The organism is Blastococcus deserti (assembly GCF_042682525.1).
Classification (GTDB): Bacteria; Actinomycetota; Actinomycetes; order Mycobacteriales; family Geodermatophilaceae; genus Blastococcus_B; species Blastococcus_B deserti.
This window is the reverse complement of the sequence record NZ_JBHUHP010000030.1, coordinates 460,223-501,133: the sequence shown is the minus strand read 5'-3', so window position 1 is coordinate 501,133 and position 40,911 is coordinate 460,223. Positions and strand designations below refer to the sequence as shown.

At 72.1% G+C, this 40,911-nt stretch carries 37 protein-coding genes and 1 pseudogene; 16 read left to right on the top strand and 22 right to left on the bottom strand.

The genetic code is table 11. From position 1 onward, the window contains the following. Nucleotides 1-76: 76 nt before the first annotated feature. The 5 genes from ACFSHS_RS22315 to fabG form a co-directional block, all read right to left on the bottom strand. On the bottom strand, nucleotides 77-493 hold the full coding sequence (locus ACFSHS_RS22315; protein WP_376881045.1) for a VOC family protein: 417 nt from the start codon (nucleotides 491-493) through the stop codon (nucleotides 77-79). Beyond that, a complete protein-coding gene (locus ACFSHS_RS22310; RefSeq protein WP_376881042.1) occupies nucleotides 490-1,326 on the bottom strand; it encodes an AraC family transcriptional regulator in 837 nt (278 codons plus the stop codon). Before ACFSHS_RS22310 ends, ACFSHS_RS22315 begins: the two co-directional genes overlap by 4 nt. Nucleotides 1,327-1,407: 81 nt before the next feature. After that, nucleotides 1,408-2,547, bottom strand: coding sequence for a ferrochelatase (locus tag ACFSHS_RS22305; RefSeq protein ID WP_376881039.1), 1,140 nt, complete (start codon nucleotides 2,545-2,547; stop codon nucleotides 1,408-1,410). A 37-nt stretch (nucleotides 2,548-2,584) separates the two neighbouring features. Continuing rightward, nucleotides 2,585-3,352, bottom strand: a complete 768-nt coding sequence (gene fabI, locus ACFSHS_RS22300) for an enoyl-ACP reductase FabI (RefSeq protein ID WP_376881036.1) — start codon at nucleotides 3,350-3,352, stop codon at nucleotides 2,585-2,587. Further along, nucleotides 3,352-4,056, bottom strand: a complete 705-nt coding sequence (fabG, locus tag ACFSHS_RS22295) for a 3-oxoacyl-[acyl-carrier-protein] reductase (RefSeq protein WP_376881033.1) — start codon at nucleotides 4,054-4,056, stop codon at nucleotides 3,352-3,354. The genes fabI and fabG overlap by 1 nt, the downstream gene beginning before the upstream one ends. Nucleotides 4,057-4,345: 289 nt before the next feature. Between fabG and ACFSHS_RS22290 the strand changes: the two genes are divergently transcribed. Further along, the gene (locus ACFSHS_RS22290; RefSeq protein ID WP_376881030.1) at nucleotides 4,346-7,189 is read left to right on the top strand and encodes a TIR domain-containing protein; all 2,844 of its coding nucleotides are present in this window, start codon (nucleotides 4,346-4,348) and stop codon (nucleotides 7,187-7,189) included. A 271-nt stretch (nucleotides 7,190-7,460) separates the two neighbouring features. Then, nucleotides 7,461-7,862 (top strand): LppP/LprE family lipoprotein, encoded by a 402-nt coding sequence (locus ACFSHS_RS22285; protein WP_376881027.1) that lies wholly within the window; start codon nucleotides 7,461-7,463, stop codon nucleotides 7,860-7,862. 308 nt (nucleotides 7,863-8,170) lie between these two features. Here ACFSHS_RS22285 and ACFSHS_RS22280 read toward each other — a convergent pair whose 3' ends face one another. Next, entirely contained in the window at nucleotides 8,171-9,343 is a 1,173-nt protein-coding gene (locus tag ACFSHS_RS22280; protein ID WP_376881025.1) for a 3-deoxy-7-phosphoheptulonate synthase, read from the bottom strand. Between the two features lie 368 nt (nucleotides 9,344-9,711). Here ACFSHS_RS22280 and ACFSHS_RS22275 point away from each other — a divergent pair, with 368 nt between their 5' ends. After that, entirely contained in the window at nucleotides 9,712-9,915 is a 204-nt protein-coding gene (locus ACFSHS_RS22275) for a zinc-ribbon domain-containing protein (protein ID WP_376881022.1), read from the top strand. 15 nt (nucleotides 9,916-9,930) lie between these two features. Here ACFSHS_RS22275 and ACFSHS_RS22270 read toward each other — a convergent pair whose 3' ends face one another. The 7 genes from ACFSHS_RS22270 to ACFSHS_RS22240 all read right to left on the bottom strand — a co-directional run bounded on the left by ACFSHS_RS22270 (nucleotide 9,931) and on the right by ACFSHS_RS22240 (nucleotide 15,619). After that, nucleotides 9,931-10,779 (bottom strand): alpha/beta fold hydrolase, encoded by an 849-nt coding sequence (locus ACFSHS_RS22270; RefSeq protein ID WP_376881020.1) that lies wholly within the window; start codon nucleotides 10,777-10,779, stop codon nucleotides 9,931-9,933. Between the two features lie 96 nt (nucleotides 10,780-10,875). After that, nucleotides 10,876-11,274, bottom strand: a complete 399-nt coding sequence (locus tag ACFSHS_RS22265; protein WP_376881017.1) for a cupredoxin domain-containing protein — start codon at nucleotides 11,272-11,274, stop codon at nucleotides 10,876-10,878. Nucleotides 11,275-11,832: 558 nt separating this feature from the next. After that, a complete protein-coding gene (locus ACFSHS_RS22260) occupies nucleotides 11,833-11,985 on the bottom strand; it encodes a hypothetical protein (RefSeq protein WP_376881015.1) in 153 nt (50 codons plus the stop codon). Nucleotides 11,986-12,053: 68 nt separating this feature from the next. Then, entirely contained in the window at nucleotides 12,054-12,554 is a 501-nt protein-coding gene (locus ACFSHS_RS22255) for a hypothetical protein (RefSeq protein ID WP_376881013.1), read from the bottom strand. A 467-nt stretch (nucleotides 12,555-13,021) separates the two neighbouring features. After that, nucleotides 13,022-13,726, bottom strand: coding sequence for a response regulator (locus ACFSHS_RS22250; RefSeq protein WP_376881010.1), 705 nt, complete (start codon nucleotides 13,724-13,726; stop codon nucleotides 13,022-13,024). Further along, entirely contained in the window at nucleotides 13,723-15,066 is a 1,344-nt protein-coding gene (locus ACFSHS_RS22245; protein ID WP_376881007.1) for a sensor histidine kinase, read from the bottom strand. Before ACFSHS_RS22245 ends, ACFSHS_RS22250 begins: the two co-directional genes overlap by 4 nt. After that, nucleotides 15,044-15,619 carry a hypothetical protein gene (locus ACFSHS_RS22240; RefSeq protein ID WP_376881005.1) on the bottom strand — a complete coding sequence of 192 codons (576 nt, stop codon included), beginning with the start codon at nucleotides 15,617-15,619 and terminating at the stop codon, nucleotides 15,044-15,046. The genes ACFSHS_RS22245 and ACFSHS_RS22240 overlap by 23 nt, the downstream gene beginning before the upstream one ends. A gap of 342 nt (nucleotides 15,620-15,961) precedes the next feature. Between ACFSHS_RS22240 and ACFSHS_RS22235 the strand changes: the two genes are divergently transcribed. The 4 genes from ACFSHS_RS22235 (at nucleotide 15,962) to ACFSHS_RS22595 (ending at nucleotide 21,138) form a co-directional block, all read left to right on the top strand. After that, the gene (locus ACFSHS_RS22235; RefSeq protein ID WP_376881003.1) at nucleotides 15,962-16,384 is read left to right on the top strand and encodes a Fur family transcriptional regulator; all 423 of its coding nucleotides are present in this window, start codon (nucleotides 15,962-15,964) and stop codon (nucleotides 16,382-16,384) included. Nucleotides 16,385-16,430: 46 nt separating this feature from the next. Continuing rightward, the gene (gene katG, locus ACFSHS_RS22230; RefSeq protein WP_376881000.1) at nucleotides 16,431-18,650 is read left to right on the top strand and encodes a catalase/peroxidase HPI; all 2,220 of its coding nucleotides are present in this window, start codon (nucleotides 16,431-16,433) and stop codon (nucleotides 18,648-18,650) included. A gap of 262 nt (nucleotides 18,651-18,912) precedes the next feature. Next, on the top strand, nucleotides 18,913-20,313 hold the full coding sequence (locus tag ACFSHS_RS22225; protein WP_376880998.1) for a glucose-6-phosphate dehydrogenase: 1,401 nt from the start codon (nucleotides 18,913-18,915) through the stop codon (nucleotides 20,311-20,313). Nucleotides 20,314-20,706: 393 nt separating this feature from the next. Further along, the gene (locus tag ACFSHS_RS22595) at nucleotides 20,707-21,138 is read left to right on the top strand and encodes a helix-turn-helix domain-containing protein (RefSeq protein ID WP_458199569.1); all 432 of its coding nucleotides are present in this window, start codon (nucleotides 20,707-20,709) and stop codon (nucleotides 21,136-21,138) included. A gap of 371 nt (nucleotides 21,139-21,509) precedes the next feature. Here ACFSHS_RS22595 and ACFSHS_RS22215 read toward each other — a convergent pair whose 3' ends face one another. Next, entirely contained in the window at nucleotides 21,510-22,274 is a 765-nt protein-coding gene (locus ACFSHS_RS22215; RefSeq protein ID WP_376880996.1) for an alpha/beta hydrolase, read from the bottom strand. A gap of 149 nt (nucleotides 22,275-22,423) precedes the next feature. Between ACFSHS_RS22215 and ACFSHS_RS22210 the strand changes: the two genes are divergently transcribed. Continuing rightward, entirely contained in the window at nucleotides 22,424-22,573 is a 150-nt protein-coding gene (locus ACFSHS_RS22210) for a Zn-dependent oxidoreductase (protein ID WP_376880993.1), read from the top strand. Between the two features lie 56 nt (nucleotides 22,574-22,629). Here ACFSHS_RS22210 and ACFSHS_RS22205 read toward each other — a convergent pair whose 3' ends face one another. Beyond that, entirely contained in the window at nucleotides 22,630-23,511 is an 882-nt protein-coding gene (locus ACFSHS_RS22205) for a helix-turn-helix transcriptional regulator (RefSeq protein ID WP_376880991.1), read from the bottom strand. A gap of 149 nt (nucleotides 23,512-23,660) precedes the next feature. On the opposite strand from ACFSHS_RS22205, the gene ACFSHS_RS22200 reads away from it, so the two are divergent. From ACFSHS_RS22200 to ACFSHS_RS22180, 5 genes and pseudogenes are all read left to right on the top strand, one after another. Continuing rightward, on the top strand, nucleotides 23,661-24,701 hold the full coding sequence (locus ACFSHS_RS22200) for an NAD(P)-dependent alcohol dehydrogenase (protein ID WP_376880988.1): 1,041 nt from the start codon (nucleotides 23,661-23,663) through the stop codon (nucleotides 24,699-24,701). A gap of 121 nt (nucleotides 24,702-24,822) precedes the next feature. Continuing rightward, complete coding sequence (locus ACFSHS_RS22195; protein ID WP_376880985.1) at nucleotides 24,823-25,326, top strand: MFS transporter; 504 nt, start codon at nucleotides 24,823-24,825, stop codon at nucleotides 25,324-25,326. After that, nucleotides 25,217-25,504: pseudogene (locus ACFSHS_RS22190) on the top strand (hypothetical protein); the annotation flags it as partial. The gene ACFSHS_RS22195 and the pseudogene ACFSHS_RS22190, both read left to right, overlap by 110 nt. A gap of 107 nt (nucleotides 25,505-25,611) precedes the next feature. Continuing rightward, complete coding sequence (locus ACFSHS_RS22185) at nucleotides 25,612-25,947, top strand: hypothetical protein (RefSeq protein ID WP_376881158.1); 336 nt, start codon at nucleotides 25,612-25,614, stop codon at nucleotides 25,945-25,947. A gap of 57 nt (nucleotides 25,948-26,004) precedes the next feature. Next, nucleotides 26,005-26,976, top strand: coding sequence for a quinone oxidoreductase family protein (locus ACFSHS_RS22180; RefSeq protein ID WP_376880982.1), 972 nt, complete (start codon nucleotides 26,005-26,007; stop codon nucleotides 26,974-26,976). A gap of 57 nt (nucleotides 26,977-27,033) precedes the next feature. On the opposite strand, the gene ACFSHS_RS22175 is transcribed toward ACFSHS_RS22180, so the two are convergent. From ACFSHS_RS22175 to ACFSHS_RS22160, 4 genes are all read right to left on the bottom strand, one after another. Continuing rightward, a complete protein-coding gene (locus tag ACFSHS_RS22175; protein ID WP_376880979.1) occupies nucleotides 27,034-27,990 on the bottom strand; it encodes a VWA domain-containing protein in 957 nt (318 codons plus the stop codon). Next, nucleotides 27,987-29,015 (bottom strand): DUF58 domain-containing protein, encoded by a 1,029-nt coding sequence (locus ACFSHS_RS22170; RefSeq protein ID WP_376880976.1) that lies wholly within the window; start codon nucleotides 29,013-29,015, stop codon nucleotides 27,987-27,989. The genes ACFSHS_RS22175 and ACFSHS_RS22170 overlap by 4 nt, the downstream gene beginning before the upstream one ends. Continuing rightward, a complete protein-coding gene (locus ACFSHS_RS22165) occupies nucleotides 29,012-30,295 on the bottom strand; it encodes an AAA family ATPase (protein WP_458199568.1) in 1,284 nt (427 codons plus the stop codon). The genes ACFSHS_RS22170 and ACFSHS_RS22165 overlap by 4 nt, the downstream gene beginning before the upstream one ends. A gap of 311 nt (nucleotides 30,296-30,606) precedes the next feature. After that, nucleotides 30,607-31,842 carry a C40 family peptidase gene (locus ACFSHS_RS22160; protein ID WP_376880974.1) on the bottom strand — a complete coding sequence of 412 codons (1,236 nt, stop codon included), beginning with the start codon at nucleotides 31,840-31,842 and terminating at the stop codon, nucleotides 30,607-30,609. A 627-nt stretch (nucleotides 31,843-32,469) separates the two neighbouring features. On the opposite strand from ACFSHS_RS22160, the gene ACFSHS_RS22155 reads away from it, so the two are divergent. Next, nucleotides 32,470-33,696, top strand: a complete 1,227-nt coding sequence (locus ACFSHS_RS22155; protein ID WP_376880972.1) for a hypothetical protein — start codon at nucleotides 32,470-32,472, stop codon at nucleotides 33,694-33,696. A 100-nt stretch (nucleotides 33,697-33,796) separates the two neighbouring features. Here ACFSHS_RS22155 and ACFSHS_RS22150 read toward each other — a convergent pair whose 3' ends face one another. The 3 genes from ACFSHS_RS22150 to ACFSHS_RS22140 all read right to left on the bottom strand — a co-directional run bounded on the left by ACFSHS_RS22150 (nucleotide 33,797) and on the right by ACFSHS_RS22140 (nucleotide 37,019). Next, a complete protein-coding gene (locus tag ACFSHS_RS22150; RefSeq protein WP_376880970.1) occupies nucleotides 33,797-34,339 on the bottom strand; it encodes a hypothetical protein in 543 nt (180 codons plus the stop codon). 309 nt (nucleotides 34,340-34,648) lie between these two features. Next, nucleotides 34,649-36,184 carry an AMP-binding protein gene (locus tag ACFSHS_RS22145; RefSeq protein ID WP_376880968.1) on the bottom strand — a complete coding sequence of 512 codons (1,536 nt, stop codon included), beginning with the start codon at nucleotides 36,182-36,184 and terminating at the stop codon, nucleotides 34,649-34,651. Nucleotides 36,185-36,263: 79 nt separating this feature from the next. Next, nucleotides 36,264-37,019 (bottom strand): SIR2 family NAD-dependent protein deacylase, encoded by a 756-nt coding sequence (locus ACFSHS_RS22140; RefSeq protein ID WP_376880966.1) that lies wholly within the window; start codon nucleotides 37,017-37,019, stop codon nucleotides 36,264-36,266. 262 nt (nucleotides 37,020-37,281) lie between these two features. Here ACFSHS_RS22140 and ACFSHS_RS22135 point away from each other — a divergent pair, with 262 nt between their 5' ends. Together ACFSHS_RS22135 and ACFSHS_RS22130 are read left to right on the top strand one after the other, a co-directional pair. Beyond that, nucleotides 37,282-40,140, top strand: coding sequence for an aconitate hydratase (locus ACFSHS_RS22135; protein WP_376880964.1), 2,859 nt, complete (start codon nucleotides 37,282-37,284; stop codon nucleotides 40,138-40,140). A 3-nt stretch (nucleotides 40,141-40,143) separates the two neighbouring features. Beyond that, nucleotides 40,144-40,905 carry an SDR family oxidoreductase gene (locus ACFSHS_RS22130; RefSeq protein WP_376880962.1) on the top strand — a complete coding sequence of 254 codons (762 nt, stop codon included), beginning with the start codon at nucleotides 40,144-40,146 and terminating at the stop codon, nucleotides 40,903-40,905. Nucleotides 40,906-40,911: the final 6 nt, after the last annotated feature.

Genomic DNA, 40,911 nt, shown 5'->3' with positions numbered 1-40,911 from the left:
CGGCGTGTCGACCAGCCACATGCCGATGATCGACGGCTGGAGGCGGCGTCGAGGGCACGGCCGGAGCAGGGCGGGGTCAGGCGCCGCGGTAGGTCCCGAGGGTCCACAGGTTGCCGTCGACGTCACGGACGTCGAACTGGTGGGATCCGTAGTCGGTGTCGTGGAGCGGCTGCAGGACCTCGACCCCTTCGATGGCCGTCACCCGTTTCCAGGCGTCGTCGACCGCGCCGGGTTCGGCGGCCACCACGTAGATGCCCTGCGGTCCGAGCGCTCCCCACGCACCCGCCTTGCCACGGGAGCCGAACATGACGCCGCCCCCGTCGGGCCACCGGGCCTCACCGTGGACGACGGCTCCCGCGTCGTCCCGGTACATCGCCGTCACGACGAAGCCGAATCCCTCGGTGAGCAGCCGGACTCCGGCGTCCACGTCCGTGAAGCCGACACTGGGCCAGACGGTCGGCGGCGGCGGGCCGGCCATGCTGTTCTCGTTCATGCCGGCGATCGTGCTGGTTCCGGTCCGCTCGTGTCGTGTACGAATGGGAGCTCCTCGCGCAGCCAGGTCCCCACGCTGCACCCGGCGAGGGCCCGCCACTCGCGGGCCAGGTGCGGCTGGTCTGCGTATCCGCAGCGCATCGCCACGTCGACCAGTGCTGGCCTGCGGGCGTCGAGCAGCATGCTGCGCGCCGTCTCGAAACGGACGACCCGCGCTGCCTCCTTCGGGGTGAGCCCTGTCGCCAGGCGGAAGCGCTCCGACAGGTGGCGGCGACCCCATCCCACCCGCCCGGCGACCGTGGCGACGGGTAGCCGCCCACGGCTGGCGACGAGCAGGCGCCAGGCCGCCCTGACCTCCGGAGCCACCTCCCCCGAAGTCCCCGGCGCGCGGTGCAGCCGGTGCACCAGGGTGGCGTCCACCAGCTCGAATCGTTCCGCCCAGCTCGTGGCCGCGCGCAGCCGCTCCACCAGGGACGTCACCTCCGGACCCAGCAGGAGGGCGAGGTCGAACGCCTGACCCCGCAGTTCGCCGGCGGGGACGCCGAGGAGGGCCCGCACGCCCCACGGGGTCAGCGCGTACTGCACGCCCTCCTGCGGGAGCGACGCGTCGATCAGCGCCGGCCCCGTGTGCAGGCCGCCCACCACCCCGTGGGCCGCGACCGGGTCGCCGAGACCCGAGACGCCCAGCGGCGCGCGCAGCTCCACGACGAGGGTCAGATGGCGGGAGGGCAGGCCCCGGTGGAGCCCGGTGGGATTGGCCGGCACGCGGTAGCCCTGCGCCGCGGCGACGAACGGCCGCAGCGGTGCGGCAGGCACGTGGGTGGCGAACGGCACGACCAGATCATGGACCCGGCGGAGGCGTCGGGGTGGGTCCGCACCCACCGAGCGGATCCGCGGGCCGGACCCGGCCTGCGCTCAGCCGGCGGGGCGAGGCCGGGGTGCCACGAAGCAGCAGGCGGCGGGGCAGTCGGTGCCCAGCCGCGGCAGTCCGCCGGCGCGGCGCTCCTCGACGAGCATCCGGATGGACCGGACGAACGCCGGATGGGTGCCGGCGGTCGCCGCGCGGGCGAAGGCCAGGCCCAGTTCCTCCGCCGTCTGCCTCGCCTCGTTGTCGAGATCCCAGATGACCTCGAGGTGGTCGCTGATGAACCCGATGGGGAACAGCACGACGGCCGTCTCCCCGTGCGCGGCGAGGACGCGCAGGTGGTCGTTGACGTCGGGCTCCAGCCACGGCACCGACGGCGGGCCGCTGCGGCTCTGCCACACGAGGTCGAACGTGCGCCCCGGCGCGGCCTCGGCGACGACCCGCTCGGCGGCGGCCAGGAGTTCCGCCTCGTAGGCGTGGCCGTCGGGGCCGGCGACCGCCGCCATGGCGTCGGGGATGCTGTGCGCCGTCGCCACCAGACGCGCGGTGGTCCGCAGCTCCTCCGGCAGCGAGGCGATGGCGGCCGCGAGCGCGTCAGCGTTGGCGTGCACGAAGCCCGGGGTGTCGAAGTAGTGCGGCAGCTTCTCCGCCGTCGGTCCCCCTGGGCGGGCGGGGAAGGTCGTCGCGACGCGGGCCCGGGCGATGTCCTCGTGGTATTGCCGGCAACCCGAGAAGGAGGCGTAGGCCGACGTCGAGAAGACGTAGACGTGCTCGATGCCGTCCTCGGCCATCCGCCCCCAGGTGTCCTCGACGTAGGGCGCCCAGTTGCGGTTGCCCCAGTAGACCGGCAGCTCGAGCCCCGACTCGGCGAGCTCCTTTTCGACCGCCGCGATCAGCGCCCTGTTCTGGTCGTTGATCGGGCTGACGCCGCCGAAGTGGTGGTAGTGCTCGGCGACCTCCTTCAGCCGCTCCCGCGGGATGCCGCGACCCCGGGTGACGTTCTCGAGGAACGGCATGACGTCGTCGTGCCCCTCGGGCCCGCCGAAGGAGAGCACCAGCAGCGCCTCCCGGCGGCCGGCCGGCGCCGGGTCCACGGACGGCGGCACGCCCCCGTTGTTGCGGACGGCGAGCGACGGGTCCTCGTCGGGTCGCTGGTCTGCGGGCGTGATGTCGACGGTCGCGCGGGGCACGGTGGTTCTTCTCTCCCGGGGAGCGGACGGATGCGGGTCACACGCCTACGGCGTGGAAGCCTCCGTCGACGTGCACGATCTCCCCGGTCGTGGCGGGGAACCAGTCCGACAGCAGCGCCACGACGGCCTTGCCCGCGGGCTCGGTGTCGGTGACCGACCAGCCGAGCGGCGCGCGCTTCTCCCACGCCTCCTCGAACTGCGCGCTCCCGGGGATCGACTTCATCGCCATGCTGCGCAGCGGCCCGGCGGCGACGAGGTTGGACCGGATGCCGTCGGGGCCGAGTTCGCGGGCGAGGTAGCGCGAGGTCGACTCCAGCGCGGCCTTGGCCGCGCCCATCCATCCGTAGACCGGCCAGGCGACGGTGGCGTCGAAGGTGAGCCCGACGACCGAAGCGGGGTTCGCGAGCAGGGGCCGGCAGGCATGGGTCAGGGATGCGTACGACCACGCCGACACGTGGAACGCCGTCGCGGCGTGCTCCCAGGCGACCTCGGGGAAGCCCTCCCCCATCGCCTCCTGCGGCGCGAAGCCGATCGAGTGGACGACGCCGTCGAGGACGTCGACGTGCTGGCGCAGCCGGTCGGCCAGCGTGCTCAGGTGCTCGGTGTCCGTCACGTCGAGCTCGACGACCGGCGCCTCCTCCGGCAGCCGCTTGGCGATCCGCTGGCACAGCGACAGGGCGCGGCCGAAGTTGGACAGGACGACGGTGGCGCCCTGCTCCTGCGCCAGACGGGCCGTCGCGAAGGCGATCGACGCCTCGGTGAGCACGCCGGTGACGAGGATCTTCTTGCCCTCGAGAATGCCCATCAGTGCCCCATCCCCAGTCCGCCGTCGACCGGGACGACCGCCCCGGTGATGTAGCCCGCCGCGTCGCTGGCCAGGAAGCGCACGACGCCGGCGATCTCGTCCGCCGAGGCGTACCGGCCCAGCGGCACCTGCCCCAGGATCTCCTGCTGCCGCTTCTCGGGCAGCTCCGCGGTCATGTCGGTCTCGACGAATCCCGGCGCGACGACGTTCGCGGTGATGTTGCGGCTGCCCAGCTCACGGGCGATCGAGCGGGCCAGGCCCACGAGCCCGGCCTTGCTGGCCGCGTAGTTGGTCTGCCCGGCCGAGCCCAGCAGCCCGACGACCGACGACACGAAGATCATGCGGCCGGAACGGGCACGGACCATCTTGGCGGTGGCCCGCTTGGCCACGCGGTAGGCCGCGGTCAGGTTGGCGTCGAGGACGTCGGTGAAGTCCTCCTCCTTCATCCGCATGAGCAGCCCGTCACGGGTGATGCCGGCGTTGCTGACCAGCACCTCGACCGGGCCCTGGTGCTCCTCGACCTCGCCGAACGCACGGTCGACGGCCTCGGTGTCGGTGACGTCGCACTGCACGCCGAACAGCCCCTCGGGTGCGCCGCTGCCACGGTGGGTGACCGCGACCGAGTCGCCCTGCTCCGCGAACGAGCGGGCGATCGCCAGCCCGATCCCCCGGTTGCCCCCGGTCACCAGCACCGATCTGCCCACGTGCCTCTCCCTGCGCCGTCCGGCCGTCTCGTGCCGAACCTAGTGGGTCGCTGCAGGTCACACCCGGCGGTCCGCCCACGCTCACCGCCATCGTCGCTCGTCGGGCCGTGGTGCCTCGAGGAGGGCCGAAGCGCCCGGTGGTGTATCCAGGACCGCCGCTTGTCCCTCGTCGTACCGGGCGATCTCGTCGTACTAGGAGTTGGCTGTGGCCGCGGATACATTGCTGGCACCAGCATTGATCCGGTCACGGCCATCCAGAGCGGCCGGGGGATGACCACGGTGGTCGACGTTGTCTCGTAGCGGCACTGCAGCCCGGGTACGCCCCCTTGCTGATCGTCGCGCCGAACCGGCCCCGGACCAGTTCGCGTACGACGCCTTCCTGTCCTACAGCCGGGCCGATGCAGCCGCGGCCAAGCCGTTCGGGCAGGCCATCGAGCGCTTCGGCACCCCGTGGTACCGCGCGAGGGACAGACGGGTCTTCCTCGACACCGCGACGCTCGCCGGGAACGGGTCGCTGAGGGAGGCCATAGAAGAGGCGCTGGGCAACTCCCGCGCGCTCGTCCTCCTGATCTCCGCGACCTCGCGGCGGTCTCGATGGGTGGACGTCGAGGTCGCCTGGTGGCTGCGGCATCGTGGGCCGGACGACCTGTATCTCGCCGTCCTGGACGGCCACATGAGCTGGGACACCGACCCCGAGGCGACGTCGGCAGGTCCAGGAGCCCTTCCCGAGAAGTGGCGGTCTGCCTTTCCCGACGAGCCGATCTGGGTGGACCTGCGCTGGATGGCCGGGCTGGAGCAGATCGACCAGCGTGACCCCCGGCTGACGGACGCCGCGGCACAGCTCCTGGCCTCGATGCGCCGCGTGCCGAAGGACCGCGTGGTCGGAGAACACCTGCGGCGGCGCCGTCAGACGCGCCGGATGGTCGCGACGGTGATCGCGACGCTCGTCGCCCTCCTCACGACGTCGGTCGTGGCGGCGGTCGTGGCCGTCGACCGGAGGAACGCAGCGATCGAGCAGCGCTACACGGCGACGTCGCGACAGCTGGTGGCACAGAGCGCCAGCATCGAGGACGAACGCCCGTCGCTAGCCCGGCAGCTGCTCCTCGAGGCCCATCGGCTGAGCCCCACGGAGGAGTCCGTCGGAGCGCTCGTCCGGTCCCCGCGCATGCCCAGAGAGTTCGGCGTCGCCGGGTACGACCCCGACGTGGCCGTGCACGCGAGCCTGCCCCTGGTGGCCATCGTCAGTGGCCCCGAGTTGCGGCTCTACGAGACCGACAGCGGGCGGCTGCTGACCACCGTGACCGACTCCGTACCGGAGAAAGGAGAGGTCGCGTTCTCACCCTCGGGCACGGGCATGGCGGCGACGACCGGGCCGGGCCGGCTCGGGCTGTTCGACATCTCCGACGCCGCCCGACCACGCCTGCTGGCCGAACTGGACGCTCCCGACCCCGCCGTGGAACGGCTGGCGTACGCGCCCGGCGGCGAGGTCCTGATCGTCGAGGACTCCACCTCGATCACCTTCTACGACGTCGCCGACCCTGCCGAACCGGTCACCGGAACCACCGTGCCGACCGGCGAGAGCCCGGACCGGCTGGTGCTCCTCGACGACGGCACGCTGCTGTCGCCGTCCCGGGTGACGGCTGCGGGCGTGGACACGGCGTCGCTCCCCGTCGACGTGATCGTGACGCCGCTGGCGGCGGGCACCGGCAGGGCAGTGGTCACCGCGGACCGGCAGACGCTGGCGCGAGCAGGCTCGGTGGCCGACGTCGAGGTCTGGGACATCGCCGACCCGCTGCAGCCCGTGCTCCGGGACTCGGTGCCCGGCGAGTCGTTCGGCGTCAACAGCATCGCCGTCTCCGACGACGGAGGGGTCCTGGCGGTCGGGACGCCCTCCGGGGTCACCCAGCTGTGGGATCTGGGAGACCTCACCCGTCCGATCCTCGGCGAGCGTCTCCGGGGAGTGAGCGCCGGAGTCCGTGCGGTCGCCTTCGGCGTCCGGTCCCGGCAGCTCGTGGTCGTCAGTGACGACCCGGTGGCCCCAGGCGCCAACACTGGCCTCCCCGGCCGGTCGGTGGTGCGCGTATGGCCCGTGCAGGGGGCTACGCGGGCCGGCGCCACCAGCCGCATCGACGGTGGCCGTCAGGCCGTACCGGCCTGGGCGCCGGACGCCCAGGCCGTCATCGCCGGTTTCCCCGCGCGCTCCTGGCTGCTCGACGATCCCCGCGACCCCCGACCCGGCGCCGCCGTCCCGACCTTGGCGGTGGGGGGCGGGGCGGCCTACGCGTACCAACCGGGCTCCTCCGTCATCGCGAGCGGCAGTCCCGTCGTCCTGTGGGACGCCGAGGACCCGTCGGAGCCTCGGCTCCTGACCGAGGGCACGGCCGTGGTGGAACCCTCGGACCTCGCCGTCTTCAGCCCTGACGGCAGCGTCCTGGCGGTCGCGAGCGAGAACTACACCGTGGCCCTGTGGTCGATCGTCGACGGCTCGACACGGGCCCTCGCCACGTTGCCGGAAACCCGCCCCGCTCCGCACGGCGCAGCCTTCGACGCGAGCGGCCGCACTCTCGTGACGCTCGGCCGAGAAGGGGGCGCGACGCTCTGGGACGTCCGCGACCCCGAGACACCCGAGGTCCTCTCCCGCGTCTCCATGCCGGACGAGGAGATCGCGGCGGTCGTGATCGACACCCGCAACGAGATCCTCATCGCCGGCGGCGTGCGCGGCTCCCTGTCGTCGTGGGACATCTCGACGCCCTCGCGTCCGCGGCTCATGGCATCCCGCGCTGCCCACAACGGTGCCCTCACCGGTCTGGCGCTCAGCCCGGACGGTGGCGTCATGGCCAGTGCGGGGGTGGACGCGGTGCGTCTCTGGGCCCGCGAGGACGTGACGGCCACGCCGGCGCCGATGGCGACTCTGGACGCGGGCGGCGTCTACAACGGCGCAGCTGTCTCGTTCAGCCCCGACGGGACGCTCCTCGCGGCGGCGACCAGCGGCGACATGCAGATCTGGGACGTCGACGTGGGACGGCTGCTCGGCGAGCTGTGCGCCGCGTCGGACCGCATCACGCAGGCGCAGTGGGCGGAGTACCTCCCGGCCGACATCGCGTACGACCCACCCTGCACCGGACGCGGCTAGGTGCAACGTGCGGGCGCGGACGGCTGGAGCCCTCTTCCTCACGGCGCTCGTCGTGCCCGCTGGCGGCTGCGGTGCCCCGACCCCGGGGCCCCGCATCGAGCCGGCGGCCCGACAACCGATAGCCGTTGCTCCCTCGCCCAGTGGCGGGCCGTCGCCCGGACCCACGGACCTCGGGGTCGCTGCGGGCGACCTGCACCAGATGGACTGGGACGCGGCCCCCCTGCCGCCGCGGTTCTGCGGCATACCAACCGTCACACAGCTGGACGGTGGGATGGCGAGGGCCAGCTCCGAGACATGGGGACCGGTCACCGTCGCCTGGTTCGACGTCTCCTACGGTGATCTCGTAGGGGACGACGCCGACGAGGCAGTCCTGAGCGCGTACTGCGACAACGGTGGCGGGACGGGATCGAGCACGCTCGAGTACGGACTGGTGACGTACGCCGTTCGCGGCGGACGGCTGATCGGTCTCGGCACCCTCACGGCTCAGGTCCAGGAGGCGAACCAGCTGCCGACGACGTTGTCCGTGCAGGAGTGGGGCGAGCAGCGGCTGGTCGTGAACGAGCACTACTACCGTGCCTCCGATTCGACGTGCTGCCCGTCCGGGGTCGCGGAGACCACCTGGACCTGGAACGGCGACATCCCCTCGCCGAGCGCGCCGCACGTGCTCGAGTGACAGCTACCCAACGCAGCCATGGTGAGCCCCGCCCTGGCTCCTTGTCCGAGCCTTCATCGCGGGTGTACCGCCGCCCCGCGGACGCGACGAGAGGCCTGCCCGTTCCATGGGTTCGGTCGGCTCACGCACCCGGGCATGTGAGTTCATCCGGCTCGGGGCACGTCGCAGTCGAGCGCTGCCCGGAACCCATCCCGCACGCCTCCGCCTTCGGGAATGGGCTCGTCAGGCTGCAGAACCACGGTCCGGCTCGAGCCGGTCGGGGCACGTCCAGATGGGAGTCGGGGCGGACGATCAAGCATCAGGCGCGCTCAACGCTGCGCTGGAGGACGAGCCCGGGCGCCGCGCCGTGCCCGGACGGCCTCGGCCAGCTCGGCCAGCATCACCTCCGTCGTGCCGGGGTCGACGCAGGCGTCGGTGACGCTCTTGCCGTACTCGAGGCGCTCGGGGTGGCGCTGGTCGAGGTCCTGCCGCCCCGCGACGAGATTGCTCTCGACCATGACGCCCCGGATCGCCGGCTCCCCCGCCGCGATCTGACCCGCCAGGTCTCGCACGACCTCGATCTGGCGCAGGTGGTTCTTCTGGCTGTTGCCGTGCGAGGCGTCGACCACGACGACCTCGGGCAGACCTCGTTCGGCGAGCTTCCGCTTGGTGTCGGCGATGTGCGCCGCGGAGTAGTTCGGCCCGTGCTTGTCCCCACGCAGGATGACGTGGGCGGTGTCGTTGCCGGTCGTCGACAGCTGAGCGCTCACCCCGTGGTGGTCGACGCCGAGGAACTCGTGCGGAGCCCGCGCCGTCCTGACCGCCTGGATGGCGGCCTCGATGCTGCCCTCCGGCGAGTTCTTGAAGCCGACGACGGACGAGAAGCCGGACACCCGTTCGCGGGCGGTCTGGTCGGTGACGTTGCGCGCGCCGACGCCGTTGTAGGTGACCAGCCCGTTGACGTACTGGGGTGTCAGCGCGTTCAGCGGCTCGGCGGCGACCGGTACACCCATGGCGGTGATGCGGCACATGAGCATCCGGGTCGCCACGAGCCCGACGCTGATGCGGCTGGAACCGTCGAGGAACGGGTCGTAGGCGAAGCCCTTCCAGTCGACCTCGGTCCTCGGCTTCTCGGTGTACGTCCGCATCAGGATCTCGAGGTCGTCGCCATGCCGCTCCCGCATGCGGGCGATGAAGCCGGCGTACTCCACCGCGGCCGCCGGGTCGTGGATGGAGCACGGGCCGGCGATGACGGCCAGGCGGTCATCGGTGCCGTCGACGATGTCGGTCACCGCGCGGCGCCCGGCCCGCGTCGTGGCGGCGGATGCGGCCGACAGCGGGACGACGGTCGCGACCGCTGCCGGGGTGACGACCACGCTCAGGCCGGTGATCCGGGTGTTCACCAGGTCGGAGAGGTCGACGTCGTTCGCCGGCCCGACGCCCAGTCGCTCCTGGACGTCGGGCAGGAGTTCCGCCAGCGCGGCATCGATCTGCCCGTTCACCCGCGTCTGGACCTCCAGCAGGTGATCAGCGACCCGCGTCGCGGCGTCCAGGATCCCGTCAGCCGGAATGAGAGCCTCCTCGGTCGTCGCGACCCTGCGCGTCCTGGACGAGGCCGCGGACCCGGGCGGTCGGCTCCCGGGTCGCCGCAGGATCGCTCGACACGCGGCCGCGGGGACATTCCGCAGCGGCCCTGGTAGCCGCCCGCTCGAAGCCAACCACACGCGGCGCCCACCAGCGCGACGGCGAGGCCACCGCCTCCATGCCCGGTGAACCCGCCCGTCCTCACGGTCCGCCACGGCGATGACAGTCCCTGGCGTCATCGACCGAAGACCGGACGGCGACGGGGTCGGCTCCCTACGCTGGCGCCGTGTTCCTCCTCGTCGGCTTCGGGACCAAGCAGCGGCACCTGGGGCCGGGATCCGTCCGCACCTGCCGGCGCTGCGGTAACACCTCGCAGTGGGCGCGGGTACGGCAGGTCCGGCAGTTCACGCTCTTCTTCCTGCCGGTCGCCCGGTGGGGACGGCGGGAGCTCGAGGTCTGCGGCATCTGCGGCAACGCGGTCGAGATCTGAGCACGGACCCGGATGTCATGGACGGCCGACCCACTCGAAGATCAGCTGGGGGCGCTCGAGGCTGAACAGGTGGCCCGATCCGGGTTGCTCGATCAGCCGGGCGGCGGGAGCCTGCGCCGCCAGCCACCGGGCGATCCCGACCGGCACGTTGACGTCCTCGGTGCCGTGCAGCAGCACCGTGTCGACGGCCAGGTCCGCCGGGTCCGCGCCGAGCGGTGCCCTGCTCATGGCGAGGTCGTGGACCGCGGCGCCAGGGCCCTGCCTCAGGGCCTCGCGGAAGTCCTCGTCGAACCACCGGCGCCACTCCGGAGCGTCGAGCAACCGGCGATCGGAGGCCGGCATGAAGCGCTTCCCGGCCCTGCTCAGCTGCGAGTCCGGATCGGCGGACAGCTGCGCGGCCAGCAGTCTCCCCGTGAGCCCCGGGGCGTACCGCGCCAGGAACAGCAGCAGCCGGACCGGCAGGGCCATCCCCCGCCGCGCGGCCCGCGGGACCGGAAGTCCGGCCGAGACCAGGATCAGCCGTCCGAAGCGCTCGGGATGCGCGAGTGCAGCGGCGAGCGCGAAGCCGCCGCCACCGCTGACCCCGCACAGCGTGACGACCGGTAGCTCGAGATGGTCGAGCAGCTGCCGCAGGTCATCGGCATACGCCGCGAAGGTGGTGCCCCCGGGCACGGGGTCGCTGGCGCCGTAGCCCGGCCGCTCGGGTGCGATCAGCCGGATGCCGGCGGCGGCTGCGGGCGCGTGCATCCACTGGAACTGCAGCCGGGAGCCGGGCGTGGCGTGCAGCATCACCAGTGGCGCACCGTCGGCAATGCCGTACTCGGCCCAGGACAGGCGCCGGCCGTCCGCGAGCACGGCGGTCATGGCACTCTGCGGGGGCACGCCCTGGCCCATCCCCGCATGGTGGACCCGGGTCCGCGACCCGACAACGACCGCCGACACGGGAGCGACGTGCGCACGTCAGCTCACGGTGAAGTGACCGTTCATGCTGGGGTGCGGATCGCAGATGTAGCGGTACTCGCCCGGCTCGAAGGTGACCACCCAGAGCGTCTCCACCTTCTCGGTGGGGCCGGTCTTCTCGTCGACCGCCCCGTCCCCACCACTGAGGTGGAAGTTGTGGGCGGCGGTCCGGTCGGTGACCTCGATGTTGTACTCGCCGGCTGGCAGCTCGGTGACCGGATCACCGTTCTCGTCGACCAGGGCGATCACGAAGGCGTCAGGGGACTCCTCGGTGCCGACGGTCGCCCGCAGGGTCGGCGCCCCGGCGACCGGGGTGTCGGGGGGATTCGGATTCTCCCTGGCACACGCAGCGGCCAGCAGGAGAAGGACTGCCAGGGGACCTCCGGTGATGGCTTTCATCTCAGCTCCCGGGTCTTCGGTTGCTCGTCCGGGTGAGCCGAAGCTCGCTCGATGTCGGGTCACGCTCGCCGTGCCGGTGGACCTCCTCTTCCTGGCCGGAGGAGGTCGCTGGTGATGTGTCTACTCGCCTTCGCCGCCCACGGCGGTCGAAATCGTCTCCTCGTTGCAGGAGCGCCGCCGCGCGCGCCGACCGAGCCCCTCCCCCCCGTCCCCGGCCGGCGGAACACCTGGCCCGATGCGATGCAGCCGTGCGGATCACACCCTTCAGCCGGGCCCGAGGTCCTGGACATCGTCGGCACCGGCAGCCGCAGGCCGGGCCCGGTCAGCAGCTCCACGACGTGTCGACGGCGGGGATCGACGACGCCGGCACCGACCACGACCTGACGAGCCGTCTCGACGCGTCGAGCCGGGGGAACGTCGGGTGGTGCTGGGTGGGCGTGGGGGTGCGGGTCGCCCCTCGGTCGCCCGGACGGGCGGAGGCCCGCGAAGGTCGAGCAGCGGGAGATCCCCGACGGCTGATCGCCGCCGGGGATCTGTTCTCGGACCCGTCGTGGCTGGTCAGCTGTCCCGGGCGGTCAGCCCGGCAAGGGATGCCCAGACCGCGGTGACGACCTGGAGGAACGCCACGGGCCACCGCGCTTCGCTCGCCGAGAGGGCCGCATTGGCCATGAAGACGGCGGCGGCCACCCACCAGAACGTCGGTCGGTCCACAGCCCTGCCGGGCCCGGGTCGCGCCTCGCCCACCTCACGACCCGGCGTCCCGACACGACCGTCCCGGTTCACAGCTGACCGCAGGCGCCGGCGTACTCCCAGCCGAACCTGCCTCCGCACGTCGCGCCGTATTCCTCGTAGGCCGAGCCGACCGGAGTGGCCCAGTACAGGATGTCGCAGCTGAGGCCGACGCCGTAGTAGCACTCGTCGACGAGCACGTCGAGCAGCGTCTGGCAGGCGTCGACGTAGCCGGCCGCGCACTCATCGATCAACGTGGCCGTGGAGTCGTCGACCGCGGCTCCATCGAGCTCCGCCGAGGCGTTTCCCGCATCGATCGCCGACGCGTCCTCGGGCGTGGACGAGTCAGGAGCGGGATGCGCTTCGACCGTGATGTTCGTCGCCGCACCCCCGGACGGCGCAGTGCCGTCCTGGACGAGGAACAGCCCCCCGCTCAAGGCCGTGATGACGGCTGCCGCCGCAGTCAGGATGCCGGGGATGGTCGTGAGGAAGCCGATGAAGCCTCCGCGCGGTGCGGACTGCACGTTGGTGGGGTAGGGCTCGTACGTCATGGGAACCTCTCGTGGCGGACCCTGGGTTGTCGGATCAGGACGCCGCCCGCGGCCCGGCTGGTCCTCGGGTCAGTTCTCCGCGGAGAACATCTGTCGCCCTGACGGGAAAATGCTCGCCACGGCTGCGGCAGAGGTCGTCCGGCCGGAGATCGATCTCCGGCGTCCGACCGGATGGGGATGCGGCGGTCGTTCCTCCGCCCGCGGGCCGCCCATCGACACCGTCGGTCGGGAAACCGCTACGGCCGCTGCGCGTCGTCGCACGGCCGTCTCGCCGTCTGCTCCATCAGCCGCCGGCCGTGCTCGCCATGCACAGGCGCCCGCGTACGAGCTCAGCCGGTCGGGTGGAGCCGGCCCCACCGCTGCTGGATGAGCCGGGGCGATCTGCCCGGCGCCCCAGCCGGGCATCCGGCGACGCTGTCACCACTCCCGGGAACGACGGCCCGCGAATCGTCTGGTCGGTTCCACCCTCAGCTCGAGCGCCAGCCGGCGGCCGGGGGTGGCGCCTGTCCCGGCCGTACGAGTCCGGACTGGTAGGCGACGACGGCCGCCTGCACCCGGTCACGCAGACCCAGCTTGAAGATGATCCGGCTGACGTGGCTCTTGACCGTCGCCTCCCCGACCACGAGGTGCGTCGCGATCTCGACGTTCGAGAGGCCGTGGGCGATCAGCACGAGGACCTCTCGCTCGCGCGACGTCAGGCGCTTGAGCTCCTCCGGGCTGGCGGCGAGGGGTTCAGGTCGTGCCGCGAACTCGGCGATGAGTTGATGCGCGACGGCGGGATCGAGCCACGCCTCGTCGTCGGCGACCGCGCGTATCGCTGCCACGAGCTCGTCCGGCGCGGCGTCCTTGAGGAGAAAGCCCGAGGCCCCCGCGCGTAGCGCTGCGTAGACCGCCTCGCTGACGTGGTAGGTGGTCAGGATCAGGACCTTCGGCCGGCTCCCGTCCGGCCCGTCGGCCTCCGCCAGGATCTGCTTGGTCGCCTCGACCCCGTCCATGCCCGGCATGCGGACGTCCATCACGACGACGTCAGGTCGCTGCAGCCGCGTCTGCTCGACGGCGCTCGCCCCGTCACCGACCTCGCACACGACCTCGATGTCCGGCTCCACCCGGAGCAGCATCGCGAAGCCGGCTCGGACCAGGGGCTGGTCGTCGCAGAGCAGGACGCGGATCATCCTGGTTCCGCCTTCACCGCGTCCGGGGACGAAGGCTGGCGACCGGCTTCCCCGGCGTACGGCGCCGGCATCGGCATCGGCATCGGCATCGGCGCAGCCGGTAGCGACGCCCGGACCTCGAAACCGCCTCCGGGCCGGATCCCCGCTGCCAGTCCACCACCCACCGCTCGAGCGCGTTCGTTGACGCCGAGCAGGCCGTGACCGGTCGAGAGCGTGGCACGGGCTGCCGGACTCTCGCCTCGACCGTCGTCCTGGATGGACAGGAGAAGCGTCGAGTCGTCCCAGTGCAGCTCGACGGCCGCGTGCGCACCGGGCCCGGCGTGCTTCAGCACGTTCGTCAGCGCCTCCTGCACGATGCGGTGCGCGGCGAGATCGACGCTGGGGTCGAGCCGCCCGGGTGTGCCCATGCGGCGGACAGCCACGTCGAGTCCGGCCTTGCGCATGCGGTCCACGAGCTCGTCGACCTCCCCCAGGCCGGGATTCGGGGTCCTGGTGGAGCCCTCCGGCTGACCCGGCTGCTGACCCAGCACCCTCAGGAGCCGACGGAGCTCGATCATCGCCTGCTTTCCCGTCTCCTCGATGTTCGTGAGCGCGCCTTCGGCCTGTCGGGGGTCGCGGGGCAGGACCCTGCGGGCACCGGCGGCCTGGACCACCATGATCGTCACGGCGTGCGCCACGATGTCGTGGAGCTCCCGGGCGATGCGGTCCCTCTCAGCGGTCACCGCCTCGCGGGCCGCTCGGTCGCGGCGAGCGAGCAGGTCTGCGCGATCCTGACGCGTGCGGCCGACCCAGACCCCTACGCCCCACGTCACCAGGTCCAGGAGCGCGAACAGCGGGATCCCGCCCCACAGGGTCGCCGCGCGCAGCGAGGAGGGCACGTCGGCGAGTTCGGCGACGAGGGAGAGGCCGGACACCACGAACGCGGCAGCCAGGGCCGGAACGGACCGCGCAGGCCGGCAGACGGCCGCCACCGTGTAGAGCGCCAGCAGCACCGACAGTGTCGGGCGGTAGCCACTGACGAGGAGGTGGGCGGCGACGCTGTGCAGCCACACAGCCGCGAACACCGCCAGCGGCGCTCGCCGTCGCCACGCCAGCGGCACGTAGCCCGCCACGGCGAGCAGCAGGACGGGCGGGCTCGGCTGGAGGTCGGCCAGGAGCGCCGGCTGCTGCCCGGGGGCCCACTGCGTCGTCATGTCCAGCACCGCCACCGCGGCCGCCAGGGCGACGTCGTCGTAGGGGTGGAGCCGGGCGAGGCGGCCCCGCCAGGGCACGGTCATGCCCGTCATGACTGCGGGAAGCTCTCCGGGCAGCCCGGCCTCAGGGACGCCACGGGAGCTCATGGGGATGGCACCTCGGGCTGAACACGCAGTTGAGGATCTGCCCTGGCGTCCTCCCGATCCGCTGGACCTGCAACTCCAGGCGCTGTGCTGCCTCGACCGCCTCCACCGCACGCAGAGCCTCCTGGTCGAGGCCGGCCAGGTACTCGGGCAGCAGGCCGAGCGACGTCAGGGCGGCGACCAGGTCGTCGCGCTCGCTCAACGCCTGGCGGACGACGTCGGTGGGCGGTAGGGCGGGTGCGCGGGTGGCATAGACGGAGCCGTGAGCGAGCCGGACGGTCGCCACTCGAACCTGCGGTGCCGACTCCAGACTGGCGACTTCGAGGTGACGCGGACGGAGGCGTTCGACGAGCGCGTCGGAATCCGGGGCCGTGGGCGAGATGAGGACCTCGAGGTCCAGGGGGTCATCCCACTCGGCGCCTTCGGGAAGGACGAAAACAGCGAGGTCGGTGCCGTAGAGGACACCGAGCGCGAGATGCCCCTCGGTCGCGACGGGGGTCCTGGCCCTGTCCTGCAGCGAGACGATCAGGTCGCCGGGTTCGTCGGGATAGGCCATGACCCCTCCACTCCCCAGCGGGTCGACCGGGGCGATCGCCCGTCGAAGCCCATTGACGACCGTTCCGCGCCGCACGGCTCGGTCTGCTCCATTCTCGACCAGGGGGCCGACCCTGTCGCCCCCCTCGGGGCGGGGGCGCAGCCTTCACCCCCGAGCGGTACGGCGGCGCCGACATCCGCCCCCAGGAGGACGTCCGCGCCCGTTGCATCCGTCCCCTGCCGGCCGCCGGCGGTCATCGGCCGGCGGGCGGCTGGTGTCCCGGGTTCGGGATCAGCGGTCGAGCAGCACGGCGCAGCCCCGCCGGATCTTGACTGATTCAAGGAAAGCGGTGAGGATGGGGCCGTGCCGGATGCCGTAGAACTCGAGCGCGTGCTGCGCGCGGCGGGTCTCCGGGTCACCCGCCCCCGCCTGGCGGTGCTGGACGCCGTCCACGCGCACCCGCACGTCGACACCGAGGTGCTGATCGACGCCGCCCGCGCCCGCCTGGGCGCGGTGTCGCACCAGGCGGTGTACGACGTGCTGCACGTCCTGACCGACCGGGGCCTGGTGCGGCGCATCCAGCCGCAGGGCTCGGTCGCGCGCTACGAGGCACGCGTGGGGGACAACCACCACCACCTGGTCTGCCGATCCTGCGGCGCGATCGTCGACGTCGACTGCGCCGTGGGCGCGGCTCCGTGCCTCAGCCCCTCCGACGACGCCGGCTTCGTCGTCGACGAGGCCGAGGTCGTCTTCTGGGGCCGTTGCCCCACCTGCGCCACCGCCTGACCCACCGACCGTCCACCCTCCCGTCCCACGCCCAGAAAGGCCCGCAGTGACCAACGAGTCCGACAAGATCCGCACCGAGAGCACGAGCGAGAGCGAGAACCCGGCGATCCCGTCGCCGACCCAGGTCACCAACCGCCGGCCGCGGAGCAACCGGGACTGGTGGCCCAACCAGGTCGACCTCTCCGTGCTCAACAAGCCCTCGAAGGACTCCGACCCGCTCGGCGAGGACTTCGACTACAAGGCGGCCTTCGCCGAGCTGGACGTCGAGGAGCTCAAGCGCGACCTGGTCCAGGTCATGCGCACGTCGCAGGACTGGTGGCCGGCCGACTGGGGCCACTACGGCCCGCTGTTCATCCGCATGTCGTGGCACGCCGCGGGCACCTACCGCATCGCCGACGGCCGGGGCGGCGGCGGGCAGGGCGGCCAGCGCTTCGCCCCGCTCAACAGCTGGCCGGACAACGCGAACCTGGACAAGGCCCGCCGCCTGCTGCTGCCCATCAAGCAGAAGTACGGCCGCAAGCTGTCCTGGGCCGACCTGCTGGTCCTCGCCGGCAACGTGGCCCACGACGACATGGGCCTGCCGACCTTCGGCTTCGCCTTCGGCCGCGAGGACACCTGGCAGCCCGAGGAGGTCTTCTGGGGACCGGAGGACACCTGGCTCGGCGACGAGCGCTACGCCGACCAGGCCCAGCTCGACCTGGAGGACGGCCCGCTCGCCAACGTGACCATGGGGCTGATCTACGTCAATCCCGAGGGCCCGAAGGGCCAGCCGGACCCGCTCGCCTCCGCCCACGACATCAAGGTGACCTTCCGGCGGATGGGCATGACCGACGAGGAGACCGTCGCCCTCATCGGCGGCGGCCACACCTTCGGCAAGACGCACGGCGCGGGCAACCCCGAGCTCGTCGGCCCGGAGCCCGAGGGCTGCCCCGTGCACGGCAACGGTCTCGGCTGGATCAGCCAGCACGGCACCGGCAAGGGGGCCGACACGATCACCAGCGGCCTCGAGGGCGCCTGGACCCCGACGCCCACGCAGTGGGACAACTCCTACTGGGAGACCCTCTTCGGTTTCGAGTGGGAGCTCGTCGAGAGCCCGGCCGGCGCCAAGCAGTGGCAGCCCAAGAACCCCGAGGCGCAGGAGCTCGTGCCCGACGCCCACATCCAGGGCAAGAAGAACCCGCCGATGATGGCGACGACCGACCTCGCCCTCATCGCCGACCCCGAGTTCCGCGTGTTCGCGGAGCGGTTCCGTGACGACCCCGAGTACTTCGCCGACCAGTACGCCCGCGCCTGGTTCAAGCTGCTGCACCGCGACATGGGGCCGAAGAGCCGCTACCTGGGCCCGGACGTCCCGAGCGAGGACCTGATCTGGCAGGACCCGGTCCCGCCGGTCGACCACGAGCTGGTCGGTGACGCCGAGGTCGCGGACCTCAAGCAGCGGCTGCTCTCCTCCGGCCTGACCGTGTCGCAGCTGGTGCACACGGCGTGGTCGGCCGCCGCGTCGTACCGCGGCACGGACAAGCGCGGCGGGGCGAACGGCGCCCGACTGCGTCTCGAGCCGCAGACCGGCTGGGCGGTCAACGAGGGCGTCCGCGACGTCCTGCCGGTGCTCGAGCGGGTGAAGGGCGAGTTCGAGCAGCAGACGGGCAAGAAGGTCTCGCTCGCCGACCTGATCGTGCTCGGCGGCAGCGCGGCGGTGGAGAAGGCGGCGGCGGACGCCGGCGTTCCGGTCACCGTGCCCTTCCACCCGGGCCGCACCGACGCCTCGCAGGAGCAGACCGACATCGAGAACTTCGGCTGGCTCGAGCCGCAGGCCGACGGGTTCCGCAACTGGATCCGGCCGGGCAGCAAGCTCGCCCCCGAGACGCTGCTGGTCGACCGCGCCTACATGCTGGAGCTGACCGCCAGGGAGATGACGGTCCTGCTGGGCGGCCTGCGCGTGCTCGGCGCCAACACCGGCGGCGTGCGGCACGGCGTCTTCACCGACCGCCCCGGCGTGCTGTCGCAGGACTTCTTCCGCAACCTGCTCGACCTGGGCGTCTCGTGGCGCAGCTCGGTCGACACCGAGGGCGTCTACGAGGGGCTGGACGCCGACGGCAACGTCGTCCGCACGGCCACCGCGGCCGACCTGGTGTTCGGCTCGAACTCGATCCTGCGCGGCATCGTCGAGGTGTACTCCTCCGACGACGCGCAGGAGAAGTTCGCGCGGGACTTCGTGGCCGCCTGGGTGAAGGTCATGGAGCTGGACCGCTACGACCTGCGGTAGGCACCACCTGTCCGGATGCCCCGGCCCGCACCGCGCGGGCCGGGGCATCCGCGCGCCGGGCGGGCTCCTCCAGCGACAGCTGCAGCCCGGGACGGGTTCACGCTCAGGCCGCGCGTGCGAACGCCTCCTCGGCCGCGTGGACGCGGGTCGCGGGGCTCGGGAAGGATGGTCGCGCCATGGTCACCGCCCCGCCGCCCGCCCGACCCGACCGATGGCTCGGACGCAGCCGATCCCCGGTCCGCACCCTCCTCCAGGAGAACTCGTGATCAGCCGGTTGCTCCTGTTCGGTGCTACGGGCGACCTCGCCGGGCGCTTCCTGCTGCCCGCGCTCGCCCGGCTGTCGGCCGACGGCCGGGTGCCCGACGGCCTGCAGGTCGTGGGCAGCGCCCACCAGGACTGGGACGACCGGACCTTCCGATCCCACGTGGCCACCCGATTGCAGCAGCACGCCGGGGACGTGCCGATCGAGGCACGCGACGCGCTGATCAGTCGCCTGCGGTACCGGGCGGTCGACCTCGAGGCGGCGGGCAGCGTCGCTGCCGCGGTGGGCGCGTTCGATGACGGCGGCGATGCCGTTGACCGGCCGGCGGTAGCGGTCTACCTGGCTCTTCCCCCGGTGCTGTTCCCAGCGGTGCTGGGCGCGCTCGGCGGCGCGGACCTTCCGGTCGGCAGCCGCATCGCCGTGGAGAAGCCGTTCGGTACCGATCTGACGAGCGCGGTGGCGCTGAACGAGCTGCTCACCCGCGTGACCGGCGGGGTGGAGGAGGCTGCCTTTCGCGTCGATCACTTCCTCGGGATGCCGAAGGTGCAGGCACTGCTCGACCGGCACGCCCCCGGCCGCCCGCTGACCCCCGTCTGGAACAGCGCCTCCATCGCACAGGTCGACGTGCTGTGGGAGGAGACGCTGGGGCTCGGGGGCCGGGCGGACTTCTACGACCGGACCGGCGCCGTCCGGGACGTGATGCAGAACCACATGCTCCAGGTCCTGACCCTGGTCGCGATGGAGCCGCCGGCCCGGCAGACCGAGGGCGAGCTGCATGCGGCCAAGCTGGAGCTGCTCCGGTCCGTTCGCGTGTGCTCCGCGGCCGAGGTCCCGTTCCGGACCCGACGGGCGCGCTATGCCGCCGGGACGCTGGCCGAGCCCGGCGCGACCGGCGGTCGGGCCGTGCCCGGGTACAGCGACGAGGACGGCGTGGACCCCGCTCGCGGCACCGAGACCTACGCCGAGCTGCTGCTGGAACTGGACACACCTCGGTGGACCGGCACCCGGTTCGTGCTGCGCACCGGCAAGGCACTGGGCACGGCGCGCAAGGGCGTCGCCCTCCACTTCCGGACCGCCGCGCCGGCGTGCGACCCGGGCGACGCCGAGCGGGTGGCGGCCGACCGGCTCTGGATCGAGCTGGACGCGCCGCTGGAGAGCCGGCAGCCCGGCGTGCAGGTGACCGCCCCGGGCGAGCGCGCCGCGTACGGCCAGGTCCTGACCGATCTCCTGTCCGGCGGCAGCCGACTCTCGGTCAGCGGCGAGGAGGCGGAGCAGGCCTGGCGGATCGTCGATCCGGTGCTGCAGGCGTGGGCGCGGAACGCCGTGCCGCTGCTGGAGTACCCCGCCGGTGGGGCCGGCCCTCCCCCGCTCGAGCAGACCGCCGGCTCGGCGCGGGGGTGAGTTCGGGGCGAACCGCCTACACCTCCCGTCCGGGGAGTCAGCCCGCACGGGATCGCCTCTTGCGCTGTCGGCTGTCACGAAGCCGTCGCGCGCCGGCTCGGTCGGAAGGTCTACGACGTCTCGACCGCCGGCAGCAACGACGCAGACGCGCCCCCAGGCCTTGTCGGAGGCCTCGGTCGACGCGGCATTCCGAACGAGCGGCGACTGCCCGGTGGTCGCCGATCTCCGCGGTCGCCCCATTCGTGCCACCCGCCTCGCGCATCCCCCGGGCCACGCCGGGCGCACGGTCAACATCTGACGAAACGGACCGGTCCGTCTCGTCGCCGCTCACCCTCGCGGGCACGGTTGCTTCCCCTTACGTTCAGTAGCAGCACAAGCGCGCACCGTCGCCGGATGAGAGCCGGCCTCGCGTCACCGAGGACCACCACCGAGGAGAACCACGTGTCCCTGCCGCACCGCTCCCCCGCTCCCGCTTACTCCCGCCCGGTCGCCTACGGCCAGCGCCCCTCCCCCCGCTCCGCGATGCCCGGCTCGGGCCCGACGGTCAAGCACCCCGTGGCCGCCCGCCCCATGGGTGTCCGCCCCGAGGCTGGACGCCCGACGGCGGCGGGCCCCGTGATGCAGCGGCCGGCCCCGGCCCCTCGCGCGGCCGTCACCTTCCTGACGGTGACCGAGGTCGCGGCGATCATGCGGGTCTCGAAGATGACCGTGTACCGCCTCGTGCACGCCGGTGAACTGGCCGCCGTCCGAGTGGGCCGGTCCTTCCGGGTTCCCGAGCCGGCTGTGCGCGACTACCTGACCGGCGCCCGCACCGACGTCGCCTGACCGAGCGGCCCGGCTGAGGAGAGGCCCGCAGCGCCGTCGCCCAGGGGCACGGACCGGGCGGACCTCCAGCAGCCGCATCGTCGCCTGAGCTCTGCGACCCGTGCCGGAGGGCCGTGCGCCAATGTCCTAGGTCCGGTCGATGCGAGCCGTGCAGATCACCCACTTCGGCGGCCCCGAGGTCCTCGACGTCGTCGACGTCCCGGAGCCGGAGGCCGGGGACGGCCAGAAGCTGTACGACGTCTCCACCGCCGGCATCGGCTACGCCGACACCCACCACTCCATGGCGCGGGAGGTACATCGGAGGTCCTGGCTCAGCACTGTCGAAGCGGTGCCCTTCAGCCCACGGACCGCCGGAGATCACGCCCCCCGAGTCAACGCAGCCAGTCCGCGGCTTCCCGGGCGATGTCAGGCGGCACGGTGTGCGGCCCGGAGAACTCGCGGTACGTCACGTCGTACCCGTCGTCGCGCAGTTCGGGCACGATCCTCCTGCTGGTCCGGTCGACCGGCAGGACTTCGTCGGCGTCGCCGTGGGAGACGAACACCAGCGGGGTGCCTTGGCGCTCCGCCCCCGGCGGCACGAAGCCGGGGGAGAACGCGACGATTCTCCGGAACAGGTCGCCGTTGGCCAGGCCCAGGCCGAGTGCGTAGGAGGCACCGTCGGAGAACCCGGCCACCGCCACTCGACCCGCATCGACCGCGAACCCGGAGAACACCCGCGTCAGCGCCCGGTCGATGACTGCGGCGTCCCGCCCGTAGGCACCGCGGACGGCGTCCCACGTCGTCTCGCGGGACGCCGGCGCCAGCAGCAGCAGGCCACGTTCATCCGCCAGAGGCTGCAGCAGCGCCAGTCCGGCGGCTGCGTCGCCCCCCGCTCCGTGCAGGGTCAGGACGAGCGGCGCCGCCGTATCCGGAGCGACAGTCGGCGGGACGTACAGGAGCGGGTCCCGGTCGGCCTCGAGACCCAGCGGATGGGTGCCGGGAGTGCTCGGTGGTCCATTCGAGGACCCGGTCGGCGCTGCTCCGGGGCGCGCCGTCAGAGCTGCGCCATCTGCCTGCCCGGCCCCACCACGGACTCCGTCCGGGAGCCGGATGCCGCAAGCAGCGAGCAGGCCGGCGCCCGTGGTCCCGCCAGTCACCAAGAGGAACTGTCGGCGCGTCAGCACAGGCTTCTCCTACCCCGACCTGACGGGTTCCCCTGCGGAGGCGCTCGATCGTTCGTCGAGGCACCGCGACGGTGTCCCTGTCCGCGTCCGGCTCCCGAGGACCGCGCCCTAGCCTGACGGGCATGCGAGCTGTGCAGATCACCCGCGTCGGCGGCCCCGAGGTCCTCGACGTCGTCGACCTCCCCGAGCCGGAGCCTGGCGAGGGCCAGAGGCTCTACGAGGTCAGCTCGGCAGAAGTCAACTTCGCCGACACCCACCACCGCGTGTCCTGAGACCTACCTGAGCACGCCGGGCCGGACGACTCCCATCGCAGTCCCGGATAACGGGGTCAGGACGGGTCCGCCGCCCGAGCGACCACGTCGACGGCGGTCGCCGCCCAGCTGGAGAGCAGCTTGAGGCCGTCCTCCGACGGCGACCCGGGTTCGGCGGTGTAGACGGTCAGGCGGAGATCCGACCGGTCCTCGGCGGGCAGGTCGAGGGTGCAGTAGGTGAGGTCGACGGTGCCGACGACCGGGTGGCGGAATTGCTTGGCACCGTTGTGGTGGATGCGCACGTCGTGGGCGGCCCACCGGACCCGGAACTCCTCGCTGACCGTCGAGAGCTCCCCGACCAGTTCGCGCAGCTGCGCGTCGTGCGGACGGCGGCCGGCCTCGGCACGGAGCAGGGCGACGGTGATGTTGGCGGCGCCCTCCCAGTCCGGGTAGAAGTCGCGTGCCCCCTGGTCGAGGAACTGAAACCGGGCGAAGTTCGCCCGCCCCCGCGGGTTGTCGAACAGCGGGAAGTGCAGCGCCCGCCCGAGGGCGTTGGTGGCGACGATGTCCAGGCGGCCGTTCGCGACGAAAGCGGCCGAGCCCGTCATCGTGTCCAGCATCCACTGCACTCGCGGCTGGATGGACGTCTTGCCGCGACGCTGCGGCGTGCGGTTCGGCTTGGCGGCGCGGGCCAGGTCGAACAGGTAGGTCCGCTCGGCGTTGTCGAGCTGCAGCGCCCGGGCGACGGCCTCCAGCACGTCCTCGGAGACGCCGGCGATGTGGCCCTTCTCCAGCCGGGTGTACCAGTCGGTGCTCACCCCGGCGAGGACGGCGACCTCCTCCCGCCGCAGCCCCTTCACCCGTCGCCGTCCACCCCCGGGCAGCAGCCCGGCCTGCTCCGGCGTGATCCGGGCGCGGCGACTGACGAGGAAGTCGCGGATGTCGGAGCGGTTGTCCACGCCCTCGACGCTACGTCGCTCCGCCGGTGGAGGGAGGTCGAGCTTGTACCCCCCACAAACCCGCCCTCCCACGCCCGGGACAGGTGGCGTTCCGTGGAGCGCAGCGCCACTCCACCGCCGATCGCTCATCCACGCACACGAGGAGCACCATGCGCGTCAACGCCTACGCCGCCCCCGCCGCCGGGGAGCCCCTGGCCCCCGCCACCATCGAGCGCCGGGACGTCGGCGCGAACGACGTCCTCATCGAGATCCAGTACGCCGGCATCTGCCACTCCGACATCCACACCGTCAACGGCGACTGGGGCCCGCAGCCCTTCCCCGTCGTCCCCGGCCACGAGATTGTCGGCGTCGTCGCCGAGGTCGGCGCCGACGTGACGCGGCACCGGGCGGGTGACCGGGTGGGCGTGGGCTGCATGGTCAACAGCTGCGGCGAGTGCGCCAACTGCCGCAACGGCGACGAGCAGTACTGCGTCCCGGGCATGGTCGCCACCTACGCCGGCACCGACCGCGACGGCACCACGACGCAGGGCGGCTACTCCACCCACGTCGTCGTGGACGCCGGCTACGTCCTCTCCGTCCCGGAGGGCATCGAGGCGGCGGCCGCCGCACCCCTGCTGTGCGCCGGCATCACCACGTACTCGCCGCTGCGCCGCTGGGGCGCGGGCCCCGGCAAGCGCGTCGCCGTCGTCGGGCTCGGCGGTCTCGGGCACATGGCCGTCAAGCTCGCGCACGCCATGGGCGCCGAGGTGACGGTGCTGTCGCAGTCGCTGAAGAAGCAGGAGGACGGCCTGCGCCTCGGGGCGGACGCCTACTTCGCGACCAGCGACCCGGAGACCTTTGCCGAGCTGGCCGGCCGGTTCGACCTGATCGTCAACACCGTGAGTGCGCCGATCGACGTGAACGCGTACCTGTCGCTGCTCGCCGTGGACGGCGCGCTGGTCAACGTCGGGGCACCGGCCGAGCCGCTCGCCGTGAACGCGATGTCCCTCATCGGGGGCCGCCGCACGTTCGCCGGTTCGATGATCGGCGGCATCGCCGCGACCCAGGAGATGCTTGACTTCTGCGCCGAGTACGGCATCGGCGCCGAGGTCGAGATCATCGCCGCCGACCGGATCAACGAGGCCTACGAGCGCGTCCTGGCCTCCGACGTCCGCTACCGGTTCGTCATCGACGCCGCCACCCTGCGGTGACCTACGACCAGCTGACCCGTCCGGCCGGGCCGGCGGCACTGTCCGCCGTCCCGACCGGGAACGCCGTCCCGACCGGGCGGCTCCCGTTCGTCGTGTACGTGCTCGCCGTCGCACGTTCCTCATGCTCACCACCGAGTTCGTCGTCGCCGGTCTGCTCCCGGAGATCGCCGGCGACCTGCAGGTCAGCGTGGCCCAGGCCGGGTTGCTGATCACTGTGTTCGGCGTCGGCATGGTGGTCGGCGCGCCCACGATGGCGCTGTTAACCCGGCGGATGCCGCGACGGACGACGCTGGTGCTCGCCCTGGTCGTGTTCGCGGTCGGCCATCTCGTGGTCGCCGTCGGCTCCAGCTTCGCGCTGCTGCTCGCCGCTCGGTTCGTCACCGCCTTCGCGACCGGGGCGTTCTGGGCGGTGGCGTCGGTGGCGGCGACCCGCGCCGCCGGTCCCGGCGCCAGCGCCCCGGGCACTCGGGCTGGTCGGCGCCGGCGGAATGCTCGCCAACGTCCTCGGGGGTGCCGCTCGGCGCGTTCGCCGGCTAACTGTCGGGCTGGCGAGGGCCTTCTGGGCCCTCGCCGCCCTGGCACTCGCCGCCGTGCCCCTCATCGCGCGGCACGTCCACCGGGATGAGGACGAGCAGCAGCCGGTCCCGCTGCGCTCGGAGCTCGGTTCCATGCGGTCCGGCCGGCTGTGGCTGGTCCTCGCCGCCTGCGCGACCACCACCGGCGGCGTGCTGTCGGTCTACTCCTTCATCTCCCCGCTGCTCACCGACCGGGCCGGCCTCGCACCCACGTGGGTGCCGCTGGTCCTCGTCGGGTTCGGCGTCGGCTCCCTCATAGGCACCATCCACGGCGGCCGGCTGGCTACGCCCGGCCGCACACCACCACCATCGCGGTCGCGGCGTCCACCACGGTCGTGCTGCTGGCGCTCTGCCGGTTCTCGGCCTACCCCGTGCCGACGGTGCTGCTGGCGGTCCTGGTCGGGCTGCTCGGGCTCAGCGCCAACCCGGTGCTGTCGGCGCTCGCGGTCCGCTTCGCCGGTGTGGCGCCCACGCTAGGCGTGGCGATGTCGGTCTCGGGCTACAACCTCGGCACCGCCGTCGATTCCGGGATCGCCGGCTCCGCGCTCGAGTCCGGCCTGGGGGCCACAGGCCCCGCCCTGGTCGGGACGGGTATCGCCGCGCTGACCCTCGTCCCCACGATCGCCATCGCGGTGCTCTGTCACCGCACGCCGGGAGGAGGAGGAGCGTGAGCACCGTCGTCAGGTGCCGCCGCCTCGGCGCACGCCTGCTCCCCTAGCCTCACCTGCATGCGTGCCGTGCAGATCACCCGCTTCGGCGGCCCCGAGGTCATGGACATCGTCGACCTCCCCGAGCCGGAGCCTGGCGAGGGCCAGAGGCTCTACGAGGTCAGCTCGGCAGGAGTCAACTTCGCCGACACCCACCAGATCGAGAACTCCTACCTCGCCGCCCAGCAGCTGCCGCTGATCCCGGGCGCGGAGTTCGTCGGCACCCCGGTCGGTGGCGGGCCGCGCGTCGTGGGACTGCTCGACGGCGGCGGCTACGCCGAGAAGGCGGTGGCGCACGACGTCCTCACCTGGCCGGTGCCCGACGGTGTCAGCGACGAGCAGGCGCTGGCCGTCGTCCTCCAGGGGGCGACCGCCTGGCACCTGCTGCGCACCAGCGCCCACCTGGCCGAGGGCGAGTCGGTCGTCGTCATCGCCGGCGCCGGTGGCGTCGGGTCCCTGGCCGTGCAACTCGCCCGTCACTGGGGCGCCGGCCGGGTCATCGCCACCGCCTCCAGCCCCGAGAAGCGGGCGCTGGCCGAGGAGCTCGGCGCGCACGCCACCGTCGACCCCGCCCTGGCCGACGACGACCCCAGGCAGTTCACCGGCGCCCTGCGGGAGGCGAACGGCGGCAAGCCGGTCGACATCGTGCTGGAGATGACCGGCGGGAACGTGTTCGCCGGATCGCTGTCGGCGCTGGCGCCCTTCGGCCGGCTGGTCACCTACGGCATGGCCGCCCGGGAGGAGACCAGGGCGGTGCCGCCAGGCGCCCTCATGCAGCGCAGCCGCGCCGTCATCGGCTTCTGGCTGGCCCACTGCATGTCCCGGCCGCGGATGCTCGACGCCGCGATGAACGAGCTGCTGCCGATGGTGGCCGACGGCTCCCTGCGGCCCGTCGTCGGCGGCAGGTACCCGCTGTCCGCCGTCCGCGAGGCCCACCAGGACCTCCTCGCCCGCCGCACCACCGGCAAGCTCGTCCTCGACCCGACGAAGTGATCCGGCTTTCTGTACCGAAAGCTGAGGGGACCCGCACAGCTTTCGGTACAGAAAGCGTCAGACGAGGCGGTTGGTCCAGAGCAGGCTGAGGACGACGCCGAGCAGGGAGAGCAGCACGCCGGCCCGCACGAACCAGGGGCTGATGTCCTGCGGCTCGGTCGTGTAGCCGATCTGGCTGCCCAGGTCGGCGTACACCTGCTCCAGCTCCGCGGCGCTCGCGGCTTCGCTGTAGCTACCACCGGTCTGGTCGGCGATCTCCTCGAGCGTCTCCCGGTCCACCGGCACCGGCACCGTCTCGCCGTCGAGGTCGAGGGTGCCGTAGTCGGTGCCGAAGGCGATCGTGGACACCGGCACCCCGGCCTGCCGGGCGGCGTCGATGGCCTGGGTGTCCTCGCGGCCGACGGTGTTGTAGCCGTCGGACAGCAGCACGATCCGGGCCGGCGCCGCCTCCTGCTCCGCGGCGCCCAGGCTCGACTGGAAGTTCTCGATGGCCGACAGCGAGGTGAACACCGCCTCGCCGATCGCGGTGGCCTCGGCCAGGTCGAGGTTGTCGATCGCCCCGGCCACCTGCGCGCGGTCCGTCGTGGGCGGGACGACCGTGGTGGCCGTGCCCGCGAACGACACCAGCCCCAGGTTGATCCGCTCGGGCAGCACGTCGACGAACTGCTTGGCCGCGGTCTGCATCGCCCGGAAGCGGTCGGGCTCGATGTCGGTCGCCTGCATCGACAGGGACACGTCCACGGCCATGATGACCGTGGCCCGTTCCCGCGGCACCCGCACCTCGGTGCTCGGCACCGCCAGGGAGACCACCAGGGTGGCCAGGCCCAGGGCGACGACGCCGAAGGCGAGGTGCCGCCGCCACCCCGGCCGCTTGGGCACGATCGACCCGAGCAGGGCCACGTTGGTGAACCGCGCGGCGTAGGCCTTCCGGCGCAGCTGAAGCAGCACGTAGAACCCGACGAGGGCGACGACGGCCAGCAGGGCCAGCAGCCACAGGGGTGCCTGGAAGGTCATCGGGACGCCCCTCCACTGCCGGCCCGCCGGCGGTCGGCGACGAAGCGGACCACGTCCATGAGCCAGTCGCGGTCGGTGCGCAGCTGCAGGTGCCCGGCGCCGGCCCGGCGCAACCCCGCGGCCACCCGCCGCCGCTGGGCCGCCGCGCCTTCGGCGAACCGGGCCCGGAACTCCGCGTCCCCGGTCGGCACCTCCAGCGTCTGCCCGGTCTCGGGGTCGACGACGGTCAGCAGCCCCACGTCGGGCAGTTCCAGCTCCCGCGGGTCGACCACCTCGATCGCGAGCAGCTCGTGCCGCGTGCCCAGGCCGCGCAGCGGCCGTTCCCAGTCGCTGTCGCCGAGGAAGTCCGAGATCACCACGACCAGGCCGCGCCGGCGCTGCGGCCGGCGCAGGGTCTCCAGGGCCGCGGCCAGGTCCCCACGGCGGCCACCCGCCGCGCGGGGGGTCGCGACCACCGAGCGCAGCAGCCGCTCGGCGGCCAGCCGGCCGGGCATCGCGGGATAGCGGTCCACCCGCTCCCCCGTCGTGACGACGGCGCCCAGCCGGTTGCCGCCGTGCACGGTGAGGTGCCCGACCGCGGCGAGCCCGGCGATGGCCAGGTCGCGCTTCTGGCAATTGGCGGTGCCGAAGTCCAGGCTCGCGGACAGGTCCACGACCGCCCACGTCTCCAGCTCGCGGTCGGCGATGGTCTCGCGCACGTGCGGCACCTGGGTGCGCGCCGTGACCGGCCAGTCCATCCGCCGGACGTCGTCCCCCGGGTGGTAGGTGCGCGAGTCACCCGCCTCCGAGCCCGATCCGGGCACGAGGCCCAGGTGGTCGCCCTGCAGCAGCCCGTCCAGGCGCCGGCGGACGGTGAGCTCCAGGCGCCGCAGCAGGACGTCGGCGGGACCGTCGGTGAAGCGGGGCGGCGCGCCGTCACCGCTCCCCGGCTCCACACCGGAGCCCGGCGTGGCCGGGTGCAGCAGGAGCCCGGGATGGTCGGGCCCCGGCTGGACCGACTGGGGGGTGCGGCGACGCAGGATCACGCGGGGTGCGGCCCTTGCGCGTAACCGTTGGACGCCGGGCCGTTGACCGCCGGACCGTTGACCGCCACGCCGTTGGACACGGGGCCATCGGACGCGGGCCCGGGCTGGAAGGTGGGCGCGTGCGGAACGGACCCGTTGTGCGGGCCGGGTCCCTGCGGGCCCGGCTGGCCGGGCTGACCCGGATGGCCCGGTCCGAGGTGCGGCACGTGCGGACCGCCCGGCGTGCCCGGCCCGAACCCGGCGGCGTTCTGCCGGGGGGCCACCTGTGGCAGCGGCACGGTCTGCACGATCCGCTTCACGATGTGGTCGGCGGGCACGCCATCGGCCAGCGCGTCATAGGAGAGCACCAGCCGGTGCCGCAGCACGTCCGCCGTGACGTCGAGGACGTCCTGCGGCAGGACGTAGTCGCGGCCGCGGACGAGCGCCAGAGCCCGGCTGGCCGCGATCAGCCCGAGCGAGGCCCGCGGGCTCGCGCCGTAGGACACCCACGTCGCGACGTCCTCCATGCCGTGCTCCCGCGGAGTGCGGGTGGCCACCACCAGCCGGACGACGTAGTCGACCAGCGCGTGGTGCACGAACACCTGCGAGGCGGTCCGCTGCAGCCGGCGCAGCTCGTCGGGCCCGAGCACCGTCTCGGCGACCGGCGGCTCGGAGCCCATCCGGTAGACGATCTCGCGCTCCTCCTCCGGGCTCGGGTAGTCGACGAGCACCTTCATCAGGAAGCGGTCACGCTGCGCCTCGGGCAGCGGGTACACGCCCTCGGACTCGATGGGGTTCTGCGTCGCCAGCACCAGGAAGGGGTCGGGCAGCGGATGGGTGACGCCGCCGATCGAGACCTGCCGCTCGGCCATCACCTCCAGCAGCGCGGACTGCACCTTGGCCGGCGCCCGGTTGATCTCGTCGGTGAGCACGAAGTTGGCGAACACCGGGCCGAGCTCGACGTCGAAGGCGTCCTGCCCGGCCTTGTAGATGCGGGTGCCGATGATGTCGGCCGGCACCAGGTCGGGGGTGAACTGCAGGCGGGCGAACGTCCCCCCGACCGCGGTCGCCAGCGTCTCGACCGCCAGCGTCTTGGCGACGCCGGGGACGCCTTCGAGGAGGACGTGCCCGCGCGCCAGGAGCGCCACGAGCATCCGCTCGACGAGCCGGTCCTGACCGACGATCACCCGCTTGATCTCGAACAGCACCCGCTCCAGCCGGGCTGCGTCCACCGACGGCGGCACGGGCGCACCGGCCCCTGCGGTCGACGTCTCGAGGGGGGTGCTGGCAGCGCTGCTCACGGAACTCCCTGGTCGTGCCGGGCGGCGGTCGCCCGGTCGGGACGGTGCGTCGGCGGGGCGGCAGGACCGTCCCCCGTGCCAGTGTCCTACACGCCGGGGAACCGGCCAGGTGTGCGCAGATCGGAGTTGCCTGGGAGTCGGTTGAGAGTCTTCGGTGCCGGTCCACAGGACCTGCCCGAGGGGGTCGGTGACTGCTAGCCTGGATGCTGCGTCGGGCAGCTCCCCCCGTGGCTGCCCGACGCCCTCATGCCTGGGCCGGTGACCGTTCCCGCCCGACGATGGGTGCCCGCTGAGGCGCCGCCCGTCCGTGGTCAGGCGCTGGGCCGGACGGCTCCGATGTAGCCCCGCCAGCGCATGTCCGACGTCTTGACGACGGAGCCGCTCTGCGGTGCCTCGAGGATGCGGTCGCCGCCCAGCCAGATGGCCACGTGGTGGATGGTGGCGGGCTCGGAGGCGTCGGTCGCCCAGAAGACCAGGTCGCCGGGGCGGAGATCCTCGCTCGACACCTTTGGCAGCGCGGCGTACTGCGCCCGGCTGTTGCGCGGGATGGCGATGCCGGCCTGCCCGTAGGCGTACTGGGTGAGCCCACTGCAGTCGAAGCCGATGACGCCCTCGTCGGGGTCCTGGCCCGGCCCCGGTCCCCGCGTGCCGCCGCCACCCCAGGCGTAGGGGGTGCCGCGGTAGGCCATCGCGGCGTCGATCGCCTTCTGCGCCGCCGACGCGTTGCCCGAGCCGGCCGGCGTGCCGTTGCCCGAGGGCGCGGGCGGCGCCGCGACCGGCTTGGGGGCGGGAGCGGCGGTGCGGGTCGCGTGGGCGGCCCGGTCGGCGGCGGCACGCTCACCGACGAGCGTCTGCAGCTGCACTTGCGCGGCGGCGAGCTCGGTCTGCAGCTGGGCCTGCTGGCTGTCCAGGGCGGCGGCCTGCTCGCGGGCCGAGACCTCGGCGTCCTTGGCGACCGCGAGGGCCACCGCGGCGTGCTCCTGCAGGGCGGCGGCGTGCTCGACGCTCGTACGGGCGACCGCCTCGGCCTCGGTCGCCTGCGCCTGCAGCACGGTGACCTGGTCCAGGACGTCGGAGCGATGCGCGCCGGCCGCCTCGAGCAGCGCGGCGCGCTGGATGAGCTCCCCGGGGTCGGCCGCGGTGACGAGGGCCGCGGCGCCCGACCACGTGCTGCCCTGCATGTAGCTGCGACGGGCGAAGGCCACCATCTGCGTGCGGGCCACCCCGAGGTCCGCGGTGGCCTGCGCGGCCGCGGCGGCCGCGGCGTCGGCCTGCTGCTGGGCGGCCAGGTAGGCGTCCTGGGTGGCCTGGTACTCGTCGAGGGCGATCACCGCATGCGCCCGCGCGGCGTCCACGGCGTCCTGCGCGGCGGCGAGCTGCCCCGACAGCTCACCGATGCGCGCGGCGACGGCGTCGGCCGCCGCCCGGGCGTCGGCGATCTGGGTGTCGCTGGGTCGGCGCGGCGTCGCCTGCGCGGTGGACGGCGTCAGGCCGAGGGCCAGCGCGGCGACGACGGCGACGCCGGCGATGCGCAGCGCTGCCGGCACCCGTCCGCCGCCAGCAAGCACGAACCGATGCGGCGTACCGCTGTCCACAGATCCGCCCTCCGCGCGTCCGACCGGGAGGATCGGCGCTCGTCGTTCCCGAGGGCACCCGGCTGGGTGCCACAGGTCAGATCGACCTGCGGGGGGACGCCGTTGAGCGCGTCTCACCCCTCAGGGTGAGACGACACGGCCGGGTGACGGCCGCGCGGCGGCTGTTGTCGCATCCGGCAACGGTGGCCCTGAAGGCGGCTTCAAGGGCAGGCCCCGGCCAGCCAATGTCAATCCGGGCCTCGGCGCCCTGAGGAAGAGGCATCATCCGAACCGCTCGTCCGACATTGGCAAATGCTACTAGCACTCCTATCTACCGCCTTGATGGCGCAACGCAATGTTTTAGCGGCTTCGATTATCGACCTTCATCTTGATCTTTGACCGGAGTATCCTCCCTGTCGCCGCACTTGGAGGTGAGATGTGGTCCCTTCAGATGACGCGTCGACTGGGCCAACCGGCCACGTACAAAATCCCAGCTTCGCTTCCGGTCCGCTTGACGAGGGCTTGGGCCCTGAATCGCCCTCCGGAGCGCCCGCCGTACATGCCCTGCTTGTTGTCCTAGTTCGAGTCAGTAGCCCGGCCGTGCAGATGATTCTCGGCTGGATCATGTTCATCGGGATCGCGCTGCCCGCAGTTGTCGACGTGGAGAAACCATGGTTCGCTCCAAGCCTCATCGTTACTCTACTTGTGCTTGGCTTTTTTCTTCCGACGATCTCTTCCAAGTGGATATATAAGATTACGTATGGCCGACCCGTGTTCGGTGCCTATGGCGGCGTCCCTAGGCACGTGCTCGAGGCCGAGGTCGCGGCCGCCGCGGACTTCTCAGTCGACCTACCGGAAGACGATGAAAAAGATCTCAAAGCGCAGGTGGGCACTTCCGAGGCTTACATCGCCGCGCATACAAAGAATGCCTACATCACTGTCCAGCGGGAGCGGACCGGGAGGGCTCCAGATGAGGAGGAATGGGCCCAATACTGGAAACGTGTCACCACCCAGCCAATTGCTCGTAGCACTTACCAGCGCGCACTGGCGAACCACCCGCTCGCCTTCGCGCTAGTGCCAGGCTTTCTCCATCGCACCGCGTTGATCGCGCCATTGGCTACGATCATGTTGACCACTCTAGTATTGCTGAGCCCATTCGCGGTGTCCGAATGGACGTTACCCCCGGTTATGCTCTCCGTCGCCGTATTGTTCGCCCTCATGGTAGCAGTTGTATCACTGACAATAGCCAACACGAGGCCAGGGGAGACGATCCCCCTAGGCTTCCGACCAGACTTCGCGGATAGAGTCGACCGACTGGAGCACCTATCAGTGCAGGAACGATCCTCGCTGAAGGGTCAGGCTGCGGCTCTGGCGGGGCGCACAGCTCGGGTCATTGACGTGCGAACCGGAATTCGATTCAAGAAGTCCATCGCTCGGTTCACCGCTAGGCAATTTGTTGCTGTTGTGACGGTGAACATGGTCTACCTCCTCGGGTTGATGGCCCTCTGCCTTCTCGTGGCGACTCCATTCTCAGAGGACGTCAAATCTTTGGCCCTCCAGTACGCCAGGCAGGCCACTCTTCTCACCGCCCTTTCCGGTGTCGCATTGATAGCTTATCGATTCTGGGAACTCCTGATCAGTCAGCTCCCTGAGATTATCGGCCCGCCGGTAGGGGCTGCCGTAGTTGCCGGAATCATTCCTGTCGGAAAGTACGCTGCCACCGGCCACTGGGAGATAGATGCTGTCACGATAATTTCCACGGCCGCGGTGGCCTCGATTGGACTGTTTGGAACTAAGCTAGGCGAGTTGGCGAAGCGCCCGAAGTGATTGCACCGAGAGGCCGCCTCGGTGTCCCTGAGTGGGCCGCTTGAGGACACCTGGCCGGGCCACCGTGAGGGCGACTTACGAGATACCGGCGTTGCATGTCTCAAGACGAGACGTTGATCTTCAAGCGCGGGCCAAGGTCGAGGCCAGCGCGCTGGCGCGGTTGAAGTTCCACCGTCTCAGGATCCGCCCAAGCGATCCTGTACAGCGCGGCCCGTAGGCTGTGCCAGTCGGCTGGCACCTCTGCCTCGACGCGCTGGAGTTCGCTTCCCGAGCGATCGTGGATAGCGAGGAAAGCGCGGCCGCCGTGGGCGTCGACCGTGCCGCCAGCCCGCGCCACCAGGTCTCGGCGATAGGGACTGATCTTCTCCGGCAGCAAGACTCGCGCCTCCCAACCGCTGCTACGGACGCAGTCGGCGGCCCGCAACAACAATTCGGTGTCCCACCCGCGACGCTCGGCCAGGTGAACCAGCGTGTCGAGGTGGATGGCGAGCAGCGCATCGAGCAGCTCGGCGGCCGTCCTGGCCAATAGGTCTGCAAGGTCGGCCGCTCGATCCACCGTGACGACCGTGTCGTCTCCGTTGTTCCGCTGGGGCGTGACGGTGTAGTCCAGCTCGCTCCGCCGGGACCACAGGGCCGTGTTCACCTTGCCGACGTGCTCTGTCTCCAAGCCGTCAAGGCATGAGTCGAAGCAGCTGACCACCAGGTTGGCGAGTCGGCGGAACCGTGCTCGGTCGTGCGCCGGCGTCCCGTCCATCCATTGAATGGCCGTCTCTCGGAGCCTCATGTCAAGCGCGTCAGTTGGGTTGTGAGCACTGAAGGAAAGTAGGCCCGCCCATCGGCCGGAGGCTTCGACCGGACCTGGCCCCCCGGGAGTCCCGAAGTGGGCCGCTGAGGGACATGTTCCCCTTACGCGCGCTGCCTGGACCACGCACTGAGCTGGGCAGGAGACGTATCAGTTCACCTGGCGCTCGGAGTCTTTCCAGAACGACTCGCGGAGCTTGAACTTCTGGATCTTGCCGGTGGCGGTACGGGCCAGCTCGTCGCGGAACTCCACCCGCTTGGGGATCTTGTAACCGGCGATCCGGCCGCGGCAGTGGGCGATGATCTCCTCCTCGGTGACCTGCTCTCCCTCGGCGACGACGACGATCGCGGTCACCATCTCCCCCCACTTCTCGTCGGGGACGCCGATGACGGCGACCTCCGCGACCGCCGGGTGGCTGAACACGACGTCCTCGACCTCGATCGAGGAGACGTTCTCGCCGCCGGTGATGATCACGTCCTTCTTGCGGTCGGAGATCGTCAGGTAGCCGCCGTCGTCGATGGAACCGCCGTCGCCGGTGTGGAACCAGCCGCCCTCCAGCGCCTCGCCGGAGGCGTCGGGGTTCTCCCAGTAGCCGGCGAGCACCGTGTTGCCCTGCGCCAGCACCTCGCCCGACTCGCTGATCCGCAGCCGGGTGCCCAGCGCCGGGACGCCGGCCCGCGACAGCCGCTTCGCGCGCTCCTCGGTTTCGAGCTCGTCGTACTCCGCGCGCGGCCGGTTGATGGTCAGGAGCGGCGCGGTCTCCGTCAGGCCGTAGATCTGGTTGAACTCCCAGCCCAGCTCGGCCTCGACGCGGGCGATCGTCTTCGACGGCGGAGGCGCACCCGCGACGACAATGCGCACCCGGTCGCGGCCCGGGATCTCGCCGCCCCAGTCGGCGGCGGCATCGAGGACGGCGTTCCAGACCGCCGGCGCCCCGGACATCATCGTGACCCCGTGCCGCTCGACCCGGCGCAGGATCTCTGCGCCGTCCACCTTGCGCAGCACGACCTGCGTCGCCCCGACGCCGGCCATCGTGTACGGCAGGCCCCAGCCGTTGCAGTGGAACATCGGCAGCGTGTGCATGTACACGTCGCGGTCGCTGACCTGCATGTGCATGCCGAAGGTGACGGCGTTGACCCACAGGTTGCGGTGGGTCATCTGCACGCCCTTGGGCCGCGCCGTCGTGCCGCTCGTGTAGTTGATCGTGGCGGTGGCGTCCTCGTCGGGCGCCGACCACGGCCGCGGCTCGGTGTCGAAGCGGAGGAGCTGCTCGTACTCCTCCCCCGTGCCGAACCGGTGCTCTGCCTCCACGCCCTTGAGGGTGGACTCGAGCTCGGGGTCGACCAGCAGCACCCGGGCGCCGGAGTGGCCGACGATGTAGCTGACCTCCTCCGGCGAGAGCCGGAAGTTGATCGGCACCGCGATGCGGCCCGACGACGGCACCGACAGCAGCAGCTCGAGGAGGCGGCCGGCGTTGTGACTGACGATCGCCACCCGCTCCCCCTCGCCGATGCCGAGCTCGTCCAGCCCCGCCTGCAGCGCCCGCCCGCGGCGGGCGACCTCGCGGTAGGTCACCTCACCCAGCGAGGGGGCCGGCTGGTTCGGCTCGTCCACGATGCCGACGCGGTCGCCGTAGACCAGCTCGGCCCGGTCGAGGAAGTCACGGGTGGTCAAGGGCACGCGCATGGCCGGCTCCCGGAGGTGAAGACGTGGTGCTCGTCACGCTAACCGCCTGCAGCCATCACGACGAGCGGTGAGGGTGCGGTCAGGCGACCGTCGTCACCAGCCGCGGCAGCGCCGTGCCGATGGGCTCGCGCACGACCAGGTCCGCGACGTCGTCGTACGGCGTCGGTTCGGCGTTGACCACGACGATCCGGGCGCCGGAGCCGGCGGCGACGTCGGTGAGTCCGGCGGCCGGATGGACGGTGAGCGACGTGCCGACCGCCATGAAGACGTCGCAATCGGCGGCGGCCGCGGCCGCGGCGCCGATGACGTCGGCGTCCAGCATCTGCCCGAAGCTGATCGTGGCCGCCTTCAGGATGCCGCCGCAGACCAGGCACGCCGGATCGGGGTCACCGGCGTCGATCCGCTCCATCGCGCTCCGCATCGACGTCCGGTCGCCGCAGGACAGGCAGGCCACCTCGTGGATCGTCCCGTGCAGTTCCAGGACGAGGTCGCGCGAGGACCCCGCCTCCTGGTGCAGCCCGTCGATGTTCTGGGTGAGCAGCGCCCGCAGGCGCCCCTGGCGCTCGAGGTCGACCAGCGCCCGGTGGCCGGCGTTCGGCGCGACGTCGCCGACCTGCAGGTCGCGGCGCATCCACCAGGCGCGACGGCGGATGTCGGGGTCGTTCACGTAGTAGGAGAGCGTCACGAGCTTCTCGGCGTCCGGATCCTTCGTCCAGACCCCGTTGGGTCCCCGGTAGTCGGGGATGCCGCTCTCGGTGGAGATGCCCGCGCCGGTCAGGGCGACGACCCGGCGCGCCTCGATCAGCCAGCCGGGCAGGGGCTCGGGGACGGTCACGGCTCCCACGGTAGGGAGGCGCCCGCCCGCCGTCCTCACGGTGGCGCCGCCGACCTCTGCTGCAGCGCGAGGTCGCCGGCCGCAGCGCGGAGTCCGCAGGAGTCAGGCCCGCACGGGACACTTGCCGGCGGGTGAGCGAGGTCACCCGGTGAGGGAAGGGTCGCCTGACCGGGTGCGCTCACGCGTGAACTGGGATGATCGGGCATGGAAACGAGCGCGACGCACCAGCCGCGACGAACCAGCGAGGGGTAGGCGCAGAAGAGTGGCAGCCAGCAAGGACAGCTTCGGGGCACGGTCGACGCTCACCGTCGACGGCCAGGACTACGACATCTACCGGCTCGACGCGGTGGAGGGCTCCGAGAAGCTGCCCTTCAGCCTGAAGGTCCTTCTCGAGAACCTCCTCCGCACCGAGGACGGCGCGGACATCACCGCCGACCACATCCGGGCGATCGCGAACTGGGACCCCTCGGCCGAGCCGAGCCAGGAGATCCAGTTCACCCCGGCCCGCGTGGTGATGCAGGACTTCACCGGCGTCCCGTGCATCGTCGACCTCGCCACGATGCGCGAGGCCATGGCCGAGATCGGCGGCGACCCGCAGAAGATCAACCCACTCGCCCCGGCCGAGCTGGTCATCGACCACTCCGTCATCGCCGACGTCTTCGGCACCGAGGACTCGTTCCAGCGCAACGTCGAGATCGAGTACCAGCGCAACGGCGAGCGCTACCAGTTCCTGCGCTGGGGCCAGGGCGCCTTCAGCGACTTCAAGGTCGTCCCGCCGGGCACCGGCATCGTCCACCAGGTCAACATCGAGCACCTGGCCCGCGTGGTGTTCCCGCGCCAGGAGGGTGACCGCGTCGTCGCCTACCCCGACACCTGCGTGGGCACCGACAGCCACACCACGATGGTCAACGGCCTGGGCGTGCTCGGCTGGGGTGTCGGCGGCATCGAGGCCGAGGCCGCGATGCTCGGCCAGCCGGTCTCGATGCTCATCCCCCGCGTGGTCGGCTTCAAGCTGACCGGTGAGCTCCCCGACGGCGCCACCGCCACCGACCTGGTCCTCACGATCACCGAGATGCTCCGCGAACACGGCGTGGTCGGGAAGTTCGTCGAGTTCTACGGCGCCGGCGTCTCCGCCGTCCCGCTGGCCAACCGCGCCACGATCGGCAACATGAGCCCGGAGTTCGGCTCCACCGCGGCGATGTTCCCCATCGACGAGGAGACCATCGGCTACCTGAAGCTGACCGGCCGCTCCCCGGAGCAGGTCGCGCTCGTCGAGGCCTACGCCAAGGAGCAGGGCCTGTGGCACGACGCCTCGCGCGAGCCCGCCTTCTCCGAGTACCTGGAGCTCGACCTCGCCACCGTCGTCCCGTCGATCGCCGGGCCGAAGCGCCCGCAGGACCGGGTCGCCATCACCGACGCCAAGGCCTCGTTCCGCGCGGCGCTGGCCGACTACGTGAGCGACGACCAGACCGGCGGCGACGACCGCAAGCCCGGCGTTCCGCAGGAGGAGCGGCCCTACGGCGTCGTCTCCGCGGCCGACGAGGCCTCCGCCGAGTCCTTCCCGGCCTCCGACCCCGCCAGCCCCTTCGCGCACGGCGACAGCGAGGACGGCCGGCCCCACCCGTACCTGCCCGGTGAGCAGCTGCCCGACCGCCCGGCCAAGCCCACCAAGGTGGTCATGGAGGACGGCACGGAGACCTTCGTCGACCACGGCCACGTCGTGATCGCCGCGATCACCTCGTGCACCAACACCTCCAACCCGCAGGTGATGATCGGGGCGGCGCTGCTGGCCAAGAACGCCGTCGAGCGCGGCCTGCAGACCAAGCCGTGGGTGAAGACGACGCTGGCCCCCGGATCCAAGGTCGTCATGGATTACTACGAGAAGGCGGAGCTCACGCCGTACCTGGAGAAGCTCGGCTTCTACCTGGTCGGCTACGGGTGCACCACCTGCATCGGCAACTCGGGTCCGCTGCCCGAGCCGGTGTCCAACGCGGTGAACGAGGCCGACCTCGCCGTCGTCTCGGTGCTCTCGGGCAACCGCAACTTCGAGGGCCGCATCAACCCCGACGTCAAGATGAACTACCTGGCCAGCCCGCCGCTGGTGATCGCCTACGCGCTGGCCGGGTCGATGGACGTCGACCTGAACAACGACCCCCTGGGTCAGGACGCCGACGGCAACGACGTCTTCCTGCGCGACATCTGGCCGTCGCCGCAGGAGGTCCAGCGGGTGATCGACCAGGCGGTCTCCGCGGAGCAGTTCGGCCGCAGCTACGAGGACGTCTTCGCCGGCACCGAGCAGTGGCAGAACCTGCCCACGCCGACCGGCGACACGTTCGCGTGGGACCCGCAGAGCACCTACGTCCGGAAGCCCCCGTACTTCGAGGGCATGCCGGCCGAGCCCGCCCCGGTGCAGGACATCACCGGCGCGCGCACCCTCGCGGTGCTCGGCGACTCGGTGACGACCGACCACATCTCGCCGGCCGGTTCCATCAAGGCCGACAGCCCCGCGGGCAAGTACCTGCGCGAGCACGGCGTCGAGCGTCGCGACTTCAACTCCTACGGCTCCCGGCGCGGGAACCACGAGGTGATGATCCGCGGCACCTTCGCCAACATCCGGCTGCGCAACCAGCTGGTGCCCGGCACCGAGGGCGGCGTCACCAAGAACCACCTCACCGGCGAGACGACGACGATCTACGACGCCTCCGTCGCCTACCAGGAGGCGGGCATCCCGCTGGTCGTCCTGGCCGGCAAGGAGTACGGCTCGGGCTCGTCGCGTGACTGGGCGGCCAAGGGCACCGCGCTGCTGGGCGTCAAGGCGGTCATCGCCGAGAGCTACGAGCGCATCCACCGGTCGAACCTGATCGGCATGGGCGTGCTGCCGCTGCAGTACCCCGAGGGGCAGAACCGCGAGTCCCTCGGCCTGACCGGCGACGAGGAGTTCACCATCACCGGGATCACCGCCCTCAACGACGGCGAGACCCCGCGCACCGTCAAGGTGAAGGCCGGCGACGTGGAGTTCGACGCCGTCGTCCGCATCGACACCCCGGGTGAGGCGAACTACTACCGCAACGGCGGGATCATGCAGTACGTCCTCCGCTCGCTGCGCGGATCGGCTGCCTGACCGATGGATCTGGGTCTGGGCGGTCGTGGGTATCTGCTCACCGGTGCGAGCCGTGGGCTGGGGTTCGCGACCGCCCGCTGCCTGGTCGACGACGGCGCCCGGGTGCTGGTCAGCTCCCGGTCCGCCGACGCCGTCTCCGAGGCCGCCGACCAGCTCGGCGGTGCGCCGGCCGCGTTCGGGACGGCGGCCGACCTCGCCGATCCCGGCGCCGCAGAACGCCTGGTGGATGAGACCCGCGAGCGGCTGGGCCGGGTCGACGGCGCGCTGATCTCGGTCGGCGGCCCGGCACCCGGCACCGTGCTCGAGGTGGCCGAGGAGCACTGGCGGGCCGCCGTCGACAGCGTGCTGCTGGGTCCGCTGCGGCTGGTGAAGGCGCTGGTGCCGCACCTGGGCGACGGGGCGGCCATCGGGTTCGTCCTGTCCACCTCGGTTCGTCAGCCGCTGGGCCACCTGGCCATCTCCAACGGGCTCCGCCCCGGGCTGGCGATGACGGCGAAGGCACTGGCCGACGAGCTCGGGCCGCGCGGTATCCGGGTGTTCGGGCTGATGCCGGGGACCATCGCCACCGCCCGGATCGCCGAGATCGAGGCCGCCTCGGGTGATCCGCAGGCCGCCCGGGCCCGCACCGAGGCGGGCATCCCGCTGCGCCGGGTCGGCCGGCCCGAGGAGTTCGGCCGGGTGGCCGCCTTCACGCTCTCCCCGGCCGCCAGCTACGTGACCGGCACGATGATCCCGGTCGACGGCGGCGTGCTCCGCAGCCTGTGAACGAGG

What these genes read in the sequence shown, in the direction of transcription:
- ACFSHS_RS22315 (WP_376881045.1), bottom strand. Translation starts at nt 493, where the DNA reads ATGAACGAGAACAGCATGGCCGGCCCGCCGCCGCCGACCGTCTGGCCC.
- fabI (WP_376881036.1), bottom strand. Translation starts at nt 3,352, where the DNA reads ATGGGCATTCTCGAGGGCAAGAAGATCCTCGTCACCGGCGTGCTCACC.
- ACFSHS_RS22285 (WP_376881027.1), top strand. Translation starts at nt 7,461, where the DNA reads ATGGCGAGGGCCAGCTCCGAGACATGGGGACCGGTCACCGTCGCCTGG.
- ACFSHS_RS22270 (WP_376881020.1), bottom strand. Translation starts at nt 10,779, where the DNA reads ATGACCGCCGTGCTCGCGGACGGCCGGCGCCTGTCCTGGGCCGAGTAC.
- ACFSHS_RS22265 (WP_376881017.1), bottom strand. Translation starts at nt 11,274, where the DNA reads ATGAAAGCCATCACCGGAGGTCCCCTGGCAGTCCTTCTCCTGCTGGCC.
- ACFSHS_RS22255 (WP_376881013.1), bottom strand. Translation starts at nt 12,554, where the DNA reads ATGACGTACGAGCCCTACCCCACCAACGTGCAGTCCGCACCGCGCGGA.
- ACFSHS_RS22250 (WP_376881010.1), bottom strand. Translation starts at nt 13,726, where the DNA reads ATGATCCGCGTCCTGCTCTGCGACGACCAGCCCCTGGTCCGAGCCGGC.
- ACFSHS_RS22245 (WP_376881007.1), bottom strand. Translation starts at nt 15,066, where the DNA reads ATGAGCTCCCGTGGCGTCCCTGAGGCCGGGCTGCCCGGAGAGCTTCCC.
- ACFSHS_RS22240 (WP_376881005.1), bottom strand. Translation starts at nt 15,619, where the DNA reads ATGGCCTATCCCGACGAACCCGGCGACCTGATCGTCTCGCTGCAGGAC.
- ACFSHS_RS22595 (WP_458199569.1), top strand. Translation starts at nt 20,707, where the DNA reads ATGAGAGCCGGCCTCGCGTCACCGAGGACCACCACCGAGGAGAACCAC.
- ACFSHS_RS22210 (WP_376880993.1), top strand. Translation starts at nt 22,424, where the DNA reads ATGCGAGCTGTGCAGATCACCCGCGTCGGCGGCCCCGAGGTCCTCGAC.
- ACFSHS_RS22200 (WP_376880988.1), top strand. Translation starts at nt 23,661, where the DNA reads ATGCGCGTCAACGCCTACGCCGCCCCCGCCGCCGGGGAGCCCCTGGCC.
- ACFSHS_RS22195 (WP_376880985.1), top strand. Translation starts at nt 24,823, where the DNA reads ATGCTCACCACCGAGTTCGTCGTCGCCGGTCTGCTCCCGGAGATCGCC.
- ACFSHS_RS22180 (WP_376880982.1), top strand. Translation starts at nt 26,005, where the DNA reads ATGCGTGCCGTGCAGATCACCCGCTTCGGCGGCCCCGAGGTCATGGAC.
- ACFSHS_RS22175 (WP_376880979.1), bottom strand. Translation starts at nt 27,990, where the DNA reads ATGACCTTCCAGGCACCCCTGTGGCTGCTGGCCCTGCTGGCCGTCGTC.
- ACFSHS_RS22145 (WP_376880968.1), bottom strand. Translation starts at nt 36,184, where the DNA reads ATGCGCGTGCCCTTGACCACCCGTGACTTCCTCGACCGGGCCGAGCTG.
- ACFSHS_RS22130 (WP_376880962.1), top strand. Translation starts at nt 40,144, where the DNA reads ATGGATCTGGGTCTGGGCGGTCGTGGGTATCTGCTCACCGGTGCGAGC.